Origin of the sequence: Lentibacillus juripiscarius (assembly GCF_042685205.1) — a bacterium.
GTDB classification, from domain to species: Bacteria; Bacillota; Bacilli; order Bacillales; family Amphibacillaceae; genus Lentibacillus; species Lentibacillus juripiscarius.
On record NZ_JBHUNA010000024.1, the window covers coordinates 135,757 to 191,972 of the forward strand.

Genomic DNA, 56,216 nt, shown 5'->3' on the forward strand with positions numbered 1-56,216 from the left:
TCATGAACGGTTCCTCGAAAAGCTCGAACACGTTGGCAAGGACCGGTCAGTTGACGGAATTATCCTGCGCGTTAATACGCCGGGCGGAGGCGTCGTGGAAAGCGATGAAATCCACGATCAAATCGTTAAGGTGCAGGAAAAATATGATAAGCCGGTTTATGTGTCGATGGGCAATACAGCAGCTTCCGGAGGCTATTATGTGTCCGCACCTGCTGACAAAATTGTAGCCCATCCCGCTACATTAACTGGATCGATAGGCGTTATCATGGAAAGCATGAACTTTGCGGAGCTTGCTGATCAGGTCGGTATTGACTTCAATACGATCAAAAGCGGCGAGTTTAAGGATATCATGTCCCAGAATCGTGAAATGACCGATCAGGAGCGTGACATTCTGCAAACAATGGTCGATGACATGTATGCTGACTTTGTCGACGTAATTGTGGAGGGCCGTGACATGGCTGAATCGAAAGTTCGTGAGCTTGGTGACGGACGTGTATACACCGGAAGCCAGGCTGCAGACAACGGACTTGTCGATGCGCTCGGCTCCATGGAAGATACAGTCAGCATGATGAAAAAGGATTTTGACTGGCCAAACGCGAAAGTTGTGGAATATAAAGGTGGATTTGAATGGAATCAATTCCTTTCAAGCTCAGTCAAAAGCATGTTTGGCCAAGAGACCGAACTTCTGGATATCCAGGAACTGCTTCGTCAATCCAATGGGCCGCGTGCGATGTATTTATACTCGAAATAAGGGGGTGCCGTCATGAGTGAAAATCAGGAAATAACGACCGAAATCGCCTCAGGAGATCACCATAGCTATGCCGGCTTCTGGATGCGCTTTTGGGCGTATTTAGCTGACCTCTTGATTGTGTTCAGTTTAAACGGCATCCTGCTCAGTCCCTTTAAATTCATCGGTGGCGGGGAAATGGATGTCGGTTTCTGGACGGTGATCGGAATAGCCGGGGCCATCGTCTTTTATCTGTACTTTTTGCTGATGACCAAGTATTACGGAAAAACATTGGGCAAAATGATTTTTGGCCTGCGCGTTGTGCGGGAAGATCAGGAGCCGCTCAAATGGAGCGATCTGCTCATCCGTGAAGTCATCGGCCGGTTCATTTACCGGGTATTCTGGTTTATGAGCCTGTTCTATTTGTTTGTTGCGTTTACCGAACAGAAACAGGGAATACATGATATGTTTGCCGATACACGTGTTGTGTTTGATAGGTGATTGTAGGGTGGTGTTTCCATAGCGCCACCCTCATTTTTTTGTTGTATATATAGAAGGATTTAAGAATTTTATCTATTCAGGTTCACCATAAGTGGTGGCCTGATTTTTTAATTGTTAATATCTCAGAACTGCACTACAGTCCCAATAAATTGCTGACAACATAGAATAGCTGCATAGGAATTTTTGTTTGGAGGCTTCGTTATGTTGAACACAGATTATGGGGTACCAGAAGTTTATGAGCAAGAAGCAAAGGAAAATCTGGAAGAAATATATCAGGATATTCAGGCCGTCTTAAAGGTACCTGTTGTTAATTTTATTTTTAGGACATTGGCTCTGTATGAAACTTTTTTAGGTACGGCATGGACTCAAGTTCGTTCCAATATGCTGACGTTTGAGATGGAAAAGGCTGCTGAGAGCCTTAGGTATCCTGACATCAGTGTGAATACACCCGAAATAAATTGGGAGAAAGTTTATGATTTATCAACTATCGAGCAAATAAGACGCGTTGTTTTTACATTCAATTATGTGAATCCGAAATTATTATTAATTGCCAGCGCTTGGGCAGAAAGTTTAGGCAATCGACCTGTAGAAGGCGGGAAAAATGATGGTGGATTTCTAATTCCGGGAGTGACTCCAGGATTACCTGATATTCGATTAGTGGATATGAATTATACAACTCCGTACATCCAAAGCCTGCTCATGGATATTGTTAAAAAACATCATGCATATGACGCCGCAAGTGATTACCGCTCACTAGCAAATTACCCCACATTTTTGGCAAAAAGCTGGGAAAACTTGAAGCCATATGTTGGATCAGATGAATATAAGCTGCTTGGTGCTGATCTTAAGAAAAGGTCAATTGAACTCGTTCATGAACGAATGGCTTTTCCGGTTACAATTGATACCAATTTTTTGAATCAGTTTTATAGCCCTGAGGACATTGCTGGAATTATGGGGATCACTTCCATGTTTCAAAATTTACTCCCTGATTTAATTATTGAGGGTGAGTTTTTTAGGCGGATGATTGGTTGAAAAATGAATTCACTGGAGAACATGGCAAGCAGGACATTAAAACCATCTTCATCTTGGAGATGGTTTTTAATATTTTGGTTATCCCAAATCACAGCAGTACTTGACAACTAACTGCTTGTAGAGGTGTGTTCCCTCTTGTTTTTTGATGTTATCTGAATTAAAATAAAAAGTGGAATATTCAGACCATGAAAGCATCGATCATTCACTTGAGGAGTGGAATTATGAACGTAGATGCAAATGTATCGGAGGATCTTGGCGGTATGCTCGTTAGGGCTCGGCGGAACACGCTTGGGGATTTACTGACGCGGACAAGGGACAGAATGCCGGAAAAAATCGCTATTGCTTACAATGGGCAGCGGCTGAATTACGCGGAACTGGATGATATGGTGAACCGGACAGCACGGGCATTTCTTGCGGATGGCATGGAAAAAGGGGATATGGCCGCAGTCATGTCCAAAAACAGCCTTGATTTCATTGTTGTCAAATTTGCCCTGGCCAGGATCGGTGCGGTAATGATTCCAATCAATTATATGCTTTCTGGTGAGGATGTGCGCTACATTGTGGAACACGCTGAAGTTACAGCTTTTATCGCTTCTGAGGAGTATGCCCCTGTACTGGATGCATCGGCTGGAAGATGTGATATCCGGCAGCGTTATGTGATGGATGCGATGGGTGTATTTAAAGGCGATTTGGCTGATTGGACTGCTTTGTCCGATGTACGCGCGGATTGTTCAGCTGCACTTGTTGATGTGTCCATTCATGACGATGATTTGGTACAGGTGCTTTACACAAGCGGAACGGAATCGCGTCCGAAAGGGGTCATGCTTACGCACAAAAGCCTCGTCAGCGAGTATGTAAGCTGTATTGTCGATGGGAAGATGGAAACTGGTGACGTGCTGGTTCACGCCTTGCCCCTTTATCATAGTGCACAGCTGCATGTGTTTCTGGGGCCAAGTATTTATCTTGGGGCAAGCGGTGTGATATTGGAAGCGGCTAATCCTGAAGTAATACTAAAAACGATTGAAGAAGAGGGTGCAACACAACTGTTTGCGCCGCCAACCGTCTGGATTTCGCTGCTCAGGCACCCCGACTTTGACAAAAGGGATCTGTCGTCACTGCAGAAATGTTATTACGGTGCAGCCATTATGCCGCGTGAGATTTTAAAGGAGCTTGCTGAGCGGCTGCCACATGCACGGTTCTGGAATTTTTACGGACAGACGGAAGTGGCTCCGCTCGCCACGGCATTACAGCCGGAGGATCAGCTGCGCAAGCTTGGATCAGCAGGTGTCCCGACTTTGAACGTGCAGACGAAAATTGTTGGTGATGATGGTAATGAAGTACCGTGCGGGGACATTGGCGAGATTGTACACCGCACGCCGCATACGATGAAAGGTTACCTGCATGACCCTGAAAAGACGGCAGAAGTGTTTAAAAATGGCTGGTTCCATAGCGGTGACCTCGGCGTGATGGACGAAGAAGGATATATCACCATTATTGACCGGAAAAAGGATATGATTAATACAGGTGGAGTCAACGTGTCAAGCCGCGAAGTTGAAGAAACCATTTATCAAATAGACGGTGTTTCTGAAGTCGCAGTCATCGGCATTCCTGATGCGTATTGGATTGAAGCGGTGACAGCGATTATCGTGCCAAAAGCAGGTGCGGAATTGACAAAGCAGGTTGTGGAAGATTTTTGCCGGGAGCGCCTTTCGTCATTTAAGGTTCCAAAGTACGTGGACTTTACCGATGAGTTGCCGAAAAATCCAAGTGGCAAGGTGCTGAAGCGATCGCTGCGTGCCAAATATGAAACAAAAAAGTAAAACGCCTATGCTCGAGAATTGTAAAAGTCAAAAGCAGAGCATGTAGGTGTAAGCCAACTTTTTCTAAAGCATAAAAGCCTTCAGTGTAGAAAAACTATGCTTGGAGGTGGTTTGATTGGGTAAGAAAAATAACCGCAGTAAAAACCAAGTGAAGTCAAGTGTCAATAAACAGGGGCTGAGTGAAGAAGTGGCAGATCACCAGCCTGACAGCCAGCTCGAACAACGGGCTAAGAAAAAGAACACAAAGATTTGACAACGTATGAAAATAGGCATGCGTGGCTTATGCACTATAGAAAAGACAATCCATGAGGGTGATCATCATCGATAACACGTTGCACTACTTGCGCGAGTCACTTGCGAACACAAGTGAGCAGGATATGACGAAGCAGCTGATTGAAAAGCTTCAGACAACCGAATTTAGTGATGAAGAGGAATTTGTTAAAAGTCTGGATGAGGAAGAAATAGCGTACCTTGACTCCGTAGTTGAAAAAGAACTGAATTATGCGCGGAACGCAAATGATGAGGTTAGGGCAGGGCAGCTGCTGGAAGTTTATGAACAGCTGTTTTGAGCATGAATTCGTCGACGACCGTTGAGTCTAGAAAACCTTAACAGGTTAAGATTTCCATTGATTTTTATGGCGTAAAACGTTAGTATATAAATACAGGCTGCATTGTTCGTATTTAATTAAGTTTTAACCTCTAACAGATGAATAGGGAGTTTTATATCGGGATTCTAATGTCGTGCCTCCTATGCGTGGAAGACAGGAAGATCCCTGCAAACACCCACTTAGTGAAGTGGTGGTTTTAAAACTTTTTATTTCGAAATACGGCAATTGTGGCTGCTTATTATGTACATGACAGACCAGTTCCTCTCGGGGAGCTGGTTTTTTGATGCTTAGAAATTATAAATTCAGGCTGTTTTTAAAAGACTGCTGCATGTTGGCTCCGGAGAATGAACCCTACTTAACAATTTTTATAAACTGCGACATAACTGCTACGTAGATTTCCACTCCGAGCAGTCGCTTTCACCACAGACATAAGTGCGACATCTGCTCAAGCTCCGTTTTTCACGGTGTCTTCTTTACCGCGGGCACGGCTACGCGGGAAAGCGCCGCTAAAAGTCCGAAAGAAGGCTTCTCAAGGCCAAAAACCACCCAAAAGCGGGCCGAAAAGTCCGTGAGAAGGCTTCTCGAGGCCAAAAGCCATCCAAAAGCGCCGCTAAAAGTCCAAGAGAAGGCTTCTCAAGGCCAAAAGCCATCCGAAAGCGGGTCAAAAAGTCCGAGAGAAGGCTTCTTAAGACCAAAAGTCGAGGTCACTGAAAAGGTGCCCCTTTTTTCAAATGTTGATTAATTCAAAGAAAAAATGGGAGACTTTTCACCAAATCAATGGATGAAAATCCCCCCTTCTGCGAGGAATCCTGCTTCACCGAAAAGCTTGCAACATGACGAGCACAAAGCAAAGCTTCACCGAGTACACTTCAACCAGCGAGGAGTGCTGCTTCGTCGAAAAACTTGCAACATGACGAGCACCAAGTATTCTGCCGGAGCGGAATCAAAGCACTCAATCATCACTAAAACCAGAAAAACGTCACGAAAAAGAATTTTCAGTGTGTCGCAGTTTACATCAACTGTACTGTATTGGATAAACAAACGCCGTAGATAATTGGAACAACACAAATATGGAATTTATTCGCAAATTGTTCTATAATTTGGGGAGTGAGGGAGGACTTTGTGTATGAGAACGAGCCGGTTCATGCGATTTATTGGCGGACGTGATCTGATTTTCGGATTGGTCTTGCTGATACTGATTGGGATTGCCATATATATTTATACGAAGGTTTCTTTTATTTTTGATCCGATTCTGACCATCGTTTCAACGGTTGTTCCGCCGGTGATTCTTGCTTTTATTGCCTATTATTTGCTGAATCCGATTGTCAATTTGCTAGAGCGCGGACGGATTGACCGAATTTGGGGAATTATCATCCTTATCCTTGGAATCAGCGGGCTTCTTACAGGAATTATTCTGCTCACTGCTCCGGCGATCGAAGCACAGGTGAAGGATTTGGCGGCTAATTTCCCATCTTATTTAAGCCAAATGGGTGCCGGGATTGAAGGGTGGATCCAAACTTCTTTTCTCGCGCCATATTATGAACAAGGGTATGCCTGGTTCACATCCAATTTGAGCGATTTAACGAGCAGGGTTATGGAATCCATTGGTGGCGCTGTTAAAGGGGTACAGAATATCGCTAACGTAATCACCCGTGTTGTGGTGGCGCTGGTGACGTTTCCGTTTATCCTATTCTTTCTGCTTAAGGACGGCGGGCATTTCAAAGCGTTTTGTCTGAAACTGCTGCCGCCGCGGTACAGGGATGATGCTGATGAAATTCTAGAGAATATGGATGTTCAGGTTGGTTCTTACATACAGGGACAAATTATTGTTGCTTCCTGCATCGGTGTTTTGTTGTACATTGGTTACTTAATCATCGGTCTTGATTATGCGATCACACTCGCTGTCGTTGCGGCTGTAACCAGTGTGGTGCCGTACCTGGGCCCGATGATCGCCATTTCACCTGCTATTATCATTGCGATCGTCGATTCACCGGTTATGCTTCTGAAATTAGGAATTGTCTGGGCGGCGGTGCAATTTTTAGAGGGGAATTTTGTATCACCGAATGTAATGGGCAAAACAATGCATATCCACCCGCTTACGATCATCATCGTCTTGTTGGTTGCCGGGAATTTGTTCGGTGTTGTCGGTGTGATTCTTGGTATTCCGGGATACGCTATTTTGAAAGTAATCGCCGTTCACCTGTTCAAACGGTTCAAATTTCGCTATAACCGGTTTTATGGAGATGAATATGGCGCATATGAGGAAAAATAAAATATGCGTACAGGCTGTTCTCCTTTTTCGTGTTTTTCCATTAGGCATGAATCCTCAATGATGGTTCATATAATGGATTAAAAACGAAAAAGGGGACGGGTTAAAATCGATATTCGTGTACTTGAACCACATGATGCAGAGGCATACCGAAATCTTTGGCTGGAGGCAATGCTGAACAGCCCGGAAGCTTATGTTTCGAGCTACGGGGAAGTATTGTCTAATTCTATTGATGTCTATAAAGTCCGTTTCCAGTCGGAGAATACCGTGACGTTTGGAGCGTTTTCAGAAAATGAACTGATAGGCATTGTGACACTCACCAGGGATACGAAAAGCAAGACAGAACATCGTGCGTATATGGAAGCCCTTTATGTCACGCCTTTTGAAAGGGGCAAGGGACTGGGCAGACAGCTGATGCAGACGGCGATTAATTATGCGGAAGCACTCGACGGGGTAGAGCAGCTATGTTTGTCCATTATTATCAGAAACCCGATGGTGAAACGCTTCTATTATGCACTTGGTTTCATGCCATCCGGGACGCATAAGCGTGCAGTTAGAATGGGTGATCGTTATTACGACGAGGAGTTTATGGTGATGTTTCTGCACTGAGCCATTGAATAAGGAGAAACCATTGCCGGTGTTGGAGGATATATATGCTAGAAATCAATGTATCACATACATTAATTGATCCGGAAACGATTAAACAGCTGCTGGAATGCCACGGTCTGACATGGGAAATGCAATGTGAAATTCTCTACCGTGGATTGAATGACACGTACAAAATTACTGATGAACAGGGGCGGAAGTATATTTTCAGGCTTTACCGGGCGGGCTGGCGACATAAACAGGCTATTTTATTTGAATTGGACGGGCTAAGCCAGCTCTATGCCAGGGGATTTCTTCTGTCCGTTCCCGTGAAAAAATTGGATGGTAACTATATTTATGAGCTAAATGCTCCTGAAGGCGTGCGCTGTGGCGTGCTATTCACTTATTCGGAAGGGGAGCGCCCGCAGATCAATACAGAAACGTCAAAACTGATTGGTACCTCACTCGGCCGGTTGCATCATTTGACAACGGATTTTACGCCAGCGTATGAGCGGGGGTTTGAGCTTGATATGCACCATTTGCTGGACGAACCTGCCGAGGTCATTGCCCCCGTACTAGAAAAGCATACCGGCCGGGAAATGGTGGAGATACTACATACGGTTGTCAAAAATACGAAAGCTGATCTGGAAGCGCTGGACCTTGAAAAAGGCTTCTGCCACGGTGACTTTCATAATCATAATATGCATCTGCATAATGGTGGTATGGAAATTTTTGATTTCGACTGCTGTGCAATTGGATTCAGGGGATATGATATAGCTGTTACCTGGTGGAATTTAAAAAACAATTATAAAAAAATGGAGGAAGAATGCTGGGATGCCTTTCTACAAGGGTATTTGGCACAGCGGAATCTGGGAGCGGATGACATGCGCAGTCTGCCACTATTTATAACAGCTAGACGAATCTGGCTGATGGGTACCATGATTGCCAATGAAGATGTTTGGGGAACCAGCTGGATTAATGAACGGACAATGAAACTGTTTATTGGCCAGCTGCGGACGGACAGGCCCGGGGATACAGAACTGCAGGAATTGGATGACATAGACGTTTTCTGATGTATAAAGGTGTCGGAGAAACGGAGTACTAAGGGATCCCCGCTCTTCCAGTCCCTTTCCCCATCCCTGAACTAGCCAGTATGCTGTCAGCCCGTTGGCCACAGTGTGCCTGCACATAGTCTTATCGGATGGACGGCCGTCGTAATGTATGGTAAAATCAATATGAGACGAAAGCATTATACGAAAATCCTTGCCAATGACTTTTTGACTAGTTCTGTGATGGACATTCCTGTTAGAGGAATGATTCTAAACGAATGGAATACAATGAAATTGGCTGTTTTATTTGGCTGCTCTGATCCAGCTATATTTACTGGAGCTATACAATCCAGTTAACATCTTGGGAGCATGGCCGCAGGAAGCCCAGCAGGCAGACCGCAAATCGAGTCGCAAGCGGCAACTTGCGACTCGGACAGATTCGCTGACAGGGCGTGGCGGCTTCGGAATACGCACTGAAAAAAGTAATTGCCCCGTCTCCGCCGACGGAAGGGTGGTTACTTTTTTCCATTGGTATCAACAATCAGCACGACAAGTGTCCCAAACATGAGCATCAGCTCGAGCGTCTTGTCAATCGGAATCACACACTTCAACCCCTTTCATCTAAGGGATTTGAAGCCGCAAAGCAAGCGAGTGTATTCCTCTTTTGCTTCCAATCCTCGCACGCCCCTGAACCTGTCTCTTCTATTATACTACATCACAACTGGAAAAGCTTGTCATTAACGGAAAATGGTTAATTTTTCTCATTAATCTGTCACCGGTGCTCTAGTTCGATACCCCTAGTTTATTCGTCGGAAAAGTGACGCCCAAATTTCTAAGAAGTACCATAATCGAAAAAGACGACTTTCTTGTATAATATAAATGGAATACCAGATTATTAGAGAGGAGACGTGACGTGAAACGAAAAAAGTGGGTTAAGATAGGAATCGGATTACTAATTGTCCTACTGATTATAGATATTGGTGCAAGCGTGTATTTTTATCAGCTGGCTATCGATCGTAATGAAAAAGACTTTCTGCAGGGGAATGAAGATCTGGAAGTATCCGCTGAAACAAAGGAAGTACTGCTGGAAGGAGACTGGCGAACATGGGTCAATCAACAGAATTTTGATGAGTGGACGATGACTTCCCATGACGGAATTGATCTGAAAGGATACTTTCTTGAGGCGGATAAACCATCCAATAAAGTGGTTGTCATGGCGCATGGCTACTTAGGAAATGCAATGGATATGGGGCTGTTTGGCCAATACTATTATGAGCAGAAGGGCTATAATATATTTACTGCCGATGCACGGGGACATGGTGCAAGCGGAGGAGACTATATCGGTTTTGGCTGGCATGACCGGCTGGATTATGTGGATTGGATAAAGCGGATTATTGCGGAATATGGTGAGGATACGGAAATTATTTTGCACGGTGTGTCAATGGGAGCTGCGACGGTGCTGATGACTGCTGGTGAAGAGCTTCCGGACAATGTGAAAGCTGTTATTGCAGACAGTCCGTATACAAGTGTGTACGATCTGTTTGCCTATCAAATGGACCGCATGTTTCATTTGCCATCCATTCCATTCCTTCCGTCCACAAGTGCTGTTACCCAGCTGCGGGCAGGATATTCATTGAAAGAAGCTTCGGCACTTGACCAGGTCAGGAAGGCAGAGGTTCCGATATTGTATATTCACGGTAACGCCGATACCTTTGTTCCGACTAGGATGTCAAAAAAGTTATATGAAAATACGAAAAGTGACGCGGAACTGCTGACGGTAGATGGTGCGAATCACGGGGAACCGTTTGTTGTTGCTAAGGAAAAGTATATTGATAAGGTTAATGAATTTCTAAATAATCATACCGACTGGTGATAAAACAAGCGTCCTATTGAGGGCGTTTGTTTTTTAGAATTTTTATGATGATAGTATGCGGATGCGGATGCTTCTCGATGTAATTAATGGTATAATGTATAATCATGGTATTTGGGCGAATGCCTAAACTGTATAATCATTTTCCGTGACACAAGGAGTATACGATGAAAAACGGCTGGAACATTTACGCAAATGATATGAAAAATATTATACGAAACTGGGTCGCTGCCATTCTAATCGGCGGCCTTATTCTATTGCCTTCCCTGTACGCCTGGTTCAATATAGTGGCTTCCTGGGATCCATATGGCCAGACAGACCAAATCCCAATAGGTGTTGTGAATGAAGATACGGGATCAAAGATCAGGGGGAAGAAGATACATGTCGGCGATAATCTTGTGGATACTCTTAAAAACAATGATTCCATGGATTGGCATTTTACAAACCGTGACGAAGCAATGGATAAGCTGAAATATGGCGATTATTTTGCTGTCATTGTCATTCCAGAAAATTTTTCCGATAAGCTGGCTACCGTCATCACAGACAACCCCGAAAAAAGTGAAATGGAGTATTATGTGAATGAAAAAATCAATGCCATTTCGCCAAAGATTACCGATAAGGGTGCCAGCACAATTGTGGAGCAAACCAGCAGTAACTTCATATCTACAGTAAATGGTGTCATTTTCGATATGTTTGATAAAATTGGCGTAGAATTGAATGAAAACCTGCCGGATATCAAAAAGTTTGAGGATTATATCTTTACGATGGAAGAAAAGTTGCCGGAAGTCCATGACTTGGTTTCGAATGGGCTGCAAGATACGAAGAATGCCCAGTCCATCATTAATGAAGCTCAAAAAATGATTCCAGAGGCTGAACGGGCAACCAGCAATGGGCTTTCAACAGTTGGGGATACGGCTTCCCTATTGTCTAAAGCTAAAAATCGTCTGAATGAAATGGCACCAAAGATTGAAGAGGATTTGAAGAAAGCGCAGAGCACAGCTAAGGACATCAATAAACTGCTTCAGGATGTTCAAAATCAGAACATTGATTTCAGCAGTGGAAAACAGTTGCAAAATGAAATAAACAACTCGTTGGATAATGCCATTAGTCAGATAGGAAGTATTCAATCAGAATTAAAAAAGCTGAAAGACATGAATCAGGATCAGCAGAACAGTGGTAATGGACAAAATGGAAGTGATAGTCCTCCTAGTGGGAACGAACAAGGAGGCAGTGAGAATTCCTCTGATCAAGGGGATAATGCCCAAAATGGACAGAATCAAGTGTTGGAAGAAGCCATTCGTCGCTTGGAAACATTAGGGGGTGCCCTGCAAGAAGTGCAAAAGAATGGGGGTAAAATCACCTCTTTTATTGAGGATAAACAACAGCAAGTGGATTCTGTTATTACAAATTTAGAGGAATTATCAGGCAATACGGCAAACAAGATAGGCGATTTCCTAAAGGACTACAAAGAAACAATTGAACCTAGAGTCAAACAGGAAATCAGCCAAGCTCAAGAGACCTTAACGGGTGCAAAAGGGATACTGTCTGAAGTACAATCAACGATTCCAGAAGTTAAAAGTATTCTGGCAAACACAGAAAATCATATCGGTAAGGGGCAAAATGTCATAAACACAATCCTTGGGGAGTTTCCTTACGTAAACGATAAAGTCAATGAGCTTGCGGACAGAATTCGTGATATCCAGGGCGATACGGATATCAATGAAATCATTAAGTTATTGCAGAATAATCCAGAGGCTGAGCGCGGGTTTTTTTCCGAACCGGTTAAACTGAATAAAAATGAGTTTTTTCCAATTCCAAATTACGGCTCCGGGATGACGCCATTCTATAGCGTTCTAGCTATATGGGTCGGGGGATTGCTTCTGATTTCTTTGTTGGCCGCTGATGTTCATCATCGTGAAGATCTGACCGGCAGAGAAAGATATCTCGGGAAACTATTGACATTTGTTACAATTGGATTATTGCAAACCGTCATTGTGACGCTTGGGGATATATTTATCGTTGATGCCTATATAGCAAGACCTGGATGGTTTGTTGTATTTGGTCTGCTGATCAGTTTGGTGTTCATGCTGATCATCTATACGCTTGTTTCCCTTTTTGGAGATGTCGGAAAAGCGATGGTTATCGTCCTGCTAGTGCTGCAAATTGCCGGTGCTGGCGGTACTTATCCGGTCGTTCTTCTTCCCGAGTTTTTCCAGGCAATCAACCCATTCCTTCCGTTCACGTATGCCATTGATTTGATGCGTGAACCGGTAGGGGGCATCATTTGGGAAGCGGCTATATATGATATGGCCATACTGGGATTAATTGGACTTGGCTTTCTTTTGTTTGGTGTGCTGTTTAAAAATGCGGTTAATAAACATACGGATAGACTGATGAAAAAATCCAAAGAGGCTGGTCTGTTCCATTAACTCGTTCCTATATACGTGCTGGCAGTAAAAGCAAGGGGCGCCTTCAATAATAGAAGGCGCCCCTTGGACTGTGCAATGTTCCTATAAATGTGTGTTCAAAAAGGAGGATGAACCGTACTTTTTGAACAATCTCTTATAAATACTCGTCAAACCAGCGTGTAATGTGGTTCAACCGTTCCATTCGCATGTCCGGTTTTCCGCTGCGGCTCAGTTCATGATTGGCATCAGGGAAACGGACAAACTCCACTTCTTTGCGCAAATGCTTTAGGGCAACAAACATTTGCTCACCCTGTTCAATCGGACAGCGGTAATCTTTTTCACCATGTACAATCAGTAATGGCGTTTCCACATTTTCAGCATATTTTAACGGTGAGAAATCCCACAGTGCTTTCGGGTCTTCGAGCAAATTTTTGCCAAGTTCCCATTTAGTGAAGAAGTAGCCAATGTCACTTACCCCGTAAAAACTTAGCCAGTTGCTGATGCATCGCTGGGTGACAGCGGCTTTAAACCGGTTGGTGTGACCGACGATCCAGTTCGTCATGAACCCGCCGTAGCTGCCTCCGGTTACGCCAAGTCGGTCATGATCTATAAAGTCATATTTCTTTATTACATAGTCAACCGCAGTCATCAAGTCGGTATAATCTTTCCCGCCATAGTCTGCACGACATGCATCCACGAATTCCTGCCCGTACCCGTGGCTTCCCCGCGGATTGGTATATAAAACGACATAGCCTTTGGCGGCAAGCAGCTGTAATTCATGGAAGAATGTCTGTCCGTACATGGCATGCGGACCACCGTGCACTTCCAGAATGAACGGGTATTTTTTACTTGCGTCAAATCCATATGGACGCAGCAGCCATCCTTGGATTTCCCAGCCGTCATCCGCTTGGAATGTTAATGCCTCTGGTTCACTTAATGCTACTTCATCAAGGAATTTCTTATTTGCGTCTGTCAGCTGTGTCAGCTTACCATCCTGATCAAGCTGGTGGAAGTTGCCTGGATCTATTGGAGTGCTGATGCCCAGAATAAAATTACTGCCATTGAGGGCGAACCCGAACACATGACTATTGTCTTCGTGCAGCACACGCAGCTCCCCTGTCAGGTCCACCTGATAAAGACTGGTAGACCCTGTATCAGTCCCAATAAAGAAGAGGTGTTTCCCATCTTCGCTCCAGATAGGCCCAGTTTCCGATTGGCCCATTCTTGTATCGCCAATCATTGCATCACCCAGCTGGAAGTCCCAGTTGCTGCTGAGGCAGGTTTGTTCGCCGGATACGGTATCAATGATATATAAATCATTCAGTGTTGCCCCCTGGTAGGCAAACTGGTGTCCGAAACAGGCAATTTTCCCTCCATCCGGTGAAAACCGTGCGCTGACGTATTGGCCATTTCCGTCGGTCAATTTGGTTTTTTCTTTTGTTGATAGGTTCAAGAGATAAAGGTCATTCGTTAATTCATAATCTTCGTCGTCACTCAGGTTGGCACTGTACAAAAGGTATTTTCCGTCTGGTGTGATGTCTTCCAGATGATGATGGGTGTCCGCAGATGTGAGCTGTTCAAATGTTTCCTCTTCCAGTGAATATTTGACCAGCTGGGTGCGTTTCTCATCATGGAATCCGTTGGCATCTGATTTGTATTTCAGCCGGCTGACGACGAGTGGCTGTTTGCTTTTTTCTTCTTTTTCTTTCCTGTGCTCTTCATCTGACAGTTCGTGCTGGCTGGTCACATCGTCCTGTGCCTCCAGTGGTGCGCTGAAAATGACGGAGTTGCCATCACTGACCCATTCCGGATTTGAAGTGCCATGTTTAAAGGTGGTCAGCTGTCTGGCTTCTCCGCCATTAGTATGTAAGAGCCAGATTTGCTGGGTGCCGCTCCGGTCGGACTGAAAAACAATGCTTTTGCCATCCGGGGAAAAGCGCGGATGACCGTTTTTCGCGTCACGAAATGTCCATTGTTTCGGCTGTGCCTCATCAAGGGACTGCATAAACAACTGTGATGTATAGTCATTGTCGTCAGTGGCAGCTGTGGAAACAAAGGCAAAGGTATTTCCGTCGGGTGCGAACTGTGGATCACTGAGCACGTTGATTGTTTTTAAGTCATCTGCGGTTAGCGGACGTTTTGATTGATCGTTCATGTTTCTCCTCCTCGGACGTGCAAATTTTCTTTCTATTGTAAACTATTTCGCGTTACGAATCAATGAAATTTTCTTTAAACTGTAAATAAACCCTTTGCATCGGCAAAGGGTTAGACGTTCATGTGGGTAATGGCTGCGTCTTGTTCGTAAAGGTATTGGAGTTTTCTGGTGATACTGCCTGGTTTTCCGTCTGCGATTTGGCTGCTGTCGACCTTAATGACCGGCATGATTTCAGATGTGCTGCTTGAAAGGAACAATTCATCGGCGTCCGGGATGTCATCGACAGTGAATGCTTTTTCGATAAATGGCATGCCTAAATCGCCAGCGAATTTTTCCGCGCGTATACGGACACAGCCGTGCAGAATGCTTTTTGTTGCTGGGTGGGTATAGATAGCGCCGTTTTTGACAAGGTAAATATTTGATGAACTGCCTTCCGTTACGATTCCATCTTTTTGGAGAATTGCCTCATAACAGCCATTCTCCTGTGCTGCTTGCTTAGCCAGGACATTTGGCAGGAGGTTCAGGCTTTTAATATAGCAGTTTTCCCAGCGGGTATCACGCTGCGTCATGGCAGAAGCCCCTGTTGTCAGTTTTTCCGTTTTGCGTGGCATATCCTGTACATAAGCATAGACATTGGCCGGTACATCTCCTGGAAATGCATGTGTACGCGGTGCGGAACCACGAGTCGCCTGCAGATAAATGATGCCATCGGAGGTCATTTCATTCCGCTTGAGAAGTTCTGTCAATAGATTCATAGCTTGCTCTTTTGAAAATGGCAGGTCAAGCCTAATGGCGGCGGCAGATCGGAATAAACGGTCAATATGTTCAGTAAATAGATACCCGGTTCCTTCGTAAAGCCGGATAACTTCATAAATGCCATCGCCGAATTGCAGCCCGCGCTCTTCGAATGGATAGGTGAGCTCATCACGGTGGACAAACCCAGTTTGTGATAGTGTAATAGGATAGACAGACACCTTATTCGCCCCCTTCAGATTTAACGTTATTCTATATGCTACACAAGGGCCTGTAAAGTGATCAATTTTAGGAGTTGGTCAAAGAGTCTGATAAAAATCTTTGGTGGAACAAAAATGGAATTAACAAGTCAAAAAGCACACCAAATCTATTGAGATTGAATAAGAATTTCTACCTCTCTTATGGGTGTCTTTTGGTCTTGAGAAGCCTTCTCACGGACAATTCGGCCCGCTTTTGGGTGGCTTTTGGTCTTGAGAAGCCTTCTCTCGGACTATTCTGCCCGCTTTTGGATGTCTTTTGGTCTTGAGAAGCCTTCTCACGGACATTACGGCCCGGTTTTGGGTGGGTTTTGGCCTTGAGAAGCCTTCTCACGGACATTTCGGCCCGGTTTTGGGTGGGTTTTGGCCTTGAGAAGCCTTCTCACGGACTTTTCTGCCCTCTTTTGGGTGACTTTTGGTCTTGAGAAGCCTTCTCACGGACATTACGGCCCGGTTTTGGGTGGGTTTTGACCTTGAGAAGCCTTCTCTCGGACTATTCGGCTCTCTTTTGGGTGGTTTTTGGCCTTGAGAAGCCTTCTCTCGGACTTTTTCAGCGGCGCTTTCCCGCGAGGAGGCTGAAGCCGTGCCTGTGGTAAAGAAGACACTGCGAAAAGGATGTTGGCTAAATTCGTCACGTACTGTGACAACGCTGACCCTAGAACATCTTGTTCGTCGGAGCAGATGTCGCGCTTATGCCCTGTGGGTGAAAGCGACTGTCCGGAGCGGAAATCTCCCTTGCCCCTGTGTCGCAGTTTATAGATATTGTTAAGCAGGGGGGCATTCTCTAAAACGACACAAAAAGTAGTTTTTTAGAAAACAGCCTAAAATAATGCTGTGCTATATATGATTTGATACTTTCTCCACAGTAGGTGTGCTACTTACTCGAACTAGTCGGTCCTTTTTATCCACCTTTTTGCACAAATTTTAGTGATAAATTTCACAGATTACGTTTCATTTTAGTGTATAATGGATACAGGTCACTAAAGGGGCGTGTAAATAAAAATGGAACCTATTTTACAGCGGCTTCAACAAAATGAACGTGATTTGCTTATGACATATTCCAAACCAATGATTTTACGGAAGCAGGATACGATCTTTGAAGAAGGAGCGCCGGCCGATTATCTGTATTTTGTCGAAAGTGGGAAAATCAGGGTGTTCAAAACTATTGGGCCGGACAGATATCTTACTGTTTTTACACGCGGTGAAAATGACGGAATTGGTGAGATAGGGGTGTTCGGCGGACGTCATTATTCGCATACAGCGAAAGCAATGGAGGATAGTGAACTGTATGCTATTAAACAAGAAATGGCAGAGAAGCTTCTGTTTGAAAATGGCGGACTGAGCCTCCATTTCTTGCACTGGCTTGCTGAGTCACTGGAAGCTAGTAAAGCTAAACTCCGTGACTATACTGCATTCGGCTCTGAGGGGGCCGTAGCGTCGTTCTTTGTACGGTATTCAAATATGTACGGGGTCGTTACACCTGATGGTATCCGGATGACGGAGCCTCTTGTCATACAGGATATTAGTAAACACATAGCTGTATCGCGGGAAACTGTCAGCCGTATTGTGAATAAATGGAAAGACCAGGGCGTTGTCGAAAATAAAAACAAATATTTTCTGTTGAAAGATATGGCCTATTTAAAGCGACTTCTTGCCTGTGAGCAGTGCGGTGTGGAAAACTGTGTACTGTAAACGGAGCTTTCCCTGGAATCCTTTTAAAATTGCCCCGCTTGATACAGCGGGGTGGAGCTCTTTTGTGTATAGGACTTTAATCAAAAAGGCAGCTATCGCAATTTTTAACGTGACAAAATCAAAAAACTGTTGACATCCTCTTTCTAAAACGGTATACTATATCTTGTTCCGACAAAAAAGGACAAAATCATGCACGTTTCTATATATACATGCGGGTGTAGTTTAGTGGTAAAACCTCAGCCTTCCAAGCTGATGTCGTGGGTTCGATTCCCATCACCCGCTCCATACATAAAGTCGTAACGCAGTGTTTCGCCATCATCCGAAGCATTGCGTTTTTTCATTGTATAAGCTGTCTGGCTTCCCGCCGCTTTACTTGAAACTGTTTTCGGCAGCGTGTATTCTGAATTTGACACTATCATTAATTGAGGGATTTTTATGAAGAAATTAGCGCAGACGTTACAGCAAATAGACGGAAAAGGGTATAAAGCGTACAAAAGTTTGCAAGGTCACTACAAATTTTCCGATTTTGATTTATATATTGATTACGTGCAGGGTGATCCGTTTGCAGCACCATCCAAGATTCGGGTGGTCATACCGGCTAAGAAACGCCCGATGAAGGATGACTGGTTTGCATCCTACGCACGAAGAGTGGCAACCGAAGATATCCTTGCCCGCAAAGTGGGAGAGGCGATTGCAAAAGGCAAATTTTCCATTAAAGGTTCCGGGAAAAGTGGGAGCATTCAATTTGATCGCCCGGGCCAGGAGGTACTTGAGCGCAGTGCGGTCCAGGCTGACTCCAGCTCGATTACGGTGTGCATCTCCATCGGGCTGCCGGCAAATGGACGGAAGATTAATGGCAGAGAAGCAGAAAAATTGTTCATGCAAGCTATTCCTGCCATTTTAAAAGAATCTGTTTTTTCCATAACAGATGAGGAAGTTGAAAACGCTGTGCAGCTCGCTGATCAGCAGGAAGCAATCAGGGAAGCCATGCACAGCAATGACTGGATCGCATTTATTGCCAATGGATCCATTCTGCCAAGAGAGAGCGGTGTGAGTAATCGGCCGCTGAAGAAGGCGGTACCGTTTCAGAGCCCGAAAGAAACGGAAGTGGAAATCCAGGTGCCATATCGTAATGAGCCAATCACCGGCATGGCTGTTAAAAAGGGCATTACCCTGATTGCAGGTGGTGGCTATCATGGTAAAAGCACGATCCTGGAGGCGATGGAGCGCGGTGTGTATTACCACGTAAAAGGCGATGGACGTGAGTATGTTCTGACAGATCCGGATGCCGTGAAGATACGTGCGGAAGACGGAAGGCAAGTCACGGGCGTTAACATTTCACCGTTCATCAATAATTTGCCTCACCGCCAGGATACACACTTCTTCTCTACCGAAAATGCCAGTGGAAGTACATCACAGGCCGCCAATGTAATGGAGGCGCTGGAAGCAGGGGCGACAACGCTTCTGATTGATGAAGATACAAGTGCCACAAACTTCATGATTCGTGATGAACGGATGCAGAAGCTGGTCCATAAGGATAAAGAGCCGATTACGCCGTTTATTGATAAAATAAAGCAAATGCGCGACAACCTTGATGTTTCTACTATTCTGGTTATGGGCGGCTCGGGTGATTATTTTGATGTTGCAGACAAGGTGATCATGATGGAAGCATATGTCCCCTACGATGTAACTGGAGAGGCGAAGTCCATTGTGGCGGACAGCCCGATCAACCGGGAGGCACTCGATGATGATACATTTGGTGCCGTCAGCAGCCGGACTTTCCAGCAGCAAACACTGCAGACTAAAAAAGGGAATAAATCCAAAACACAAGCAAAAGGGCTGACAACCATCATCATGGGCCGGACTGATATAACATTCCGTGATACCGAGCAGCTTGTGGATGCGTCACAAACACGAATGATTGCGGAAATTATCCAGCACTTGGACCGTACAAATGCGCTTGGAGAAAGAACGCTTCACAGCCTGCTGGATGATATTGAACAGCAAATGGACCAAAAGGGGCTGGCATCTTTTGCTGTGTTTAAGGACCAGCACCCAGGTGATATCGCTCGTCCAAGAAGATATGAAATCGCCGCTGTGCTAAACCGGATGCGCACAGCTTCGGTCAGACAGGCGCGCTGACAACAGGACGGAAAGGAGGGGTAGGATGAACACGGATCAGCTTAGACAGGAAATAATCGATTACAGCAAAGAAATTGGCATTGATAAAATTGGTTTTGCTTCAGCGGATGTATTTGACAGCTTGAAAGATCGGCTGAAACGGCAACAGAAGCTGGGTTATCAATCCGGCTTTGAGAAAGGCTCGATTGAAGAAAGAACAGAACCAGATCGTCTGCTGCCGGAAGCAAAATCAATCATTTCGATTGCCTTGGCCTATCCTTCCCGGATGAAAAATGGTCCAAAAAGCACGAAGGAGGAGCGGCGTGGTGTTTTCTGCCGCGCTTCCTGGGGTGTGGATTACCATAAAGTATTAAGGGAGAAGCTGGAAAAACTTTCTGCCTTTATTGAGGATAAAATACCGGATGCCAGTACGAAGTTGATGGTTGATACGGGTGAATTATCTGATCGCGCGGTTGCTGAAAGGGCTGGGATTGGATTCAGCGGAAAAAACACTGCCATCATCACGCCGGAATTTGGCTCTTATGTTTATCTCGGTGAACTGATTACCAATGTTCCGTTTGTGCCGGATACCCCGCTTGAAGACGGCTGTGGATCCTGCACCAAATGTCTGGACGCCTGTCCGACCGGTGCCCTTGTACAGGGCGGTCAGCTGAATGCCCAGCGGTGCCTTGCTTTTCTAACACAGACGAAGGACTTTTTGCCTGATGAATTTCGGCCGAAAATGGGGAACTTTATTTACGGCTTCGATACGTGTCAGGTCGTCTGTCCGTACAACAAACACGTTGATTTTCACAACCATCCGGAATTTGAACCAGAGCCGGATGTTGCCAAGCCAAAGCTTAAACCGATGCTGCGGATTTCCAACCGGGAGTTCAAAGAAACGTTTGGCCATATTGCTGGATCGTGGCGTGGCAAGAAGCCACTGCAGCGAAATGCACTGCTGGCGCTCGGGCATTATAAAGATGAAACGGCTGTCGATGACATGATTGCGGTCATGAACAACGATCCACGACCTGTCATCCGTGGCACAGCTGCATGGTCACTTGGCAAAATCGGAATAAAAGAAGCATTTGCAGCGATTAGAGAAGCGATGGAGAAGGAAACGGATGAAGAGGTATTGGCTGAAATGGAAAAAGGTCTGGCATTTAAAGAGGTTGTTTAACGCATTTAAAGAAGCAATTCTGAGGGAGAGCAGGTTTTGTCATGACACTTTATTATGATGAGGTGGAAACGCCAGTCGGGACAATGCTGATTGTTGGTGATGGGGAGAACATTGTACGCGTGGAATATGGGTCGTTTCAATCGATGAATAACAAGATGGCAGCTTGGGTAAAACGGTATTTTCCGGATAGAAGTTTTGTCCATAGTCCCGAACAGGTGGAGCAGGCTAAGCAGGAACTTCAGGAATATTTTCATGGTGCGCGTCAAGCGTTTTCTTTTCCATTCAAGTTTCACGGGACCCCATTTCAGAAACAAATCTGGCAGGCGCTTTACGACTTTATTCCATATGGTGAAACGACAGCGTATAAAGGTATTGCACAAGCAATTGGAAACCCTAAAGCCGTGCGTGCTGCAGGAGGCGCCGTTAATAAAAATCCGCTATCGATTGTAGTCCCGTGCCACCGTGTGATAGGCGCTGACGGGAAAATGATTGGTTATGGCGGTGGACTGGATAAGAAAGAATTCCTGCTGGCACTTGAAAAAACCATTTCGAGCGGTTGATTCTGATTGTGAATGGATGGTGCTTTGGACAGCCATTCCCTCCATATACTGGTATTGGAGGGGATTTTTTATGGAAAAAGTGAAAGATACTTGGCTGGAATTTTTTCAATTGGCGTCTGATGACCAAGCCGGCTGGTGGCAGCGAAAAAAAACATCATATCGTGAGCGAGGAGCGGAGATTGCCCGGATTACCGGCCATGGACATGTTTTTGAATCCATTAGGTACGGTAAACAGACAGTGTACCAGTATTTGCTTCATTTGGCATTGCTGATCAGGCAAAATGGTAAGTTTATTAGAGAAGAACAAGTAATACCGTATTGGTTTCAGTTGGAAGATGACAGAATTACCGGGCACTGGCGAGTGGAAAGGGATGCCGAACCCGTGGAGCCCGGGCATACCCACCCTGTTTCCAATGCCACAGGGGAAAACAGATCAGTTGAACGATTTGATTATGACAGACGTGCTGCTGTTCAGTATGCGGAACGATGGTGGAACAGCTATAATCCGGAATATAGGAAGTTTGACGTGGACTGCACTAATTTTGTGTCACAATGCATGAGGGCTGGAGGTGCGCCCATGCGTGGAGCCCCCGACCGTGAAAGTGGCTGGTGGTATGGGGAGGATAATTGGAGTTACAGCTGGGCAGTGGCTCATTCACTCCGGTGGTATTTAAGCGGATCAACTGCGGGATTAAAAGGAAAAGAAATGGAGTCAGCAAGCGATCTGATACCAGGTGATATTATTTGCTATGACTTTGCAGGGGATGGCAGATGGGATCATAACACGATTGTTGTCGCCAAAGACCCGGATGGCATGCCCCTTGTCAATGCACATACAGATAACAGCCGGAACCGTTACTGGTCATATGAAGATTCACTCGCATGGACACCGGATACACAATATAAATTTTTCCGAATTGGTGAGTAATGCTATAATAGTGCGTGTTCAAAAAGGAGGCGGACTTTTTGAACTGAAAATGTGAAGGAAAGAGGAGAAGAAACGTGGGTTTGCATATTGTACTATATCAGCCGGAAATACCAGCTAATACCGGGAATATTGCAAGAACTTGCCTAGGGTCAGGGGCCACATTGCATCTGATCCGTCCTTTGGGATTCTCGACAAGTGACAAAATGGTTCGCCGTGCCGGGCTTGATTACTGGCAATATACAGATGTTCGGGAATATGACTCCATTGAGGAAGTGTATGCCAATTATCCCAATGGCACATTCTATTATATTGAAAATGTTGGGTCCAATTATTATACCGATTATGATTTCAGTAATATGGAAGAGGATTTACTGTTTGTATTCGGCCGGGAAGGCTCGGGATTTCCGCCGGAGTTTCTGGAAGGAAAAGAGGACCAATGTTTACGTATTCCGATGAGTGGCCAGGTCCGTTCATTGAACTTATCGAATACAGCTGCAATTATTACATTTGAAGTACTGCGGCAGCGTGGCTTTCCCGGAATGGCCTAGTGTACTGCCACCGAATAAGAAAAGCATCGGCTGTTATGCCGATGCTTTTGTTCTTTACTGGTTCTTTTTCGGTACACCTGGTTTTGCATCATATCCTGCTGTGAAACAGGAAACTAGAAATGTTATGATAACGCCCATCAACAATGTAAGCTTCATGGAACATCCTCCTTTTCATGCATGAATCATAGCCTTTGTTACGTTTAGTATGCCTTCATTATACCTGATTATAGCTATGATGTGAACTCTTATCCAAGTTTTAAAGGAAAACGTCATATTATGCGAATTGTTTTATTTTTGGAACTGTCCTGGCGCTTATTGTTTCTGCCCTTGAAATAGGGTATATTAGTTGATGAAGTTGCGACAGAGTTCTATAATGAACAATGGATATGAAAGGCCGTTATCTAACGGGGATAAAGTTAACTTCTAATGGGGGTATATGACGTGGCACAGAGTGAGGAATCCCACGAAAGATTCTGGGAGAGTTTTCATGGTCCCAATATGGGTTATATCGAAGAACAGTACGAATTATATAAGGAGGATCCTGCTGCTGTAGATTCTTCGCTGAAGGAATTGTTTGACAAGCACGGTGCCCCTGAACGGGTACGTCATACATCAGAATCAGCTCAGCAGGTGACACAATCTGGTCCTTCTATAGGAGATGTCAAAAAACTGACCTCAGCAATGAAACTTGTTGAGGCTATTCGTCGTTTTGGACATCTTGAGTCAGATATCTATCCGGTAGGACGTGATGGGCGAAAAACCGAGCTAGTTAATCCGGAGACTTACGGACTGACGGAAGCGGATTTACGGGATATCCCTGCTAACTGGCTGTGGGAACAGGCTCCGAGTGGTGTTGATGATGGATATGAGGTCATTGAACGGCTGAAATCCTTGTACTCCGGAACAATCACCTTTGAATATGATCATGTGAACAAAGATGATGAACGGGCGTGGCTCCTGGATTATATTGAATCGGCACGGTTCCATGACGGCTTTTCCAACGAGCGTAAAAAAGGGTTGCTGAAGCGCCTTGCTGAAGTGGAAGGCTTCGAGGAGTTTCTGCAAAAAACATTTGTCGGCCAGAAGCGCTTTTCCATTGAAGGTCTCGCATCGATGGTTCCAATGCTTGACAAGGTTGTCCAGAATTCGATTGAAGACAATATCGAACATATTATGATGGGGATGGCCCACCGCGGACGCCTGAGTGTCCTTGCACACGTATTGGGTAAGCCGTTTGATAAAATATTCTCCGAGTTTCACCATTCACCCGATAAAGAACTGATTCCATCGGAAGGTTCAACAGGCATTAATTATGGTTGGACCGGTGATGTGAAGTACCACTTTGGAGCAACAAAAGATGTCAAAGCGGATGATGAACGGTCCGGAACACGAATCACTCTTGCCAACAATCCGTCACATTTGGAATTTGTTAATCCAGTTGTGGAAGGATTTACACGTGCAGGACAGGATGACCGTTCCCAAAAAGGATATCCGGAGCAGGACTTCCGAAAAGCTCTGCCAGTATTGATTCATGGGGATGCGGCATTCATCGGTGAAGGTGTTGTTGCGGAAACGTTGAATTTCAAAGGCTTGCCGGGCTATCAGACAGGCGGAACGCTGCATATCATTGCAAATAACCTTCTTGGCTATACAACTGATCAGCAGGACGGACGTTCCACCCGATACGCCAGCGATTTGGCCAAAGGTTTTGAAATTCCGATTATCCATGTCAATGCAGATGACCCGGTTGCATGTATTGCTGCCATTACGATGGCTTATGAATATCGTCAAAAGTTCCATAAGGATTTCTTGATTGATCTTGTCGGTTATCGCCGCTATGGCCACAATGAAATGGATGAGCCAAGAGCGACACAGCCGAAACTGTATAAAAATATAGATGAACACCCGACATCTGCCGGCGTTTTCGCTGAAAAACTGCAGCAGGATGGCATAGTTGAATCTGATGAACTGACAAAGGTCATGGAACAGGTGACAGCCAACCTTCGGGAAACATATGAAAACATGAAGGAAAACGATACTGGTGAACCCGAGCCAAAAGTGATGCCGAGCGCATTGACGAATGGACTGGATCAGTTTGAGACAGCTGTACCACTGGAAGATCTGAAAGCACTGAATAGAGACATGCAAAAGCGCCCTGAAGGTTTTACCGTGTTCCGGAAGCTGGAACGGATTCTCAAACGACGCGAAAATGTTCTGGAAGAAGGGAACAAGGCAGATTGGGGTGCCGGTGAAGCTTTAACGTATGCATCTATTCTTAATGATGGCATTCCAATTCGCCTGACAGGTCAGGACACCGAGCGCGGAACGTTTGCACACAGGCATATGGTTCTTCATGATGCGAAAACCGGGGACAAATACAGCCCGCTGCATGGACTTGAAGGTACGGAAGCTTCGTTCGACATCCGTAACAGCCCGCTTTCAGAAGCAGGTGTTTTAGGATTTGAATACGGGTATAGTGTTCAGGCACCTAACACGCTTGTCATCTGGGAAGCGCAGTTTGGGGATTTTGCCAATGCGGCGCAAGTCATTTTTGACCAGTTTATTTCCGCAGCACGTGCAAAATGGGGTGACAAGTCAAACCTTGTCATGCTGCTTCCGCACGGGTATGAAGGACAAGGACCGGAACATTCCAGTGCACGTCTGGAACGCTTTCTGCAGCTTGCAGCGGAAAATAACCTGATTGTTGCCAATGTGACATCGTCAGCTCAATTTTTCCATTTGATTCGCCGTCAAGCGGCTATGCGCGGCAGGGAGGAAGCTCGTCCGCTCGTACTAATGACACCGAAAAGTCTGCTGCGTAACCAGCGGGTTGCTTCGGAGGCGAAAGAATTTACAGAAGGCAAATTTGAACCATTGCGCCAGCAGCCAAATTTGAAAGTGAGCAAGAAGAATGCCAAGCGGCTGTTAATCGGAAGTGGTAAGGTAATGGTTGACATTGAAGAGGCAATTGCCGACTCGGATGAAAAATTTGATTGGCTGCGTGTTCTTCGATTGGAACAAATTTATCCATTCCCGACAAAGCAACTTGAAAAAGAGCTGAAAGAACTTCCGAACCTGGAGGAAATTGTATGGGTACAGGAAGAACCGCAAAACATGGGCAGCTGGGATTTTGTCGATGATTACTTGCGGGAGTTGCTGCAAGAAGGGCAGACATTACGCTATGTTGGCCGTCCACACCGCGCTTCACCTGCAGTGGGAGAACCAAATGTTGACAAAACCGAGCAAAAGCAGATTATTCAGGAAGCAATTAACCCGTCCAAAGGAGGAGATTCCAGTGAACGAAATTAAGATTCCGGAACTTGCAGAATCCATCACAGAAGGCACTATTTCCGAGTGGCTCGTCAAAAAAGGCGACAAAGTTGAAAAAGGGGACGCAGTCGTCGAGCTGGAAACAGACAAAGTGAACGTCGAAGTAAATACAGATTATGCCGGTGTCATCACAGAAATCGTCCGTGACGAAGGTGAGGATGTCGAAGTCGGCGACGTTATTGCTAAAGTAGATGAGAATGGGGAAGCTGGGGCTGATGCTTCCGGTGCGTCTGACAACACATCAGGCGAAGCAGCTGAAACGAAAGAAGAAGCACCACAGGAAACACCTGCTGCAAAGGCAGATACACAAAGAGAAGAGCAACCGGCTGATAATGCAGACGTCATCGCATCTCCTGCTACCCGTAAACGTGCACGTGAACTGGGTATTGATTTGAGCAAAGTACAGGCACGCGATCCATTAGGCCGTATCCGTCCGGAAGATGTTGATACTCATGCCAAAGGTACCAGCGAACAGAAAGAAGCAAAACCGGCCAAAAAAGAAGAACCGAAGCAATCGGAAAAAACGACATTTGATAAGCCAGTTGAACGGGTCAAAATGTCACGCCGCCGTCAAACGATTGCAAATCGGCTTGTGAATGTACAGCAGGAATCAGCCATGCTGACAACATTCAATGAAGTGGATATGTCAGGAATCATGAAACTGCGCAGTGAGCGGAAAGAAAAGTTCATGCAGAAACATGATATTAAGTTAGGCTTCATGTCTTTCTTTACAAAAGCTGTTATCGGCGCTCTGAAAGACTTCCCACTTCTAAATGCGGAAATTCAGGGTAACGAACTTGTACTGAAAAAATTCTATGACATTGGAATTGCTGTATCGACGGAAGAAGGACTTGTCGTACCGGTTGTCCGTGATGCAGACAAAATGGACTTTGCCGGTGTTGAAAGTGAAATTGCCAATCTCGGCAAAAAAGCCGTTAATAAAGAGTTGTCACTGGATGAACTGCAGGGCGGAACATTCACGATCACCAATGGCGGAACATTTGGTTCGATGCTGTCGACACCAATCCTTAATTCACCACAGGTTGGTATTCTTGGCATGCATAATATCCAAAAACGTCCAATGGTTATGCCGGATGATTCCATTGAAGTCCGTCCAATGATGTACCTGGCATTATCCTATGACCATCGGATTGTTGACGGAAAAGAAGCAGTACAATTCCTTGTACGCATCAAAGAGTTGCTCGAAGACCCATACGACTTGCTGCTCGAAGGCTAATGACTTATACAGCAAAAATAAAACCCTCGCTTGGATGAGAAGTCCTTGCGGGGGTTTTTTTAAGGAATGTTAGGAATAGGATGATATTGTCAGTAACGTGTGAAACGCAATTTTAATTACGTTCTTTGGGTTATTTCTTTTAAAACTCCTAGGTGCAGGGTATAACTAATAAAACTGTATAATTCTATTTGGTAAATTTTTAATTTGCTGGACGTCTGACAACCTGTTAAAATTGACAATGAAAAAAGCGGATTTGTAAGCAGTTTCATGATGCTGCATTCGCTTCACATCATAGGGGAGGCAAACCAGTGGGTATTATTTTTGGGGTATTAGCAATCATTATTGTATTGGCTTTGGCATATTTCATGTCGAACGATAAGAAAAATATCAATTTTAAGGGTATTGGTATCATGCTCCTTGCCCAGCTTGTTATTACATGGTTCATGTTCAATACAGATATCGGCCGTGCGGTTATTAGTGGAATTTCGGCAGGCTTTAATAAGCTGATTGAGTTTGGTAAAGAGGGTGTGAACTTTGTTGTCGGTGGTATTCAGATAACTGAAGGCGGAAGCGTGTTCTTTTTTAATGTCTTGCTGCTGATTATCTTTTTCTCGACACTTTTGTCAGTGCTTACCTATTTGCGCATCTTGCCGCCGATTATCAAATATTTAGGCGGTCTGTTATCAAAAATTACCGGTCTGCCAAAGGTGGAGTCCTTTAACGCGGTAAACAGTATCTTTTTCGGTCAGTCAGAAGCTTTGCTGGCCGTTAAGACGCAGTTCCATCATTTGAATAACAATCGGCTCTATATTGTCAGTGCATCTGCCATGGGTTCCGTATCGGCATCCATTGTCGGAGCTTACTTGCAGATTCTGCCGCCGCAATATGTGCTTGCAGCATTGCCGCTTAACATGTTCAGTGCACTAATCATGGCATCCGTCATTGCGCCTGTGAAGGTCCCTGAAGAGGAAGATGTGGTGGATGTGAAAGATGTGTCCAATGATAAAAGCATTTTTGAAGCCATGAGCAATGGAGCGCTTGATGGCGGAAAAATTGCCTTAATCGTTGCTGCCATGCTGATTGCATTTATTGCTTCACTTGAGTTAGTTAATTGGCTGATTCAGTTTGTATTTGCTGGTGTGACGTTACAGGAGATTCTTGGCTATATTATTGCTCCGATTGGTATACTAATGGGCATTTCGCCTGGGGAAGTCATTGAGGCAGGCGGTATAATGGGCACCAAGATTGTCACGAATGAATTTGTTGCAATGCTTGAGTTCCAGGATATCCTGGGAGGCATGTCTGAAAAAACAGTTGGCATTGTATCGGTATTTCTGACAAGCTTTGCTAACTTCTCATCGATTGGTATTATTGCCGGAACTGTTCAGGGGATCGACAGCAAGAAGGCCGTACAGGTTTCCGGTTTCGGTATGAAATTGCTGATTGGTGCGACACTCGCTTCCATCCTGTCCGCAACCATCGCAGGGCTGTTTCTATAACCTGTGATGCAGCTTTAAAAAAGCGTATGCGAAAAGACCGCCTATTATGGGCGGTCTTTTTAGTAATGTCGGAAAGTTTTCCTACTCCGAATGTATAAGTCGCAGCTTTTGTTTCTGCAGGTGCCGGAGCCGTATGACAAGTGCGAGAGCGCCGGCGCTTAAGCCAATAATGATACCAACCCAATAGCCGAACGGTTCCAGCCCCCAGGGCAATAAGGTAATATTTGGCGATGTGACGGACATCTGCTTCTAGATCCATCAATTGCATGACAGGATTAAGCGCAAACGCCCCGAAGAGAAGAACCAATAAGGCCAGTATGACTGCCAGGTAAATACCTTGCTGGATTTTTCCGAAACATCTTTTTCTTTCCTGCTCCAATAATATGTGCAATAATCGGTGTAATGGCTAGGAACACGCCGTTAAAACCTGTGAAGATCGGGACCCACAGGCTGGATCCGATAGCTGCACCGGCCAGATCGGCAGCACTTGCCCGCCCGGACATCACTGTGTCAAAAAAGTTCATGAGATACATACCAGATTGGGTAATCAGGATGGGTATTACGATGACAGTGAATAGTTTGAGCTTTTCCTTTAATGTTGCTGTTTCATGCATAATACCCTTCCTTTCTATATAATTTTCCATTAGGATAGAAGAAGTAAAAATTGATTCCACATCATTATACCGTTTTACTTCAACGTCAGGAAGTATAAATGATGGTTGACCTTATAAGTAAAACTAAGGCTTTCACTATAAAGACTTAGTGAAAGTCAAGTTTTTCTAACGTGTGCGAAAGAAGGAGTGCTTGGGTTATGAAAGCAAATCGAATTCTATTTACGGGTGGTGGCACAGCAGGGCATGTCATTGTCAATCTGGCCTTGATTCCGTTATTTCAAAAAGAGGGCTGGGAAATAGATTATATTGGTTCCAGGCAGGGAATTGAACGAAGGCTGATTGAACCGCTTGAAGGTGTCTCCTATCATTCTGTGTCAACAGGGAAATTGCGACGCTACCTGTCGAAGGAGAATATGAAGGATCCATTCAAAGTGTTGAAAGGAACGCTTGAGTCATGGCGTATCCTTGGCAAACGGAAGCCGTCGGTTGTCTTTTCCAAAGGTGGTTTTGTATCCGTTCCGGTGATTGTTGCCGCAAAACTGCGCGGGGTTCCGGCAGTTATCCATGAGTCGGATTTCACGCCGGGGCTAGCCAACAAATTGGCGATTCCATTTGCGAAACGAGTACTGGCAACGTTTCCAGAAACAATGGACTATCTTCCACAGAAAAAAGCCGAATATGTTGGCGCCGTTATACGCGAAGAATTGTTTGAAGGGGATAAAACACGCGGACTTGAAATGTGCGGATTCACGAAGGCAAAACCCGTTCTTTTAATTATGGGCGGAAGCGGCGGATCCGAAAAAATCAATCAAACTGTCCGGGAAAGCCTTAATCAGTTATTACCCGAATTTCAGATTGCCCATATTTGCGGGTCAGGAAAAATCGATCCCTCCGCCGAACAAGCTGGTTACGTGCAATTTGAATACGTTCATGAAGATTTGAAGGATATGTTTGCTGCCGCTGATTTTGTTCTGTCGCGTGCCGGGGCGAACGCCATTTTTGAGTTTCTGGCATTAAGGAAACCAATGCTCCTTGTTCCATTGTCCCGATCGGCAAGCAGAGGAGACCAGATTATTAATGCCAATTCTTTTAAAGAGAAAAATTACGCAAATGTCCTTGAAGAAGAAGAACTGACAAACGATTCACTGGTGCAAGAGTTAAACAAGCTGAAAAAACAGGCGCCGGTCATGATTGATCATATGAAAAACTACCGGAGTGAAAAGGCACGGAGCCGTGTGATGGAGATTATTAAAGAAACCGCGGGTAAATAAGAGAATTAGATGAGCTAATAAAATGTTGTCTGATGGTGATAGATAGTAACCTCGGTGCGCTGAATACCAAGCCGAGGTTTTTTGCTTCACTTTAGGGAATGAACCCCTCCTGAACAATGTCTATAAACTGCGACATAACTGCTACGTCGCGCAGCCGGGCCGAAAGTCGCGCGAACCGGTCCAAAAGTCGCGCGAAAATCAAGAAAGTCTTCATCGGAAGACTTGCAACACGACGAGCACCAAGTGTATTTCCGTAGCGGTGTCATAGCACACAAATTGTGTCGCAGTTTATATCAACTGCATCGGAAACAATAAAGTTATTTTAAAACCTATTTTAACAATTGACTTAACAAACAAAAACGTTTGGATAGATATATAATTATCCAAGCGTTTTTTTGATATCTAATATTGTAATGAATACATCAAATCATTTAATAACTACATATAGGTGACGAACGACCGAACAGAGAGGAGAACCTGTCATTCGGTCCCAACAGAACACCGGAATGGCACCCATAAAATACTACTTGTCTTCCGTATCCATATCTATTACGGAGATATTGCCGTCGGAAAAGCGCGTCACACCGGCTTTTTTGTCGATAGAGAGAGTATTTTGGAATATTATGCAAGGATTGGCACGTTATAGTGAGCTATCATGGTTATATCTTTGTTAATCGTCGTAAATCAATGAATTTGCGGTTTGATAAAAACTATTTAGTCTATTATGATAAATAGTGTTTACAAGAGATGTCATCCACACAATGCTTCGTTCACACAAGTCATGTCACCTTCTAACCTTCAGGGACATATTTTTTTCACCTCGTCAAACGACGATATTCAGTTTTTTTTGATTTCGAGGACACAAGAAAAATAAACAAAAAAGGGGTAATCAAATGAAAAAGCTATTAATCTTGGCAGCTGTGATGATGCTGACAGTGCTAGCTGCCTGTGGCGGTTCAGATTCAGAAGCAGAATCTGAATCAGGTTCAGAGAACAAAGTGGATAAGCTTGTTTTCGCTGACGCTGGCTGGAACAGTATTAGGGTGCACAATTCGATTGCACAGCGAATCATTGAAGAGGGCTATGGTATTGATACGGAAGTTACACCAGGATCCACGGCGGCAACTGTTCAGGGGCTGCGGGAAGGTGATATTGATATCTACACGGAAGTCTGGACCGATAATATTAAAGAAGTGTACGAAGAAGCGATTGAAGCTGGTGAAATCGAGAAGGTTTCTGTGAATTTTGATGACAATGAACAAGGCTTGTATGTTCCAACATATGTCATTGAAGGTGATGAGGAACGCGGCATTGAACCAATGGCTCCAGGCCTGAAAACGGTTGAGGACCTGAAAAACTATCCAGAACTTTTTGAGGATCCGGCGGAACCAGGAAAAGGCCGCCTGATCAACGCACCAAGTGGATGGGCTATTGAAAAAGCTATTACTAAAAAAATGGAATCGTACGGATTGAATGAGTCGTTTGTCAACTTTAAACCTGGTTCTGATGCAGCCATTGTTGCCTCACTGGCAGATGCCTATGAAGCTGGGGAAGCATGGGTGGGCTACTACTGGTCCCCAACAGCTGTGACGGCCAAATATGATTTGACGTTACTGCAGGAACCAGAATATGATCCGGAAGTATACGAAAAAACGAAAGCAACACAAGCACCACCAAATGATGTCGTTGTTGCTGTTCATAAAGATGTTCCGGATAAAGCACCAGATGTCGTTGATTTTCTGAAAAACTATGAAACTAGCAGTGCGCTGACAGAAGAAGCATTGAACTACATGAACGAAAATGAAGACGCATCTGCAGAGGAAGCAGCCGTCTGGTGGATGAAGAAACATGAAGATGTTTGGACGGAATGGATTCCTGAGGATGTGGCAGAAAAAGTCAAGAAATCACTGTAATATAGGTTGTTCAAAAAGTCCGGTAAAAATGACGCATCGTATTTCTTCGTTGACTTGTTTCTCTGCTCCTTGGAAAAGAAAACCGCTTTTCCTGCGTGAGATGCGGATTCAGGGTAGCTTTCCTTATGCTCGAAACTACGTCGCCTCGAAATTTTCGGTCCTTTTTATCCTCCTTTTTGAACACGGACTAGTATTCAAAAAAGCAGCTGGCCTGCCGGTTGGCTGCTTTCCCAATTCAATGAACAAAGGCGCTGGAGCCGGACGTGGCTTACTTTGCAATTAAGAGTTATATTGAATGAATTTCATAAATACATTTTTTGCTTAATATACGAACTTATAACTGAAAACACACTTAATCATTCGTGCTCTACCTTAGAAGATTGGAACGGAAGGCGGACGACTCCTGCGGGATAAGAGGCCTAGATGAGACCCCGCAAGGCGTTAGCCTGAGGAGGCTCATCAGCCGCCCGCGGAAAGCGTCCGCCTGAAGTGGAAATCAAACGCAATAACCTAATTGTTCGTATTTTAAAGGTAGATATTGAATTATGAAATTCACTCATATTGTTAAATATTTTCTTATCTTAGAAAAAAGGTGTGATTATAATGGGGGTTTTCCCCGATATAACGTTTAAGCTGGGCGATTATGTAGAATCATTTGTCAATTTTTTGGATACCACGCTGGAAGCATTTTTTGAGTTTATTTATTTATTTTCCTCAAATGTCATTAATGGTATTGAAGGGTTTTTAATCTGGATACCATGGTGGTTATTTATCGTGCTGATTATTTTGCTCGGATGGTATTTTAAATCGGTGACTGCTGGTCTCCTTTACGGTATCTTCATCTTTTTAGTCGGGACATTCGGGTTATGGGAGGACTTGATGACGACCATTGCCATTGTCATGACCGCGGTACTTATCTCCCTCGCATTAGGTATTCCGCTTGGGGTTTGGATGGCTTTCAGCAAACGATTTTCAGTTGTCATGCGGCCTATTCTGGATGCCATGCAGACAATGCCGAGTTTCGTTTATCTGATCCCGGCAATCTTCTTTTTCGGACTTGGGAATGTGTCCGCTATTTTTGCAACATTGATTTATGCCATTCCTCCTGTTATCAGGCTTACGGAACTTGCCATCCGCAGTGTTGACCAAGAAGTGATGGAGTCCGCTGAATCATTCGGCTCATCCAGATGGCAAATGCTTTTTAAAATACAGCTCCCACAGGCACTTCCTACTATTATGGCCGGTGTGAACCAGACAACAATGATGGCTCTGGCTATGGTTGTTATTGCATCCATGGTTGGCGCACAAGGACTAGGTGAGCAAGTGCTCGTTTCGATCAACCAGATTGACATTGCACTTGGATTTGAAGCCGGTATTAGCATTGTATTCCTCGCCATTATTATTGACCGCATCACTGGCGGCGTAGCGGATAAATTTCAAAAACACAGGAGGGTAAGCTAATGGCTCCGAAAATAAAACTCGAACATATATCCAAAATTTTTGGACCGAAGCCAAAGTCAGTTATCCCTAAAATAAAGAGCGGCATGTCCAAAGATGAAATACTTGCAGAAACGGGCCATACGGTTGGAGTTTATGATGCATCAATGGAAATTGAAGAAGGGGAAATATTTGTCATCATGGGGCTTTCCGGAAGTGGTAAGTCAACGCTTATCCGCTGCTTCAACTTATTGAATAAACCAACGGATGGCGCTATTCGGATTGATGGAGAAGATATCGTTAAATCCAGCAAACAAAAGCTGAAGGAAGTACGTCAGAAAAAAGTAGCGATGGTTTTCCAGCATTTCGGGCTTTTCAACCATCGTACCATCATGGCCAATGTGGAGTATGGGCTTGAAGTGCGGAACATCTCTAAAGAAGAACGCCGGGAAATTGCCCAAAAAAACATAGAAAGTGTCGGATTGAAGGGCTATGAAGATAAATACCCTGACGAACTTTCGGGCGGCATGCAGCAGCGGGTCGGCCTTGCACGAGCACTTGCCAATGATCCGGATATCCTTCTCATGGACGAGCCATTCAGCGCGCTGGACCCGCTTATCCGGCGCGAAATGCAGCTGGAACTGCTGGACATCCAGGAACGGCTGCAAAAAACGATTATATTTATCACCCATGATGTCAATGAAGCATTTAAACTGGGTGACCGGGTGGCCGTTATGAAAGACGGAAAGGTGAATCAGATCGGAACACCGGAGGAGATTATCGAGAGGCCTGCCAACGATTATATAGCTGACTTTATCCGGGATATTGACCGGTCGAAAGTTTTCCAGGCGGAGCACATTATGATCCAGCCGAATGCACTAGTTTCCATGAAAGATGGATTGAATGTTGCGCGAAAAGAAATGGAAGAGAACGGAATATCCAGTGTTTTTGTTGTTGACCGGAGTCGCCATGTGAAAGGGATTGTCACTATTGATGACGCGATTAAGGGGATAAAAGAGAAACAAACATTGCCGGATGTCATGTGCACGGACATTACTATTGTGCAGCAAGATGAATATGTGAATGATCTTATCCCGAAGGCACTGGAATCCAGTTTTCCGCTAGCAGTTGTGAATGAAGGGGATAAATTGATTGGCTTCATCCTCCGGGTGCACGTTCTGTCCGGACTTGCAGCGGAAGATGTGGATGAAAGTCCTGAGTATCATGCTTAAACTAAAACTGACCTTCTCCAATTAGTGAAGGTCAGTTTTTTTAGCTTTGCTTAAAGGTTGTTGTTTACGCTTATTCTATTCTTTCGTAATCAGGTCAGCTTTGCCTGTTTCCGGGTCAATGGCCAGTCCGTGCGTTTTCACATAGGATGGCAGCAGCGGATGGTTCCGGATGATGGAAACACTATTTCTGACAGAACTTTCAACGGAGTCAAAGCCTTTAAATTCTTTTTCCAGGTCAACACCAGCGTGTTCCAATGTATCCAGCGTCTGTTTAGATACACCTTTGTCAACCATTTTTTGTTTAAAGGCGTCCGTATCCATATGTGACATACCACAGTCATAATGTCCGATGACGATGACCTGTTCTGCTTTCAGTTCGTAAATGGCCACCAGTATGCTCTTCATAATACTGTCAAACGGTTTCCGGATAATCGCTCCGCCATTTTTGACCATTTTAATATCACCATTGTGGATGTTCAGCGCTTTTGGCAGCAGTTCAACCAGTCGTGAATCCATACAGGTGAAGATGACAGTCCGTTCGTTTGGTATGCTGTCTGTCTGATAAGGTTTATAAGCTTGTTTTTCGACAAAATTCTGATTATATGCAAGCATCTCATCAAGCTGCATTTGAATCATTCCCCCTGTCTGTTCATTGTTTAATGGGCAATTAGCTTTTCACGATATACCATAATGGCTCTTGCCTTGATAAATATGGCAATTTCCCAGATTAAAGCCAGCAGTACAATCCAGGCCCAGATATCCATAAAACCCCGCTGGAATTGATAAAGCCACTCCGGTACCGGATAAAATGGATTGGTCTGCATAATGAGTGAAAACGTATAAAACATGCCAAATGTAAAGTTTCGGGACCATTGTGTGACATCATAGGTAAAGATGCCTTGATTCCATCCATAATGCCTGACTCGTTTGACGGCGCGGATTATTTCGACAGCCTCTACAGCAACAAGGAGCACGAATACCAGAATCCAAAAATAAATGACAAATCCAGGTGTAAACGTGTTTGTCGTGACAATTGCCAGCCCTGTAATGGACAGTGCACCGTGAATGATGCAGTTCGTGTTTGCCCAGTCACCGGTCAGACTCCAATCATGGTGTTTGATGTACCGGTTGAAAAGCAGCGCGACACCTGCAAGATAGAAAACGAGCCCAAGCACGATAATCGCTTCTGAAAAATACGACGGAAACTGAAAAAACACATTGTTCAATAAAATGATGATGGACTGTGTTCCAACTGTCGAGAGCAGTATGGCACCATGCACAGGATAGTTCCTATGATCGACTACTAGCTGTTTAAAATTATAAATGCAATTAGCCACAAAGAAAAGCCATAAGAATGTGTTGAGAATACCCATTGCCTGTGTCAGCAGGAGGATCTCGGGAAAATAGCGGAGAAAAACGTTGCATAAAACAGATACACCGGCAATCCATGTCCCGATCACGAATGAATTGACGGGATTCTGGATGAACGGAATTAGAAAATCACGGTGAAAGAACTGAATGGATAAATCCTTGTAAATAATAACCCATGCAACTAAGAGAAAAAAAGCCAGGTATTTTCCGTACACCTGATCAAGAACAGGGAATGCCTCAACTGCACCAATCAGAAAGATTCCATTTGCCATGATAATGGCACCGGATGCAGGTTCGATTTTTTTATAATAGCCCTTAAGTAACATATACTTCACGTCCATATCGAGTTATTGTTCTCATTGAATTATAACATTTTTCTAGGCCTTTTGATTACATATTTACGAAAGTGTGATAATCTTCACAAGAGATTGTGACAACTTTGTGCATAGAATGGTACGGACCGGGAATAGTCTGATTTGGTTTCTACGTTAGGAAAGTATAAAATTTTGCTGGGATGATTACTCAGGTGTAGTGAAAATTTTAAAGTCCCAAGTATAAGTGCAACTAAGGCAATCGCCTGCGCCTGAATGCTTGGCGCTAGCCTAGTTTTCTAATGTTTCTCCAGGGGTGCTGGCAAATGGTATAATCGTATTATGGAAACGAATCCGATTTTTAGAAAGGCTTAAGGCCGCGATGACCTGGTGGTGATCTGATGAAGGACGGAAGGGATGACCGTGACATCATTGATGATGATTTATATGAAGACTTTGATGAGGAAGAGCTGTATGAACTTGTGGAACAAGAGCGGCAGCGAGCGCTGGAAAAGTCACTTCGGGAAAAGGACAATAAGCCAAAGCGCCCCTTCCCGAAGTGGGTGTTCTGGCTGATTGCAGCGGGGATGGTTTTAAATACCATATCGATGCTGCCAAGGACCTTTTCAATCCCAGCAATTGACTTTTTGCTGACATCGGCGGAATTGTCAACACAAGATACGATCCAGTCTTATAAAAAGTCGGTCGTAGTCATTGAAACGGATGACGGAAGAGGAACTGGTTTTTCCATTTCTGATGATGGAACCATTTTGACCAATCACCATGTTGTTGAGGGGGAAGACACGGTTACGGTTGCGTTCCCGGAGAAGGGATTGTTTTCCGGTGATGTTGTAGAAACGTATCCAGGCACTGATTTGGCGGTGCTTGAAGTGGAAGGTTCAGGTCTGCCACACCTTGACTTAGCAGCGGACAAAGCATGGCAGCAGGAAGACCAGCAAGTGTATTTTATCGGAAATCCAATCCGCTTTAATGGCATTGCAAACAAAGGTACGGTGCTTAAGCCGATTACACTTGATGGCTGGGATAAGCCGGTTATCATGATGGACGCCCCCGTTTACCGGGGCAATAGCGGAAGTCCGGTGATCAATCAGGACGGGAAAGTGATTGGTGTTGTTTTTGCCACACTTCGTCACGATACATACGGCAGGGTGGGGTTGTTTATACCGATTGATTATTATCATAAACAAAGCTGATTTGGTGCGTATTGTTTGTGGTAATTAATTTTTAAACAAACTGTAATGCTGTTGTGATAGGCGATAGAAATGTGTTGGGTTACGATGAAGGATGTCTATTCAATTTTAAGAGGTTGAACACGCAATTTAACGGGAAATGGTGGGGACATCATGCAAAAGAAAAAAACGATGTTTAATGATATAAATCACAATGATCAGCTAACAGCCACACCCAAAAAATATATACAACGGACGTATTTTGTAATGCCTGGAGGTGCTGCAGGTTGATGCCCGAATATATACCGGAAGAAAGGTCCATCGAAGAACTGGTTGCTGCAGCCCAAGAGGGAGATCATACTGTTCAGGATTACTTGTTGAATAGTTATAAGCCTTTTATCGCAAAATCTGTTTCAGAGGTATGCAAACGGTATATCGATCCAATGCATGATGATGAATTTAGTATCGGTCTGACCGCTTTTCATGATGCCATTATGTCTTACGCACCGGATCGAGGCAGTTCGTTTTTATCATTTGCAAAGCTTGTGATTAAACGAAAAGTGATTGATTATATCCGTTATGTGCAGAAAACCCCGGTTGCAGCGTCATTGAATGACAATGATGGTGATGATCAGCTGGAAAATCCGGCCGAAGTTGTTGCTGTAAAGGAAATTTACCGTGAAAAGCAGAAAGCATGGTATTTGAGGGAAGAGATTCTCGACTTCAAAGAACAGCTGGACGCCTACAAATTGTCACTGGATCAGCTGACAAAGGTTTCGCCAAAACATAAAGATGCCAGACAATCAGCGATAGCGGCAGCAAAAATCCTTTATCAGGATCAGATACTGCGGGATTATGTCAGGCGGAAGAAGAAACTGCCAATAAAAGACCTGACACAAAAAGTGAATGTCAGCAAAAAAACATTGGAACGAAACAGGAAATTCATCCTGGCCATTTTTATCATACTGCTTGGGGATTATACGTATCTCAAGGAGTATTTGAAGGGGGTGCATTCGTGAAAAAAGGTATCGTAATGGAAATGCGCCGGCGATATATGATTGTCATGCGGAGAGATGGTGCGTTTCAGAAAGCGCGGCGCATTCCTGAGGCTGCTGTTGGAATGGAAGTCCATTTTCAGCCTTTCGACGAAAAACGTCCTTCTGTATGGCATTCCTTTGTTGGGGAAAGGACGCGTATCCCATTTCGAATCACTGCGATGGCATGTGCTTTGCTACTGCTACTATTACCTGTTTACTTTATGATGCAAGAAGAAGAAGTCTATGCTTATGTCAATGTTGCCATCAATCCAAACATGGAACTGGAAATTGACGATAAACTGAAGGTTCATTCGATTAAACCGCAAAATGACGATGCGGAAGTTTTCCTGGAGCAGCTGAAAGATTATAGTGGGAAAGGCTTGGAAGAGGTTCTGCAAATCATTATGCAGGAAACTGAAAGGGCTGACATGCTTAAGAATGGAAAAAGTATGCTGGTAGGCATCAGCTACATACCAGAAACCCATAAAACGTCCGTGACCGATAAACTGGATACTTATTTCAGCGAAAACAACAACGGATGGGAAATAGCAGCATTCCAAGTCCCGAAAGAGGTTTGGGACGAGGCCAGGGGTAAAAAGCAGTCGATGAACGAATTAATGGCAAAGAGTTTGAATGAAAAGGATGCTGCAGACGAAACAGAAACCTCCGGCGTAAACTCTGTTGATGATCATGACAAAGAAATGATAAATTCCTTTTATAATACAAATGTTGGTCATGACAATAAAACGGGGAACACGGCTGGTCAACGTAATACGGAAACAGATAAAAACACGGATGCAGCATCCAGTTCTGAGAAAAAACAGACTGAAAACTCTGAACAAATTGAAAAGACAAAGCCTCCTGTGGATGATGTAAAAGAACGGAAAAAAGAAGCAAACCAAATTAGACAAAAATCAAAAAACATCAGACCGCATGAGAAAAACAAGGAAAAACATAGGTATCAAGAGGAAAAGCATGGACATCGTGGGAAGAAGAATGCTGTCCCAAAGAAAAAAAAGCCTAATGAAAATGCCAATGAAAATGCTTTTTATAAAGGGAATGGACACCGGAAAAATCACTCACCAAGCAATGACTGGCATCACAGAAAAAACAAAAACGGCCATCAGAAAGGACATCATAGGAACCGGCACGGCGGACATTCCAAAGGCAAAGGTCCTTACGGTAACAAAGACGGACACGGGCATCACCAAAAGAAAAAGGGACATAATTAATGAAAAATGCACCAGTACAAACTGGTGCATTTTTTGCCTACACTTCCATGGCAACCGGTGGTGTATATTTCATTGCATGGTCAATATAATACAACAAACTGTCGTGAGATTCGACAATTGCTGTCTGATCAGGAGAATAATGGTAAGCATGGAGAAAAAGCTGGATTTTTTTAGACAGCATATCATCTTCTGTGCGAACCATCAGTATGAGCAACTCATCCCATTGGCCCCACAGCGTATAATATAGGGCTTTGTCATAATCAGGAATATCCATTGTATGCCCTCCTCTAATTGAAAAGGATCATTTATAGTCTCCCCTGATTAGCATTTATATTGTCTGATTCAAAAATGGTGTGCCTGCCAATTTCTGAGAGCGAATAAATCAGCCCTTCTGATGCAGACTAAGACCAAATCAGGAAGGAGGATTTAGCTCAAATGAAATGGAAAATTTATAGCATGATGCTTGCAGCAGTGTTTGTTCTTGGTGCGTGCCAGGCAGATAATGGAAACGATGACGCACCGAACAACCAGAATGGCGATGACAACAATGTGGAACAGACTCGTTATGGCGGTGATGCAGATAACCGCGGTGATAATATGAACAACCGTAACAATAACGAGTTGAACAATGGCAACCAGACACGGGATACAGACAATCGCGGGAATAACAACAATGGCAATAACAATGGCGAAGATCAGTATGAACTGGCTGATAAAGCTGCAGATCAAATAAGTGAAAAGGTTGATGGGATTGACAACGCATATGTAGTCAAAACCGATAACAATGCATATGTCGCTGCCGAGCTAGACCAGGACAACAATGCGAATAATAACAATAATGGTGACCGCGGCAATGAAGTTACCGATGAAGTGAAACAGGAGATATCCAAGATTGTGAAATCGGTCGATTCGGATGTGGATAATGTATATGTGTCCACAAACCCTGACTTTTTTGATCTGGCCGGAAACTATGCAGATGATGCTGATGACGGAGAGCCGGTTGAAGGCCTATTTGACCAGATGGGCAACATGATTGAACGGGTCTTTCCACAAAACAAAGACTGAAACAATTAAGAAACGAGTGCCACATATTCTGTGCGCACTCGTTTTTTTTACGTCAGAAACCGAGTACTTCTAATTGCTATTAGGCTCAACTTTTGTTATTCTATGCATATAATCCATATTAAACATAGTTGTTTACTATGAATAATGGAGTGATGGAGATGACAACAGATGGGGCGTGAGTTTTTAGGAATATTTGAGGAATGGGCCGATACGTATGACGACAGTGTGAAAGGTATTGACCGTCAGTATGCAGCTGTTTTTGATAAATATGATATTATTTTAAATGAAGTAGTCAATCATTCACACGGAAATATACTGGAATTTGGCGTTGGCACTGGCAATTTAACCAAAAAATTGATGGAGTCAGGATATGAAGTGACAGGGGTAGAGCCATCAGCGGCTATGCGGGAAAAGGCTTCCGGCAAACTGCCATCCCTTTCCTTATTTGAAGGTGATTTCATCCATTTTCCGGACCCCTCTAAACCAGTGCATACGATTGTAAGTTCGTTTGCTTTTCATCATTTGACAGATCTAGAAAAAGAACGTGCAGTAAAACAATTTGCAGGGATTTTGCAGCCAATGGGCAGGATTGTTTTTGCGGATACAGTGTTTGAAACCGTTGAACATAAAGCAGTAATGGTAAATAAAGCCAGGGAACAAGGGTTCATGGATTTGGCAGAAGATCTCGAAAGGGAGTATTACACAACACTGGCCGAGCTGAGGCGCATTTTCACATCAACTGGCTTCCATGTTACATTTGAACAGATGAATGATTTTGTCTGGATAATAAAAGCGGTTAAACAATAAAAGGAGCGATTTGTCATGTCGGAAAAAATGAACGTCGAAAGTTTCAACCTTGACCATACGAAAGTGAAAGCACCATACGTACGGCTCGTCGGGGTAACGACAGGAACAAGCGGGGATAAAGTATATAAATACGATATCCGTTTTAAACAGCCGAATAAAGACCATATGGATATGCCTGGGCTGCATTCGATTGAACATTTAATGGCAGAAAACATTCGCAATCACCTGGATAATGTGCTGGATATCGGTCCAATGGGCTGCCAGACCGGATTTTATCTGGCTGTTCTAAATAATGACAGTTACGATGATGTTGTCGAGGCACTTGAAAAAACACTGAACGATGTGCTGGAAGCGGAGGAAGTTCCGGCATGCAATGAAGTTCAGTGCGGCTGGGCGGCCAACCATAGCCTGGATGGTGCACAGGCTATTGCCAAAGAGATGCTGGCCGGAAAAGATGAATGGCATCAAGTCTTTGCCGAGTAAGAGGCGATGTTTATGGCATTGTTCCATTCCATCAAACAGTTAATTGGTGATACACCGTTATTGGAAATGACGAAGTTCCCCCTGCCAGAGGGGGTTCGTTTGTATGCGAAGCTAGAATTTTATAACCCGGGCGGAAGTGTAAAGGATCGATTGGGTGTTGAACTGATAAATGATGCCTTAAACCGCGGGAAAGTAAAGCCTGGTGGAACTATTATCGAACCAACTGCTGGAAATACCGGAATCGGTTTGGCACTCGCTGCACTGGATAAAAACTTATCGGTTATTTTTTGTGTTCCGGAGCAATTCAGCATTGAAAAACAGCAATTGATGAAAGCGTTGGGAGCGACAATTATACCTACGCCGAGTAACCAGGGCATGGCTGGTGCGATTGAGAAGACCCGGCAGCTTCTGGATAAAACACCTAATAGTTATTCGCCGCAGCAGTTTGCTTCCATGACAAACCCGGCTACGTATTACAAGACACTGGCACCTGAGTTGTGGCGTGACCTTAATGGCGGGATTGATATTTTCGTTGCTGGTGCAGGTTCTGCCGGAACATTTATGGGTATTTCACGTTATTTAAAAGAGAAAAAACAGAATATCAAGTCTGTTATTGTAGAACCAGAGGGGTCAATTATAGCTGGCGGAGAACCCGGTCCGCATAAAACCGAGGGGATCGGCATGGAGTTTTTCCCGGAATTTTTTGACCGCTCATTGATTGACTCTATTTATACGGTAGCAGATTCAGATGCTTTTTCAATGACTGAAAATTTGGCAAATAAAGAAGGATTATTGGTTGGCAGTTCCTCAGGTTCGGCGATGTATGCTGCCCTGAAAGAAGCCCGTCATGCAGAGCCTGGAACGACCATTGTCACGGTATTGCCTGATGGCAGTGACCGATATCTCAGTAAGGGCATTTATCCAGGATAGATTGGGGAGGGAGAATGGAGATGCGAGCAAAAACCAAAATGATACACGGCGGTGTTACGGGAGATGAACAAACGGGTGCTGTATCGGTCCCTATATACCAGGTAAGCACATATGAACAGAATTCGGCCGGGAAGCCCCGTGGCTACGAATATTCCAGGACTGGCAATCCAACCCGGCATGCGCTCGAATCTGTCGTAGCTGATTTAGAAAATGGGAAGTCCGGATTTGCGTTCAGTTCCGGTATGGCCGCAATAACATCGGTCATGATGCTGTTTGAATCAGGTGACCATGTTGTGATGACGGATGATGTCTATGGCGGGACTTACCGCCTGATGACAAATGTACTGAATCGATTTAATCTGGAACATGACTATGTGGATACGAGCATTGCAGGGGGAGTTGAAGCAGCCATTCAACCAAATACGAAGGCGCTTTATATTGAAACACCGACAAATCCACTGTTAAAAATTACAGATATTACAAAAATGGCAGAACTCGCCAAAAAACATGATTTGCTTCTAATTGTTGATAATACTTTTGCCACACCATATTGGCAACAGCCGCTAGATTTGGGTGCAGATATTGTATTGCACAGTGCAACCAAGTACATTGGTGGTCATAGTGATGTGGTGGCAGGACTTTTGGCGGTTAGTTCCAGTGATTTGGCAGAAAGAATCCACTTCATTCAAAATTCAGCTGGAGGGGTGCTTGGACCACAGGATTCGTGGCTCTTGATGCGCGGTATTAAAACGCTTGGAATTCGGATGGAAGCAGTTGAGCGCAATACAGCCAAACTGGCAGAATTTCTGCAAAACCATGAGAAAGTGAGCACTGTTTATTATCCTGGACTTCCCGCACATGAAGGGCATGAAGTTGCCAGACGGCAGGCCACTGGTTTCGGTGGGATGATTTCATTTGATGCCGGAAGTGGCGAGGAAGCTGAAAAGGTTTTAAGCCGTGTAGCGTATTATACACTGGCTGAAAGTCTTGGAGCGGTGGAAAGTCTTATTTCCATTCCGGCGAAAATGACGCACGCGTCGATTCCGAAAGACAGACGGGAAGAATTGGGTATCGCGGATGGGCTGATCCGTGTTTCAGTAGGGATTGAAGATGCGGATGATCTGATTGAAGACATGGAACAGGCATTGAAATAATGTTGGAAGGGATCCCATAAAGTGGGACGTTTAGAATAGACAGCTTGCTGGAACTGGGTCCGGTATTGTACCGGGGTCAGTTTTTTATTTTGATTTGAAAGTGATGAACGCCCGAATGCGAGGGAGGAATCGCCATTCGGTCACTCATCAGGGTGATGAACGCCCGAATGCGAGGGAGGAATCGCCATTCGGTCACTCATCAAGGTAATGAACGCCCGAATACGAGGAAGGAATCGCCATTCGGTCACTCATCAGGGTGATGAACGCCCGAATGCGAGGGAGGAATCGCCATTCGGTCACTCATCAAGGTGATGAACGCCCGAATGCGAGGGAGGAATCGCCATTCGGTCGCTCATCAAGGTAATGAACGCCCGAATGCGAGGAAGGAATCGCCATTCGGCCACTCATCAGGGTGATGAACGCCCGAATGCGAGGGAGGAATCGCCATTCGGTCACTCATCAGGGTGATGAACGCCCGAATGCGAGGGAGGAATCGCCATTCGGTCACTCATCAGGGTGATGAACGCCCGAATGCGAGGGAGGAATCGCCATTCGGTCACTCATCAAGGTAATGAACGCCCGAATGCGCCCCACCGCACCGCTTGGAATACCAAATCGTTAGTCACTGCCATTACCCACGAACGCTAATTCAACATTTGACCCCCGATTCCAGTCGCTCTATTCGTTTTTTTGGCGTAATATGCTAAAATGGAACAAAAGAATGGAGGTATGTAAGCATGAGTGAACAGGCAATTAAGTACTTATCCGACAATCGTGACCAGCTGTTGAAAAAGTTGCATGATTTTTTGTCTATACCAAGTGTCAGCACCGACAGTGTACATAAAGATGACATTAAACAGGCGGCGTCCTATTTGGAATCGTACTTAAATGACATTGGTTTTGAAAATGTTGAGCAGCAGGATACGGGTGGGCACCCGCTTGTATATGCCGAATATAATCAGGCCGGGCCGGATGCGCCGACTGTTTTATTTTATGGCCATTATGATGTGCAGCCTGTTGACCCGATTGATCAATGGGAGAGTGATCCATTCGAACCGGAAGTACGGGATGGCCGACTGTATGCCCGTGGCTCAAGTGATGATAAAGGGCAAGTTTTCATGCACCTTGCTGTTTTTGAAGCATATATGAAAACAGAAGGAAAATTACCGTTGAATGTTAAAGTATGCATTGAAGGTGAAGAAGAGATCGGCAGCGAAAATCTGTATACCATGCTTCATGACAAAAAAGAGCAGTTTGGCGCTGATTTTGCCGTCATATCGGATTCGGGAATGGTTGCCCAGAACCAGCCGACTATTTTATATGGATTGAAAGGTTTCACCGGAATCGAAATTAATGTAACCGGACCTGATCATGATCTGCATTCCGGTATGTATGGCGGGGCTGTCCGCAACCCAGCTATAGCCTTAAGTCATATTCTTGCTTCCATGAAGAATGAAGAGGAAGTGGTCACAGTTGATGGTTTTTATGATGACGTTGAGCCGCTTTCTGATCATGAACGGGAACTAATTGCTAAAGTCGAAGGTGAAGATTACCGGGAATCGACCGGTGCAACCGAGACTGTATCTGAAAAAGGCTACACCGCTAAAGAACATACAATGGCACGGCCGACGTTTGAAATTAACGGTATTTTCGGCGGCTATCAGGGAGAAGGAACGAAAACGATTATTCCATCACAGGCGGGTGCAAAAATCACATGCCGGCTTGTCCCTGGTCAGGATCCGGAACATATTCAGTCGTTGCTGGAGAAGCATGTGCACGAAGCAGCGCCATCCGGTGTCACGGTCGATGTAAAAAAAGAAAAGCTGTCGGCTAAAGCATATAAAGTTGATCCGGATCATCCATTGATTAAAAAAGCTGCGAAAAGTTACACGGAAGCCTTCGGGAAAGAAACTGTTTATGTACGGATGGGTGGCTCCATACCTGTTGTGGAATGGATTGAAAGCATCTATAACGTTCCGATTGTGCTGCTTGGGTTTGGAACACCGGATGACCGGCTACACTCTCCAAATGAAAGTTTCCCGCTGGACAGTTTTGATAAAGGGATGGAGACCCTTGTCCGTTATTGGGCTGAAGTCAATAACGATTAAGCAGATTTTCGCCGGTGATATTCTACTGTGAGAGCAGTCATACGGAGCAACAGATTTCGTGGCTGTCATTGCGCGAGTCGCTTTTGAATCATAAGACTTTTAGTCAACTATTGCTTAACAGGGGTGCACAATTCAAATGATGAAGAGCCGTTTACGGTGGTTGTTGCTGCTGGCGCTGTTCGGTTCACTGACTGCATGTGATAATAAAGAATTTTTTTCTGAGGCGACTGCTGAGAATGTAACTAGCCTCGAGGAAAAGAAAGTAATGGAGATAACACAATCGGAGGCCGTTTTCAAAGCACAAACAGCTTCTCTGAAAACGATCGCCAAAGAAACACCTGTGAGTACGGCCCCTGTGGATGTGCCACTGATTAATCAAATGGATGAGCCGAGGCTGTATAATGGGTGCGAAGTTGCCAGCCTTGCTATGGTGTTAAATTATCATGGGTATGAAACTACCAAAAATGAATTAGCTGCCGAGGTTCCCCGTGTCCCTTTAACCTATGAGGATGGCCAAAAGGGGAATCCGAATGAGGGCTTTGTCGGGGATATGGAGAATGGGCCGGGATTGAGTGTTTACCACGGTCCCATTCATGAACTTGCCCAGAAGTACGCCGGTGATAAGGCCATTGATTTGACTGGCAAACCTGTGGAACTGCTGTATCATTATATTTCACATGGATTGCCGGTGTGGGTGATTAATACAGTGAACTTTGTCCCAACGACAGCTTTCCAGACATGGAATACACCAGAAGGCAGTATGGATATATCATTTGATGTCCACAGTGCCGTGGTGACTGGATATGATGAACATTATGTGTATGTAAATAACCCGTACGGACAGAAAAATCAGAAAGTCGGCCGGGAGAATTTTGAAAAAGCTTGGGAACAAATGGGCAGCCAGGCCATTGTTATTGTAAAATAAGTATACTTTCACACGTTAGGAAAGTATAAAATTTTAGCTGGGAGATTACTCGAATGCAGTGAAAATTAATCGTCCTACGTGTTAGATAGGCTAAAGCAATTGCTCCGTTCTCAAGCTTGGCGCTAGTAATTAAACGAGAAAGAAATTTGGTACCATACGACCATATGTCAATATTAGGGGGATCAATCAGTATGCGTTTTGCAGTGGTAACCGGTGTATCGAAGGGTTTGGGAGAATCAGCTGCTAAACTTTTGATGGAATCAGGTGTGCATGTTATAGGAATTTCCAGAAGCCCGAATGAATCACTGAATCAGTTTGCGGAAGCGAACAATATAACCTATCAGCACTATTCCTGCGATTTGGGTGATATTGAGAAAGTAGAGGAACTGGCAATAGAAATTAGTGAATCCGTCTTTAACCAGGATCCAGAGACGGTTTATCTGATTAACAATGCCGCAGTGCTGGAACCGATTGACCAGTCGATGAATATCCAGAGTGCTGATCTGGCTTACCATATTCGGGTGAATACAACAGCACCAATGGTATTCATGAATAACTTCCTGAAACAGGCTGCTGAAAAGGATGTACAATTTGTTGGAACAACCATTACATCTGGTGCAGCGGAGAGACCTGTGTATGGCTGGAGTGCTTATTGCACGTCCAAGGCGAGTATCAATATGTTTACGAGAACAGCCGCACTGGAACAAGAGGAACTGAACACGCCAAGTAAAGTCATTGCATTCAGCCCCGGCGTGATGGATACCAATATGCAGGAGAAGATCCGGGCCAGTGATGCGGATGCATTTAAAGATGTGGACAATTTCAGGGAATATAAGCGAAATAATCAGCTGAAAGACACCGACGTTGTTGGCGGCGTTCTTGTCGATATTTTAACGGATGAAACGAATATCATTAATGGCAAAATTTATTATGCAAAAGACTATTTTTAAGCAGTTTGATTAATGGGAAGTGAACTTGATTCAGAAAGGAAGTCCGAGATGATAACACGGAAAAGCAAACGCGAAATAGAGAAGATGCAGGCGGCAGGAGATCTGCTCGTCAAGTGTCATAAGGAAATAGCTAAAATGATACGACCGGGAATGACGACAAAGGAAATTGATTCATTTACCGATCAGTTTCTGGCTGATCATGGTGCCACACCTGAACAAAAAGGGTATAGTGGCTACCCATTTGCCACTTGCGCCTCCGTCAATGATGAAATTTGTCATGGTTTTCCACGAGATGAAAAACTGGAAAATGGAGATATTGTCACGATAGACATGGTGGTCAACCTGAACGGTGGTCTTGCCGATTCTGCATGGACATACCGGGTCGGAACGGTCGATGAAGCGGGTGAACGGCTGTTGCAGGTATCCAAAAACTCTCTGTACAAAGGCATTGAGCAGGCCCAGCCCGGTAATCGGATTGGCGATATCGGCCATGCTATCCAAACGTATGCAGAAGGGGAAGGTTTCTCCGTTGTCCGCGATTTTACAGGACACGGAATTGGGCCAACCATTCATGAGGAACCACATATCCCTCATTTTGGCCTGCCAAATAAAGGCGCACGGTTAAAAGAGGGCATGGTGATTACGATTGAACCAATGATCAATGAAGGAAGCTGGCAGAGCAAAATGGACTCCAACAATTGGACGGCACGAACCGTTGATCAAGGACGCTCGGCGCAATATGAGCATACTGTTGTGATTACAAAAGACGGTCCTTTGCTGACGACTGATCAGGATAAATAAAGCATCTGGAGGGGGAGGAGTAAGTTGCGCGTAGTATCCATTTGCCCGAGTAATACAGAAATTATGGCCTATCTTGACCGGGTTGAACTGCTTGTCGGCGTCGATGATTATTCTGATTGGCCTGCACAAGTCCAGCAATTGCCGAAAGTCGGTCCTGATCTCTCCATTGATATGGATAAGGTGGAAGCGCTGCAGCCGGATTTGGTAATAGCTTCATTAAGTGTTCCCGGTATGGAAAAGAATATCGAAGCACTGGAAAAGAGAGAATTGCCTTACATTACCCTGGACCCTAACTCACTGGAAGAAATAGCCAGTGACATCGAGTATGTTGGCAAAGCACTGGGAGAGACCGGGCATGGCAAGGAAAAAGCGTATGCATTTCGCGCGGAAGTGGCAGCATTTCGTGAACAGGCTTCGCTTAAACCGGAAAGGGCAACTCTGTATTGGGAATGGTGGCCTAAGCCCATTTTTACACCTGGACGCACGAATTGGCTGACGGAAATCAGTGAATTGGCCGGTTCCAGAAATATATTTGATACAGAAAATCAAGCAAACGTCCAGACGACCTGGGATGACGTCAAACAGCGAGAGCCGGATCACATCTGCATGGTCTGGGTTGGCGTGAAGGAATCCAAAATGCGGCCGGAGCTCTTGAAGAGAAGGCCTGGCTGGAATGAAATGAAGGCCATTCAGGAAGACAGGATTCACGTCCTTGAAGAGTCATTGTACTGCAGACCTTCGCCACGATTGCTGGACGGATTGCGCAAATTAGTGGCTATTTTGGAATGAAACTTCCCTTTCACGAGGGGAGTTTTTTTGATGAGAATCGCTGTAGTATTGCCAATAATCGCTGCAGTTTGGCAGTACAGTTGCAGCCGTGCGGATTTTTTGCATCACCTTAGAGAATGAAACATTGCTGAACAATGTCTATAAACTGCGACGTAACTGCTACGTTGGGGTAGCCGAAAGTCGCGCGAGCCGGGCCGAAAGTCGCGCGAAAATCGGAAAAGTCGCGCGAGCCGGGCCGAAAGTCGCGCGAAAATCGGAAAAGTCGCGCGAGCCGGGCCAAAAGTCGCGCGAAAATCGAGAAAGTCGCGCGAGCCGGGCTGAAAGTCGCGCGAAAATCGGAAAAGTCGCGCGAGCCGGGCCGAAAGTCGCGCGAAAATCGGAAAAGTCGCGCGAGCCGGGCCAAAAGTCGCGCGAAAATCGGAAAAGTCGCGCGATCCGGGCCGAAAGTCGCGCGAAAATCGGAAAAGTCTTCACCCAAAGACTTGCAACACGACGAGCACCAAGTGTATTTCTGTAGCGGTATCATAGCACACAAATTGTTCACTATGTCGCAGTTTACATCAACTACACCGGTAAACAGGCCCGGCCTTATGGCGGATGCCGAAGTATTTCTTATAAGGTATCCATCATTCATGCTTTCTAACGTTATAAAAAACGAAAAATCCGGACTGATTTGATATCCAAAATCATCGTTCGAATTTTTCGTTGCTTCTATACTTTTGTTTCAGCCTCTTTTAGAAACTAAGTTTTATTGTCTGACGGTCACGGGGATACATTTTGTTTCTTTATGATGGTTTTCCCGCCAAATAATATGGTGATGACTGGACTGAGCAGGCAGAAAAAGGCGAACGGCAAATACGTAAGCACTGGAACACCAAGGACGTCGGCAATAAAGACACCGCACACACTCCAAGGAACAAGCGGGTTAATTACGGTGCCGGCGTCTTCCAATGTTCTGGACAGTGCTTTGTTGGACAGCCCGGCTTTTTGGTAGACACCTTTAAACGTTTCTCCTGTGAGCATAATGGAAAGATATTGCTCCCCGATCAGCACATTCACACCAATTGCTGTTGCAGCTGTCGAGGCGATGATTGCCCTGATTTTCTGCAGTTTTTCCTGGAACGCTGACAAAATAGACGGGACGATTCCTGTGACAAATAATAAACCACCGAATCCAAGTGCCAGGATAACAAGGGAAATAGTAAACAGCATGCTGTTGATTCCACCCTTTGTCAGAAGACTGTTGACAGGTTCAAAGCCGGTTGTTGCTGTATAGCCATTGAACCAGATTGCCCAAATGTCCGTCCAGGCGATCTCGCTGGTTATGCCGGCCAGAATAGTAGCTGTCATGCTGCTGACAGCCAGTGAGATGAATGCTGGAATTTTAAAAATGGTTGCCAGAATCAGCACGATAAGCGGTATCCAGGAAGTCCAGAAGATTAGGCCGGTTTCCTCCAGGGCAGCCATGTATTTGTCCAGATTTGCCACGCCGACCGATTCATCCGGCGAAAGAAAAGCAAACAGCAAGAATGAAATGATGAAAGCAGGAATCGTTGTCAGGCTCAAGTGCCGGATATGTTCAAACAAGTCCACTTCGACAATTGTTGAAGCGAGATTCGTCGTATCGGATAACGGCGACATTTTATCACCGAAAAAGGCGCCAGATACAACGGCACCCGCTGTTATCGCCATCGATGCGTCCATGGCTGTCCCCATACCAATGAAAGCAACGCCAATGGTAGCCGTTGTGGTTAGAGAACTTCCAAGTGAAATCCCGATAATCGCTGTTACGGCAAACGCTATGGCATAAAACCAGGTACCGCCAATCAATGTGAATCCGGAGCTGATTAGTGCTGGGATCGTTCCGCTGATCATCCAGCTGCTGATTAGTATTCCGATGAGCAAGAATAGGAAAATGGCCCCCATCCCTGATTTAGCACCGGCTATCATCCCTTCCTCGAGATCTTTAAACGGAATTTTCCTGCTGAGTCCGTAAATGACTGTAAGCATAATAGCAATAAGAATTGGGATGTGTGGCTGGGTGCCAAGACTAATTAAGAAATAACTGATAAGTCCAATCGTTAAGAAGAAAATAGCAATTGATTCGCCAAGAGATGGCTGGTGTTTCGGTTCAATAGGAAACAACTTAGTAACCTCCTTTGTTGTATAAATAAAAAAAGCCCCATCCCAAAATAGGGACGAAGCTTTACTCCGCGTTACCACCCTGCTTGGTGAGTGTCAAAGTCCAGAAAATACCGCTACCGATTTCCGGTATCTGTGGGACGCTCACCCGCTTATGAAACATATCCGTTTTAATCTTGAATGTGTAATTCGATCCTTACTTGCCAGGGTTTGCACCGGCCACCCTGTCGCTGTTTGCTGCCCGGTAAAGAATCTACTGCGCATTCACGGATGCTTTATTCGATTAAAATATTACTATGACTATACATGGTATGTCCGGAACTTGTCAATATGCATTTTCCCGTTCGTGATCGGATAACAAGAGGAAACAAACAAACAGCGTCTTATTTTTCCGAATTCAATTACTTTTTTCTTGAATTAAAATAAGGTATAATAAGCATAATTTTTCACTTAGGGGGGACGGCAATCAATGGAAACAGAACTAGTGGAAAAACAACATACATCCCCAAGAATACATATGATTCAAAGAGGCGCAGCAGTTGGATTCCCGATTATGCTTGGGTATCTGCCAATAGCGATTACATATGGTGTGCTGGCAAAACAGTCCGGCATGTCACTGACGGAACTGACATTGATGAGTGTGATGGTTTTTGCTGGTGCCAGTCAGTTTATGGGAGCAAACATGATTGCTGTTGGTGCCGGGGCAATGGAAATTATCGTGGCCACATTCGTGCTTAACTTCCGTCATTTTGTCATGAGTTTGTCGTTCATGAATCGCTTGCGGGATTTCGGGATGAAATGGAAAGTGCCTTTATCGATGGGATTGACCGATGAGACATTTGCAGTATCGGCATTGCATACGAAAGAAGCCAAAATGGAAAAAGGCGCCTATTTTTACGCATCACTCATATTAACAGCTTACCTTGCATGGATTGGGGGCTCGTTTTTAGGTGGGGTGCTCGGGGAGGTTATTCCGGCACAGTTGAGCCAGAGCATGGGTATTGCGTTATATGCAATGTTCATCGGTTTGCTGATCCCATCGGTGAAAAAAGAGTGGCGAGTCGGCTTAGTTGCTGCGATTGCCATGCTGATTAATGCCGTATTCAGCCAGTTTATGAGTGATGGCTGGGCCATTGTGTTCGGTACAGTCCTGGGCGGATGGAGCGCTGTATTTCTGTTGAAGGAGGATGCATCATGATTATCGCAATCATCATTGGTATGGCAGCTGTCACAATGATTCCAAGAGTTATCCCCGCATTTATTGTAGATAAGCTGCAATTCCGAGACTGGATTAACCGCTGGCTGAATGCGATTCCGTATGCCGCTTTGGGAGCACTTATTTTTCCCGGGATAATGAGTGTCATTCCAGACGAGCCGCTGATTGGCCTGCTTGGTGGTGCAGTAGCTATTGTACTTGCATATTTTGGACTGAATGTCATTTTAGTTGTTGCCGGTGCCATTGTCACTGTCTTTCTCCTGACGATGTGACATGAATACAGAAAGAAAAGCCGCCTGTTATGGTGGCTTTTTTATTTTTTAAAAGTTTTTGCTGTTTATTTTTCGGAAAAATGTGGATGGTTTCAGTTCCGGATAATTCAGCACACTGGGTAAACATTAATGGTAGTGTTGATTACTTATAAAAGGATGAATGCAGTTATGGAAAGTCAATTCAGTGAGAAGGAAAAGCGATGGGCTGTTCTGTCCCTGGCATCAATTCCGTTAATTATGACGCTTGGAAATTCCATGCTGATTCCCATTTTGCCTGTGATGGAAAAAGAGTTGAATATATCAAAACTTGAATCGAGCTACATTATTACGGCTTATTCAGTTGTGGCCATTTTCCTGATTCCGGTAGCAGGTTTTTTATCAGACAGGTTTGGAAGGAAAAAGGTAATTGTCCCGGCTTTGATTATTACCGGAATTGGGGGTCTGCTAGCCGGCTTGGCATCCCATTTGATGGATGATGCGTTTCTTATTGTTGTGGCTGGAAGAATTTTGCAGGGAGTTGGTGCATCGGGTGCATTCCCGATTGTGCTTCCACTTGTTAGCGATATATTTAAAGATGATGAAGAAGCTACCACAACACTTGGTATCATTGAGACGTCCAATACAATAGGCAAAGTTTTGAGTCCAATATTGGGTGCCGCTCTGGCAGCGCTTGTCTGGTTCCTTCCCTTTTACTCAATTCCGGTATTTTGTGCTATCTCTGTGCTGATGGTTATATTCCTAATCAAAGATAAGGGCGGGGAAGAGGAGCGTACAAAATTCAAGGAATATATGGCATTTGCAAAGGATGTCCTTAAAGAACATGGCAAATGGCTTGTGGCTGTATTTGCGATCGGTGCCATCCTCATGTTTATTTTGTTTGGATTTTTATTTTACTTATCCAGTATTCTGGAAGATAAATACGATTATGAAGGTATATGGAAAGGTGTCCTGCTTGCGATACCACTGCTGGCCCTATCTATTGCTTCGTTTACAAGCGGCCGAATGATAAAGGGGAAACTGACCGTAATGAAATGGGTAACTTTTGTTGGAATTATTCTCGCCGGTGCCTCGGTTGCAGTTATTCCGTTCATGGATCACCCGGTTTATTTGCTGTCCATCTTTTTCGTCTGCGGTGTCGGTATTGGCATGGCACTACCGTGTTTGGATGCGCTCATCACGGAAAGCCTGGAAAAAAGTGTCCGAGGTGTAATCACTTCTATTTATACAGCCATGCGTTTTATTGGGGTTGCTGCCGGTCCGCCAGTGATTGCTGTCATGATGAAAGGGAATATCATATGGATGGCCAGCCTTTTGATGGTTTTTGCACTGGTGGCGGGTATTCTCGGCTATCGCAACATTAATCCATAGTAGGGAGAGTACAACTGGAAAAAAATATTTACTGAAAATACAACCTATTTTAATAATTTACCCTTGCAACTTTTACGATTTTTTAGGATAATGGAAAAAAGGAACAAGGGGGAGTGTTCCATGAACCGGCAAAAAGCGAGTTACCGGTTTTATCGTTACACAGGGAAAACACTTTATGCTAAACGTGAAATTTCGTATGAGTTAAGACTGACGGCACAATTGGTACTGGATGAATTATGTTTCAACTGGAATAAACAGAAGCTTGAAATGGCAATTAATCACTCCGTTGATACAGGAGATAAGGAACAATTTCTTCTGCTGAGTGAGGCGTACAGAAGTTATATCTGGGAATAAGCTGGTTTAAGCATGAATGCCTTGCCGATGATTGGTAAGGCATTTTTGTGCGACGGGCAGTCGCACCTAGTGTAGATTACTACACTGAACTAACTTTTAAAGGATTGGAGTA

Annotated in this window: 50 protein-coding genes, 1 tRNA gene and 1 other RNA gene; 44 read left to right on the top strand and 8 right to left on the bottom strand. The window is 44.6% G+C overall.

Translation table 11 applies throughout. The features are described 5' to 3' along the window. From sppA to ACFSUO_RS12030, 13 genes are all read left to right on the top strand, one after another. On the top strand, window positions 1-751 hold a 751-nt coding region (sppA, locus tag ACFSUO_RS11970), incomplete at its 5' end, for a signal peptide peptidase SppA (RefSeq protein ID WP_382394358.1). A gap of 12 nt (window positions 752-763) precedes the next feature. Next, window positions 764-1,228 (top strand): RDD family protein, encoded by a 465-nt coding sequence (locus ACFSUO_RS11975; RefSeq protein WP_382394360.1) that lies wholly within the window; start codon window positions 764-766, stop codon window positions 1,226-1,228. A gap of 201 nt (window positions 1,229-1,429) precedes the next feature. Continuing rightward, on the top strand, window positions 1,430-2,260 hold the full coding sequence (locus ACFSUO_RS11980) for a halocarboxylic acid dehydrogenase DehI family protein (protein WP_382394362.1): 831 nt from the start codon (window positions 1,430-1,432) through the stop codon (window positions 2,258-2,260). A 221-nt stretch (window positions 2,261-2,481) separates the two neighbouring features. After that, the gene (locus tag ACFSUO_RS11985; protein ID WP_382394364.1) at window positions 2,482-4,080 is read left to right on the top strand and encodes an acyl-CoA synthetase; all 1,599 of its coding nucleotides are present in this window, start codon (window positions 2,482-2,484) and stop codon (window positions 4,078-4,080) included. Between the two features lie 115 nt (window positions 4,081-4,195). Further along, window positions 4,196-4,333, top strand: coding sequence for a small, acid-soluble spore protein L (locus ACFSUO_RS11990; protein WP_382394366.1), 138 nt, complete (start codon window positions 4,196-4,198; stop codon window positions 4,331-4,333). Window positions 4,334-4,385: 52 nt separating this feature from the next. Beyond that, window positions 4,386-4,649, top strand: coding sequence for a sporulation protein (locus tag ACFSUO_RS11995; RefSeq protein ID WP_382394368.1), 264 nt, complete (start codon window positions 4,386-4,388; stop codon window positions 4,647-4,649). Window positions 4,650-4,740: 91 nt separating this feature from the next. Then, window positions 4,741-4,926, top strand: a non-coding RNA gene (gene ssrS, locus ACFSUO_RS12000) — 6S RNA. 888 nt (window positions 4,927-5,814) lie between these two features. Beyond that, the gene (locus tag ACFSUO_RS12005) at window positions 5,815-6,960 is read left to right on the top strand and encodes an AI-2E family transporter (RefSeq protein ID WP_382394370.1); all 1,146 of its coding nucleotides are present in this window, start codon (window positions 5,815-5,817) and stop codon (window positions 6,958-6,960) included. A 111-nt stretch (window positions 6,961-7,071) separates the two neighbouring features. Then, window positions 7,072-7,566, top strand: a complete 495-nt coding sequence (locus ACFSUO_RS12010) for a GNAT family N-acetyltransferase (RefSeq protein ID WP_382394462.1) — start codon at window positions 7,072-7,074, stop codon at window positions 7,564-7,566. Between the two features lie 44 nt (window positions 7,567-7,610). Beyond that, complete coding sequence (locus ACFSUO_RS12015) at window positions 7,611-8,615, top strand: phosphotransferase enzyme family protein (RefSeq protein ID WP_382394372.1); 1,005 nt, start codon at window positions 7,611-7,613, stop codon at window positions 8,613-8,615. Window positions 8,616-8,777: 162 nt separating this feature from the next. Then, on the top strand, window positions 8,778-8,948 hold the full coding sequence (locus ACFSUO_RS12020) for a hypothetical protein (protein WP_382394374.1): 171 nt from the start codon (window positions 8,778-8,780) through the stop codon (window positions 8,946-8,948). Window positions 8,949-9,504: 556 nt separating this feature from the next. After that, window positions 9,505-10,464, top strand: a complete 960-nt coding sequence (locus ACFSUO_RS12025; RefSeq protein WP_382394376.1) for an alpha/beta hydrolase — start codon at window positions 9,505-9,507, stop codon at window positions 10,462-10,464. A 164-nt stretch (window positions 10,465-10,628) separates the two neighbouring features. Further along, a complete protein-coding gene (locus ACFSUO_RS12030) occupies window positions 10,629-12,890 on the top strand; it encodes a YhgE/Pip family protein (protein WP_382394378.1) in 2,262 nt (753 codons plus the stop codon). A gap of 133 nt (window positions 12,891-13,023) precedes the next feature. Here the strand turns inward: ACFSUO_RS12030 and ACFSUO_RS12035 are convergent, their stop codons facing one another. Together ACFSUO_RS12035 and dat are read right to left on the bottom strand one after the other, a co-directional pair. Further along, on the bottom strand, window positions 13,024-15,024 hold the full coding sequence (locus tag ACFSUO_RS12035) for a S9 family peptidase (RefSeq protein ID WP_382394380.1): 2,001 nt from the start codon (window positions 15,022-15,024) through the stop codon (window positions 13,024-13,026). Window positions 15,025-15,134: 110 nt separating this feature from the next. After that, window positions 15,135-15,998 carry a D-amino-acid transaminase gene (dat, locus tag ACFSUO_RS12040; RefSeq protein WP_382394382.1) on the bottom strand — a complete coding sequence of 288 codons (864 nt, stop codon included), beginning with the start codon at window positions 15,996-15,998 and terminating at the stop codon, window positions 15,135-15,137. Between the two features lie 1,038 nt (window positions 15,999-17,036). On the opposite strand from dat, the gene ACFSUO_RS12045 reads away from it, so the two are divergent. From ACFSUO_RS12045 to ACFSUO_RS12090, 10 genes are all read left to right on the top strand, one after another. Beyond that, on the top strand, window positions 17,037-17,726 hold the full coding sequence (locus ACFSUO_RS12045; RefSeq protein ID WP_382394384.1) for a Crp/Fnr family transcriptional regulator: 690 nt from the start codon (window positions 17,037-17,039) through the stop codon (window positions 17,724-17,726). Between the two features lie 211 nt (window positions 17,727-17,937). Continuing rightward, a tRNA-Gly gene (locus ACFSUO_RS12050) sits at window positions 17,938-18,011 on the top strand. 150 nt (window positions 18,012-18,161) lie between these two features. Next, window positions 18,162-19,868 carry an ABC-ATPase domain-containing protein gene (locus ACFSUO_RS12055; RefSeq protein WP_382394386.1) on the top strand — a complete coding sequence of 569 codons (1,707 nt, stop codon included), beginning with the start codon at window positions 18,162-18,164 and terminating at the stop codon, window positions 19,866-19,868. Window positions 19,869-19,893: 25 nt separating this feature from the next. Further along, entirely contained in the window at window positions 19,894-21,030 is a 1,137-nt protein-coding gene (queG, locus tag ACFSUO_RS12060; protein ID WP_382394388.1) for a tRNA epoxyqueuosine(34) reductase QueG, read from the top strand. 41 nt (window positions 21,031-21,071) lie between these two features. Continuing rightward, complete coding sequence (locus tag ACFSUO_RS12065; RefSeq protein ID WP_382394390.1) at window positions 21,072-21,590, top strand: methylated-DNA--[protein]-cysteine S-methyltransferase; 519 nt, start codon at window positions 21,072-21,074, stop codon at window positions 21,588-21,590. A gap of 70 nt (window positions 21,591-21,660) precedes the next feature. Beyond that, window positions 21,661-22,518, top strand: a complete 858-nt coding sequence (locus ACFSUO_RS12070; protein WP_382394392.1) for an amidase domain-containing protein — start codon at window positions 21,661-21,663, stop codon at window positions 22,516-22,518. A gap of 74 nt (window positions 22,519-22,592) precedes the next feature. Continuing rightward, window positions 22,593-23,066 carry a tRNA (cytidine(34)-2'-O)-methyltransferase gene (locus ACFSUO_RS12075; protein ID WP_382394394.1) on the top strand — a complete coding sequence of 158 codons (474 nt, stop codon included), beginning with the start codon at window positions 22,593-22,595 and terminating at the stop codon, window positions 23,064-23,066. A gap of 441 nt (window positions 23,067-23,507) precedes the next feature. After that, a complete protein-coding gene (locus ACFSUO_RS12080; protein WP_382394396.1) occupies window positions 23,508-26,375 on the top strand; it encodes a 2-oxoglutarate dehydrogenase E1 component in 2,868 nt (955 codons plus the stop codon). Then, window positions 26,362-27,633 (top strand): 2-oxoglutarate dehydrogenase complex dihydrolipoyllysine-residue succinyltransferase, encoded by a 1,272-nt coding sequence (odhB, locus tag ACFSUO_RS12085; protein ID WP_382394398.1) that lies wholly within the window; start codon window positions 26,362-26,364, stop codon window positions 27,631-27,633. Before ACFSUO_RS12080 ends, odhB begins: the two co-directional genes overlap by 14 nt. Before the next feature lie 308 nt (window positions 27,634-27,941). Continuing rightward, window positions 27,942-29,132: a NupC/NupG family nucleoside CNT transporter gene (locus tag ACFSUO_RS12090; RefSeq protein WP_382394400.1), complete on the top strand. Its 1,191-nt coding sequence runs from the start codon at window positions 27,942-27,944 to the stop codon at window positions 29,130-29,132. 275 nt (window positions 29,133-29,407) lie between these two features. On the opposite strand, the gene ACFSUO_RS12095 is transcribed toward ACFSUO_RS12090, so the two are convergent. Next, complete coding sequence (locus ACFSUO_RS12095; RefSeq protein WP_382394402.1) at window positions 29,408-29,746, bottom strand: MATE family efflux transporter; 339 nt, start codon at window positions 29,744-29,746, stop codon at window positions 29,408-29,410. 197 nt (window positions 29,747-29,943) lie between these two features. Here ACFSUO_RS12095 and ACFSUO_RS12100 point away from each other — a divergent pair, with 197 nt between their 5' ends. The 4 genes from ACFSUO_RS12100 (at window position 29,944) to ACFSUO_RS12115 (ending at window position 35,599) form a co-directional block, all read left to right on the top strand. Then, window positions 29,944-31,017, top strand: a complete 1,074-nt coding sequence (locus tag ACFSUO_RS12100) for an undecaprenyldiphospho-muramoylpentapeptide beta-N-acetylglucosaminyltransferase (protein ID WP_382394404.1) — start codon at window positions 29,944-29,946, stop codon at window positions 31,015-31,017. Between the two features lie 893 nt (window positions 31,018-31,910). Beyond that, window positions 31,911-32,930 (top strand): ABC transporter substrate-binding protein, encoded by a 1,020-nt coding sequence (locus ACFSUO_RS12105; protein WP_382394406.1) that lies wholly within the window; start codon window positions 31,911-31,913, stop codon window positions 32,928-32,930. Window positions 32,931-33,533: 603 nt separating this feature from the next. Continuing rightward, window positions 33,534-34,391 (top strand): ABC transporter permease, encoded by an 858-nt coding sequence (locus ACFSUO_RS12110; RefSeq protein ID WP_382394408.1) that lies wholly within the window; start codon window positions 33,534-33,536, stop codon window positions 34,389-34,391. After that, on the top strand, window positions 34,391-35,599 hold the full coding sequence (locus ACFSUO_RS12115) for a quaternary amine ABC transporter ATP-binding protein (protein WP_382394410.1): 1,209 nt from the start codon (window positions 34,391-34,393) through the stop codon (window positions 35,597-35,599). Before ACFSUO_RS12110 ends, ACFSUO_RS12115 begins: the two co-directional genes overlap by 1 nt. 75 nt (window positions 35,600-35,674) lie before the next feature. Here the strand turns inward: ACFSUO_RS12115 and ACFSUO_RS12120 are convergent, their stop codons facing one another. After that, the gene (locus ACFSUO_RS12120; RefSeq protein ID WP_382394412.1) at window positions 35,675-36,226 is read right to left on the bottom strand and encodes a beta-class carbonic anhydrase; all 552 of its coding nucleotides are present in this window, start codon (window positions 36,224-36,226) and stop codon (window positions 35,675-35,677) included. Between the two features lie 29 nt (window positions 36,227-36,255). After that, window positions 36,256-37,296 (bottom strand): hypothetical protein, encoded by a 1,041-nt coding sequence (locus ACFSUO_RS12125; RefSeq protein WP_382394414.1) that lies wholly within the window; start codon window positions 37,294-37,296, stop codon window positions 36,256-36,258. A 386-nt stretch (window positions 37,297-37,682) separates the two neighbouring features. Here ACFSUO_RS12125 and ACFSUO_RS12130 point away from each other — a divergent pair, with 386 nt between their 5' ends. From ACFSUO_RS12130 to ACFSUO_RS12140, 3 genes are all read left to right on the top strand, one after another. Next, the gene (locus ACFSUO_RS12130) at window positions 37,683-38,495 is read left to right on the top strand and encodes a S1C family serine protease (RefSeq protein WP_382394416.1); all 813 of its coding nucleotides are present in this window, start codon (window positions 37,683-37,685) and stop codon (window positions 38,493-38,495) included. 266 nt (window positions 38,496-38,761) lie between these two features. Further along, the gene (gene sigI / locus ACFSUO_RS12135) at window positions 38,762-39,490 is read left to right on the top strand and encodes an RNA polymerase sigma-I factor (RefSeq protein WP_382394418.1); all 729 of its coding nucleotides are present in this window, start codon (window positions 38,762-38,764) and stop codon (window positions 39,488-39,490) included. Beyond that, the gene (locus ACFSUO_RS12140) at window positions 39,487-40,740 is read left to right on the top strand and encodes an anti-sigma factor domain-containing protein (RefSeq protein ID WP_382394420.1); all 1,254 of its coding nucleotides are present in this window, start codon (window positions 39,487-39,489) and stop codon (window positions 40,738-40,740) included. Before sigI ends, ACFSUO_RS12140 begins: the two co-directional genes overlap by 4 nt. Before the next feature lie 37 nt (window positions 40,741-40,777). Here the strand turns inward: ACFSUO_RS12140 and ACFSUO_RS12145 are convergent, their stop codons facing one another. Further along, window positions 40,778-41,014, bottom strand: a complete 237-nt coding sequence (locus ACFSUO_RS12145) for a YhdB family protein (RefSeq protein WP_382394422.1) — start codon at window positions 41,012-41,014, stop codon at window positions 40,778-40,780. A 161-nt stretch (window positions 41,015-41,175) separates the two neighbouring features. Between ACFSUO_RS12145 and ACFSUO_RS12150 the strand changes: the two genes are divergently transcribed. The 10 genes from ACFSUO_RS12150 (at window position 41,176) to ACFSUO_RS12195 (ending at window position 50,752) form a co-directional block, all read left to right on the top strand. Next, window positions 41,176-41,805, top strand: a complete 630-nt coding sequence (locus tag ACFSUO_RS12150; protein WP_382394424.1) for a YhcN/YlaJ family sporulation lipoprotein — start codon at window positions 41,176-41,178, stop codon at window positions 41,803-41,805. Between the two features lie 168 nt (window positions 41,806-41,973). Beyond that, window positions 41,974-42,612, top strand: a complete 639-nt coding sequence (locus tag ACFSUO_RS12155) for a class I SAM-dependent DNA methyltransferase (RefSeq protein WP_382394426.1) — start codon at window positions 41,974-41,976, stop codon at window positions 42,610-42,612. Between the two features lie 15 nt (window positions 42,613-42,627). Further along, entirely contained in the window at window positions 42,628-43,095 is a 468-nt protein-coding gene (locus tag ACFSUO_RS12160) for an S-ribosylhomocysteine lyase (RefSeq protein WP_382394428.1), read from the top strand. 12 nt (window positions 43,096-43,107) lie between these two features. Next, the gene (locus ACFSUO_RS12165) at window positions 43,108-44,025 is read left to right on the top strand and encodes a PLP-dependent cysteine synthase family protein (protein WP_382394430.1); all 918 of its coding nucleotides are present in this window, start codon (window positions 43,108-43,110) and stop codon (window positions 44,023-44,025) included. Between the two features lie 20 nt (window positions 44,026-44,045). Next, window positions 44,046-45,179, top strand: a complete 1,134-nt coding sequence (locus tag ACFSUO_RS12170) for a bifunctional cystathionine gamma-lyase/homocysteine desulfhydrase (protein WP_382394432.1) — start codon at window positions 44,046-44,048, stop codon at window positions 45,177-45,179. A 737-nt stretch (window positions 45,180-45,916) separates the two neighbouring features. Further along, a complete protein-coding gene (locus ACFSUO_RS12175; RefSeq protein ID WP_382394434.1) occupies window positions 45,917-47,287 on the top strand; it encodes a dipeptidase in 1,371 nt (456 codons plus the stop codon). A gap of 265 nt (window positions 47,288-47,552) precedes the next feature. Next, on the top strand, window positions 47,553-48,212 hold the full coding sequence (locus ACFSUO_RS12180) for a C39 family peptidase (protein WP_382394464.1): 660 nt from the start codon (window positions 47,553-47,555) through the stop codon (window positions 48,210-48,212). A 191-nt stretch (window positions 48,213-48,403) separates the two neighbouring features. Further along, window positions 48,404-49,162, top strand: a complete 759-nt coding sequence (locus ACFSUO_RS12185; protein ID WP_382394436.1) for a (S)-benzoin forming benzil reductase — start codon at window positions 48,404-48,406, stop codon at window positions 49,160-49,162. 48 nt (window positions 49,163-49,210) lie between these two features. Next, entirely contained in the window at window positions 49,211-49,963 is a 753-nt protein-coding gene (gene map / locus ACFSUO_RS12190) for a type I methionyl aminopeptidase (protein ID WP_382394438.1), read from the top strand. 24 nt (window positions 49,964-49,987) lie between these two features. Next, a complete protein-coding gene (locus tag ACFSUO_RS12195) occupies window positions 49,988-50,752 on the top strand; it encodes a cobalamin-binding protein (protein ID WP_382394440.1) in 765 nt (254 codons plus the stop codon). A 109-nt stretch (window positions 50,753-50,861) separates the two neighbouring features. Here ACFSUO_RS12195 and ACFSUO_RS12200 read toward each other — a convergent pair whose 3' ends face one another. Further along, window positions 50,862-51,230 (bottom strand): hypothetical protein, encoded by a 369-nt coding sequence (locus tag ACFSUO_RS12200; protein WP_382394442.1) that lies wholly within the window; start codon window positions 51,228-51,230, stop codon window positions 50,862-50,864. A 284-nt stretch (window positions 51,231-51,514) separates the two neighbouring features. Beyond that, window positions 51,515-52,897, bottom strand: coding sequence for a Na+/H+ antiporter NhaC (gene nhaC, locus ACFSUO_RS12205; RefSeq protein ID WP_382394444.1), 1,383 nt, complete (start codon window positions 52,895-52,897; stop codon window positions 51,515-51,517). 466 nt (window positions 52,898-53,363) lie between these two features. Here nhaC and ACFSUO_RS12210 point away from each other — a divergent pair, with 466 nt between their 5' ends. The 4 genes from ACFSUO_RS12210 (at window position 53,364) to ACFSUO_RS12225 (ending at window position 56,104) form a co-directional block, all read left to right on the top strand. Further along, complete coding sequence (locus ACFSUO_RS12210; RefSeq protein WP_382394446.1) at window positions 53,364-54,092, top strand: AzlC family ABC transporter permease; 729 nt, start codon at window positions 53,364-53,366, stop codon at window positions 54,090-54,092. Continuing rightward, window positions 54,089-54,382 carry an AzlD domain-containing protein gene (locus ACFSUO_RS12215; protein ID WP_382394448.1) on the top strand — a complete coding sequence of 98 codons (294 nt, stop codon included), beginning with the start codon at window positions 54,089-54,091 and terminating at the stop codon, window positions 54,380-54,382. The genes ACFSUO_RS12210 and ACFSUO_RS12215 overlap by 4 nt, the downstream gene beginning before the upstream one ends. A 168-nt stretch (window positions 54,383-54,550) precedes the next feature. Then, window positions 54,551-55,750: an MFS transporter gene (locus ACFSUO_RS12220; RefSeq protein ID WP_382394450.1), complete on the top strand. Its 1,200-nt coding sequence runs from the start codon at window positions 54,551-54,553 to the stop codon at window positions 55,748-55,750. 120 nt (window positions 55,751-55,870) lie between these two features. Next, window positions 55,871-56,104 carry an IDEAL domain-containing protein gene (locus ACFSUO_RS12225; RefSeq protein WP_382394452.1) on the top strand — a complete coding sequence of 78 codons (234 nt, stop codon included), beginning with the start codon at window positions 55,871-55,873 and terminating at the stop codon, window positions 56,102-56,104. Window positions 56,105-56,216 lie beyond the last annotated feature (112 nt).

Excerpts from the sequence above, each read along its gene's own strand:
- ACFSUO_RS11975 (WP_382394360.1), top strand. The coding sequence starts at position 764 with ATGAGTGAAAATCAGGAAATAACGACCGAAATCGCCTCAGGAGATCAC.
- ACFSUO_RS11980 (WP_382394362.1), top strand. The coding sequence starts at position 1,430 with ATGTTGAACACAGATTATGGGGTACCAGAAGTTTATGAGCAAGAAGCA.
- ACFSUO_RS11985 (WP_382394364.1), top strand. The coding sequence starts at position 2,482 with ATGAACGTAGATGCAAATGTATCGGAGGATCTTGGCGGTATGCTCGTT.
- ACFSUO_RS11995 (WP_382394368.1), top strand. The coding sequence starts at position 4,386 with ATGAGGGTGATCATCATCGATAACACGTTGCACTACTTGCGCGAGTCA.
- ACFSUO_RS12005 (WP_382394370.1), top strand. The coding sequence starts at position 5,815 with ATGAGAACGAGCCGGTTCATGCGATTTATTGGCGGACGTGATCTGATT.
- ACFSUO_RS12015 (WP_382394372.1), top strand. The coding sequence starts at position 7,611 with ATGCTAGAAATCAATGTATCACATACATTAATTGATCCGGAAACGATT.
- ACFSUO_RS12020 (WP_382394374.1), top strand. The coding sequence starts at position 8,778 with ATGAGACGAAAGCATTATACGAAAATCCTTGCCAATGACTTTTTGACT.
- ACFSUO_RS12030 (WP_382394378.1), top strand. The coding sequence starts at position 10,629 with ATGAAAAACGGCTGGAACATTTACGCAAATGATATGAAAAATATTATA.
- ACFSUO_RS12035 (WP_382394380.1), bottom strand. The coding sequence starts at position 15,024 with ATGAACGATCAATCAAAACGTCCGCTAACCGCAGATGACTTAAAAACA.
- ACFSUO_RS12045 (WP_382394384.1), top strand. The coding sequence starts at position 17,037 with ATGGAACCTATTTTACAGCGGCTTCAACAAAATGAACGTGATTTGCTT.
- ACFSUO_RS12055 (WP_382394386.1), top strand. The coding sequence starts at position 18,162 with ATGAAGAAATTAGCGCAGACGTTACAGCAAATAGACGGAAAAGGGTAT.
- queG (WP_382394388.1), top strand. The coding sequence starts at position 19,894 with ATGAACACGGATCAGCTTAGACAGGAAATAATCGATTACAGCAAAGAA.
- ACFSUO_RS12065 (WP_382394390.1), top strand. The coding sequence starts at position 21,072 with ATGACACTTTATTATGATGAGGTGGAAACGCCAGTCGGGACAATGCTG.
- ACFSUO_RS12070 (WP_382394392.1), top strand. The coding sequence starts at position 21,661 with ATGGAAAAAGTGAAAGATACTTGGCTGGAATTTTTTCAATTGGCGTCT.
- ACFSUO_RS12095 (WP_382394402.1), bottom strand. The coding sequence starts at position 29,746 with ATGCATGAAACAGCAACATTAAAGGAAAAGCTCAAACTATTCACTGTC.
- ACFSUO_RS12100 (WP_382394404.1), top strand. The coding sequence starts at position 29,944 with ATGAAAGCAAATCGAATTCTATTTACGGGTGGTGGCACAGCAGGGCAT.
- ACFSUO_RS12105 (WP_382394406.1), top strand. The coding sequence starts at position 31,911 with ATGAAAAAGCTATTAATCTTGGCAGCTGTGATGATGCTGACAGTGCTA.
- ACFSUO_RS12110 (WP_382394408.1), top strand. The coding sequence starts at position 33,534 with ATGGGGGTTTTCCCCGATATAACGTTTAAGCTGGGCGATTATGTAGAA.
- ACFSUO_RS12115 (WP_382394410.1), top strand. The coding sequence starts at position 34,391 with ATGGCTCCGAAAATAAAACTCGAACATATATCCAAAATTTTTGGACCG.
- ACFSUO_RS12120 (WP_382394412.1), bottom strand. The coding sequence starts at position 36,226 with ATGCAGCTTGATGAGATGCTTGCATATAATCAGAATTTTGTCGAAAAA.
- ACFSUO_RS12125 (WP_382394414.1), bottom strand. The coding sequence starts at position 37,296 with ATGTTACTTAAGGGCTATTATAAAAAAATCGAACCTGCATCCGGTGCC.
- ACFSUO_RS12130 (WP_382394416.1), top strand. The coding sequence starts at position 37,683 with ATGAAGGACGGAAGGGATGACCGTGACATCATTGATGATGATTTATAT.
- sigI (WP_382394418.1), top strand. The coding sequence starts at position 38,762 with ATGCCCGAATATATACCGGAAGAAAGGTCCATCGAAGAACTGGTTGCT.
- ACFSUO_RS12145 (WP_382394422.1), bottom strand. The coding sequence starts at position 41,014 with ATGGATATTCCTGATTATGACAAAGCCCTATATTATACGCTGTGGGGC.
- ACFSUO_RS12150 (WP_382394424.1), top strand. The coding sequence starts at position 41,176 with ATGAAATGGAAAATTTATAGCATGATGCTTGCAGCAGTGTTTGTTCTT.
- ACFSUO_RS12155 (WP_382394426.1), top strand. The coding sequence starts at position 41,974 with ATGGGGCGTGAGTTTTTAGGAATATTTGAGGAATGGGCCGATACGTAT.
- ACFSUO_RS12160 (WP_382394428.1), top strand. The coding sequence starts at position 42,628 with ATGTCGGAAAAAATGAACGTCGAAAGTTTCAACCTTGACCATACGAAA.
- ACFSUO_RS12165 (WP_382394430.1), top strand. The coding sequence starts at position 43,108 with ATGGCATTGTTCCATTCCATCAAACAGTTAATTGGTGATACACCGTTA.
- ACFSUO_RS12170 (WP_382394432.1), top strand. The coding sequence starts at position 44,046 with ATGCGAGCAAAAACCAAAATGATACACGGCGGTGTTACGGGAGATGAA.
- ACFSUO_RS12175 (WP_382394434.1), top strand. The coding sequence starts at position 45,917 with ATGAGTGAACAGGCAATTAAGTACTTATCCGACAATCGTGACCAGCTG.
- ACFSUO_RS12180 (WP_382394464.1), top strand. The coding sequence starts at position 47,553 with ATGGAGATAACACAATCGGAGGCCGTTTTCAAAGCACAAACAGCTTCT.
- ACFSUO_RS12185 (WP_382394436.1), top strand. The coding sequence starts at position 48,404 with ATGCGTTTTGCAGTGGTAACCGGTGTATCGAAGGGTTTGGGAGAATCA.
- map (WP_382394438.1), top strand. The coding sequence starts at position 49,211 with ATGATAACACGGAAAAGCAAACGCGAAATAGAGAAGATGCAGGCGGCA.
- ACFSUO_RS12210 (WP_382394446.1), top strand. The coding sequence starts at position 53,364 with ATGGAAACAGAACTAGTGGAAAAACAACATACATCCCCAAGAATACAT.
- ACFSUO_RS12215 (WP_382394448.1), top strand. The coding sequence starts at position 54,089 with ATGATTATCGCAATCATCATTGGTATGGCAGCTGTCACAATGATTCCA.
- ACFSUO_RS12220 (WP_382394450.1), top strand. The coding sequence starts at position 54,551 with ATGGAAAGTCAATTCAGTGAGAAGGAAAAGCGATGGGCTGTTCTGTCC.
- ACFSUO_RS12225 (WP_382394452.1), top strand. The coding sequence starts at position 55,871 with ATGAACCGGCAAAAAGCGAGTTACCGGTTTTATCGTTACACAGGGAAA.